The organism is Specibacter sp. AOP5-B1-6, assembly GCF_052376555.1.
Classification (GTDB): Bacteria; Actinomycetota; Actinomycetes; order Actinomycetales; family Micrococcaceae; genus Specibacter.
Genome location: NZ_JBQSVT010000014.1, coordinates 56800 through 114212, shown reverse-complemented (window position 1 = coordinate 114212; position 57413 = coordinate 56800). Strand labels below are relative to the sequence as shown.

General features: G+C 63.8%; 51 protein-coding genes, 1 tRNA gene and 1 riboswitch (1 of these 53 running past the window's edge). Of the genes, 17 read left to right on the top strand and 35 right to left on the bottom strand.

All coding sequences use genetic code 11. The features are described from left to right. The 3 genes from ilvA to ACT3TS_RS09535 form a co-directional block, all read right to left on the bottom strand. Positions 1–578 carry the beginning of a threonine ammonia-lyase gene (gene ilvA / locus ACT3TS_RS09545; protein ID WP_444531274.1) on the bottom strand. The gene continues 661 nt to the left of window position 1, outside the view, so the window shows 578 of its 1239 coding nt (coding positions 1–578); its start codon is at positions 576–578; its stop codon lies off the left edge, out of view. 117 nt (positions 579–695) lie between these two features. Continuing rightward, on the bottom strand, positions 696–1919 hold the full coding sequence (locus ACT3TS_RS09540) for an AI-2E family transporter (protein WP_444531273.1): 1224 nt from the start codon (positions 1917–1919) through the stop codon (positions 696–698). 77 nt (positions 1920–1996) lie between these two features. Beyond that, positions 1997–2926 carry an aldose 1-epimerase family protein gene (locus tag ACT3TS_RS09535; protein WP_444531272.1) on the bottom strand — a complete coding sequence of 310 codons (930 nt, stop codon included), beginning with the start codon at positions 2924–2926 and terminating at the stop codon, positions 1997–1999. Positions 2927–3057: 131 nt separating this feature from the next. Here ACT3TS_RS09535 and ACT3TS_RS09530 point away from each other — a divergent pair, with 131 nt between their 5' ends. The 3 genes from ACT3TS_RS09530 to galK are packed head-to-tail and all read left to right on the top strand — an operon-like array spanning position 3058 to position 6148. Further along, positions 3058–3876, top strand: a complete 819-nt coding sequence (locus tag ACT3TS_RS09530; RefSeq protein WP_444531271.1) for a DeoR/GlpR family DNA-binding transcription regulator — start codon at positions 3058–3060, stop codon at positions 3874–3876. After that, complete coding sequence (gene galT / locus ACT3TS_RS09525) at positions 3873–4991, top strand: galactose-1-phosphate uridylyltransferase (RefSeq protein WP_444531270.1); 1119 nt, start codon at positions 3873–3875, stop codon at positions 4989–4991. The genes ACT3TS_RS09530 and galT overlap by 4 nt, the downstream gene beginning before the upstream one ends. After that, on the top strand, positions 4988–6148 hold the full coding sequence (galK, locus tag ACT3TS_RS09520) for a galactokinase (RefSeq protein WP_444531269.1): 1161 nt from the start codon (positions 4988–4990) through the stop codon (positions 6146–6148). Before galT ends, galK begins: the two co-directional genes overlap by 4 nt. Positions 6149–6262: 114 nt before the next feature. On the opposite strand, the gene ACT3TS_RS09515 is transcribed toward galK, so the two are convergent. The 10 genes from ACT3TS_RS09515 to eno form a co-directional block, all read right to left on the bottom strand. Beyond that, positions 6263–7450, bottom strand: a complete 1188-nt coding sequence (locus ACT3TS_RS09515) for a TerC family protein (protein WP_444531268.1) — start codon at positions 7448–7450, stop codon at positions 6263–6265. 125 nt (positions 7451–7575) lie between these two features. Next, the gene (locus ACT3TS_RS09510) at positions 7576–8421 is read right to left on the bottom strand and encodes a Bax inhibitor-1/YccA family protein (protein ID WP_444531267.1); all 846 of its coding nucleotides are present in this window, start codon (positions 8419–8421) and stop codon (positions 7576–7578) included. Positions 8422–8816: 395 nt separating this feature from the next. Continuing rightward, positions 8817–8892 (bottom strand) — tRNA-Leu (locus ACT3TS_RS09505). Positions 8893–8960: 68 nt separating this feature from the next. Then, complete coding sequence (locus ACT3TS_RS09500) at positions 8961–9461, bottom strand: GNAT family N-acetyltransferase (RefSeq protein WP_444531266.1); 501 nt, start codon at positions 9459–9461, stop codon at positions 8961–8963. Positions 9462–9595: 134 nt separating this feature from the next. After that, positions 9596–11041, bottom strand: coding sequence for an NAD(P)/FAD-dependent oxidoreductase (locus ACT3TS_RS09495; protein ID WP_444531265.1), 1446 nt, complete (start codon positions 11039–11041; stop codon positions 9596–9598). Between the two features lie 200 nt (positions 11042–11241). After that, on the bottom strand, positions 11242–12882 hold the full coding sequence (locus ACT3TS_RS09490) for a S8 family peptidase (protein WP_444531264.1): 1641 nt from the start codon (positions 12880–12882) through the stop codon (positions 11242–11244). A gap of 28 nt (positions 12883–12910) precedes the next feature. Then, the gene (locus ACT3TS_RS09485; RefSeq protein ID WP_444531263.1) at positions 12911–13864 is read right to left on the bottom strand and encodes a Ppx/GppA phosphatase family protein; all 954 of its coding nucleotides are present in this window, start codon (positions 13862–13864) and stop codon (positions 12911–12913) included. Between the two features lie 5 nt (positions 13865–13869). Beyond that, entirely contained in the window at positions 13870–14487 is a 618-nt protein-coding gene (locus ACT3TS_RS09480) for a DUF501 domain-containing protein (protein WP_444531262.1), read from the bottom strand. A gap of 152 nt (positions 14488–14639) precedes the next feature. Beyond that, entirely contained in the window at positions 14640–15533 is an 894-nt protein-coding gene (locus ACT3TS_RS09475; protein WP_444531261.1) for an FtsB family cell division protein, read from the bottom strand. Positions 15534–15677: 144 nt separating this feature from the next. Beyond that, entirely contained in the window at positions 15678–16958 is a 1281-nt protein-coding gene (gene eno / locus ACT3TS_RS09470) for a phosphopyruvate hydratase (protein ID WP_444531260.1), read from the bottom strand. A 372-nt stretch (positions 16959–17330) separates the two neighbouring features. On the opposite strand from eno, the gene ACT3TS_RS09465 reads away from it, so the two are divergent. Beyond that, complete coding sequence (locus tag ACT3TS_RS09465) at positions 17331–18320, top strand: PadR family transcriptional regulator (RefSeq protein ID WP_444531259.1); 990 nt, start codon at positions 17331–17333, stop codon at positions 18318–18320. A gap of 89 nt (positions 18321–18409) precedes the next feature. Here the strand turns inward: ACT3TS_RS09465 and ACT3TS_RS09460 are convergent, their stop codons facing one another. From ACT3TS_RS09460 to ACT3TS_RS09415, 10 genes are all read right to left on the bottom strand, one after another. Next, positions 18410–19111: a MazG nucleotide pyrophosphohydrolase domain-containing protein gene (locus ACT3TS_RS09460; RefSeq protein WP_444531258.1), complete on the bottom strand. Its 702-nt coding sequence runs from the start codon at positions 19109–19111 to the stop codon at positions 18410–18412. Continuing rightward, positions 19101–20327, bottom strand: coding sequence for an adenosine deaminase (locus tag ACT3TS_RS09455; RefSeq protein WP_444531257.1), 1227 nt, complete (start codon positions 20325–20327; stop codon positions 19101–19103). Before ACT3TS_RS09455 ends, ACT3TS_RS09460 begins: the two co-directional genes overlap by 11 nt. A gap of 46 nt (positions 20328–20373) precedes the next feature. Further along, the gene (locus tag ACT3TS_RS09450) at positions 20374–21468 is read right to left on the bottom strand and encodes a DedA family protein (RefSeq protein ID WP_444531256.1); all 1095 of its coding nucleotides are present in this window, start codon (positions 21466–21468) and stop codon (positions 20374–20376) included. Positions 21469–21760: 292 nt separating this feature from the next. Next, on the bottom strand, positions 21761–23083 hold the full coding sequence (locus tag ACT3TS_RS09445) for a thymidine phosphorylase (protein ID WP_444531255.1): 1323 nt from the start codon (positions 23081–23083) through the stop codon (positions 21761–21763). A gap of 112 nt (positions 23084–23195) precedes the next feature. Further along, positions 23196–23630, bottom strand: coding sequence for a cytidine deaminase (locus tag ACT3TS_RS09440; RefSeq protein ID WP_444531254.1), 435 nt, complete (start codon positions 23628–23630; stop codon positions 23196–23198). A 25-nt stretch (positions 23631–23655) separates the two neighbouring features. Then, a complete protein-coding gene (locus tag ACT3TS_RS09435; protein WP_444531253.1) occupies positions 23656–24951 on the bottom strand; it encodes an ABC transporter permease in 1296 nt (431 codons plus the stop codon). Further along, the gene (locus ACT3TS_RS09430; RefSeq protein WP_444531252.1) at positions 24948–26264 is read right to left on the bottom strand and encodes an ABC transporter permease; all 1317 of its coding nucleotides are present in this window, start codon (positions 26262–26264) and stop codon (positions 24948–24950) included. The genes ACT3TS_RS09435 and ACT3TS_RS09430 overlap by 4 nt, the downstream gene beginning before the upstream one ends. Then, on the bottom strand, positions 26261–27877 hold the full coding sequence (locus ACT3TS_RS09425) for an ABC transporter ATP-binding protein (protein WP_444531251.1): 1617 nt from the start codon (positions 27875–27877) through the stop codon (positions 26261–26263). The genes ACT3TS_RS09430 and ACT3TS_RS09425 overlap by 4 nt, the downstream gene beginning before the upstream one ends. Before the next feature lie 204 nt (positions 27878–28081). Further along, a complete protein-coding gene (locus tag ACT3TS_RS09420) occupies positions 28082–29206 on the bottom strand; it encodes a BMP family lipoprotein (RefSeq protein WP_444531250.1) in 1125 nt (374 codons plus the stop codon). 422 nt (positions 29207–29628) lie between these two features. Continuing rightward, entirely contained in the window at positions 29629–30579 is a 951-nt protein-coding gene (locus tag ACT3TS_RS09415) for a helix-turn-helix transcriptional regulator (protein ID WP_444531249.1), read from the bottom strand. Between the two features lie 89 nt (positions 30580–30668). Here ACT3TS_RS09415 and ACT3TS_RS09410 point away from each other — a divergent pair, with 89 nt between their 5' ends. Further along, positions 30669–31034, top strand: coding sequence for a VOC family protein (locus ACT3TS_RS09410; protein ID WP_444531248.1), 366 nt, complete (start codon positions 30669–30671; stop codon positions 31032–31034). A gap of 29 nt (positions 31035–31063) precedes the next feature. Here ACT3TS_RS09410 and ACT3TS_RS09405 read toward each other — a convergent pair whose 3' ends face one another. Beyond that, the gene (locus ACT3TS_RS09405; protein WP_444531247.1) at positions 31064–32272 is read right to left on the bottom strand and encodes an amidohydrolase; all 1209 of its coding nucleotides are present in this window, start codon (positions 32270–32272) and stop codon (positions 31064–31066) included. A 239-nt stretch (positions 32273–32511) separates the two neighbouring features. After that, positions 32512–33657 (bottom strand): mannose-1-phosphate guanylyltransferase, encoded by a 1146-nt coding sequence (locus ACT3TS_RS09400; protein WP_444531246.1) that lies wholly within the window; start codon positions 33655–33657, stop codon positions 32512–32514. Between the two features lie 299 nt (positions 33658–33956). On the opposite strand from ACT3TS_RS09400, the gene sdhC reads away from it, so the two are divergent. The 4 genes from sdhC to ACT3TS_RS09380 all read left to right on the top strand — a co-directional run bounded on the left by sdhC (position 33957) and on the right by ACT3TS_RS09380 (position 37508). Next, a complete protein-coding gene (gene sdhC, locus ACT3TS_RS09395) occupies positions 33957–34349 on the top strand; it encodes a succinate dehydrogenase, cytochrome b556 subunit (RefSeq protein WP_444531245.1) in 393 nt (130 codons plus the stop codon). Between the two features lies 1 nt (position 34350). Continuing rightward, entirely contained in the window at positions 34351–34818 is a 468-nt protein-coding gene (locus ACT3TS_RS09390; RefSeq protein ID WP_444531244.1) for a succinate dehydrogenase hydrophobic membrane anchor subunit, read from the top strand. Between the two features lie 93 nt (positions 34819–34911). Continuing rightward, a complete protein-coding gene (sdhA, locus tag ACT3TS_RS09385) occupies positions 34912–36711 on the top strand; it encodes a succinate dehydrogenase flavoprotein subunit (protein ID WP_444531243.1) in 1800 nt (599 codons plus the stop codon). Further along, entirely contained in the window at positions 36711–37508 is a 798-nt protein-coding gene (locus ACT3TS_RS09380) for a succinate dehydrogenase iron-sulfur subunit (protein ID WP_444531242.1), read from the top strand. Before sdhA ends, ACT3TS_RS09380 begins: the two co-directional genes overlap by 1 nt. 266 nt (positions 37509–37774) lie before the next feature. On the opposite strand, the gene ACT3TS_RS09375 is transcribed toward ACT3TS_RS09380, so the two are convergent. The 7 genes from ACT3TS_RS09375 to ACT3TS_RS09345 all read right to left on the bottom strand — a co-directional run bounded on the left by ACT3TS_RS09375 (position 37775) and on the right by ACT3TS_RS09345 (position 44466). Then, positions 37775–38821: a YihY/virulence factor BrkB family protein gene (locus ACT3TS_RS09375; RefSeq protein WP_444531241.1), complete on the bottom strand. Its 1047-nt coding sequence runs from the start codon at positions 38819–38821 to the stop codon at positions 37775–37777. Positions 38822–38867: 46 nt separating this feature from the next. After that, the gene (locus ACT3TS_RS09370; RefSeq protein ID WP_444531240.1) at positions 38868–39425 is read right to left on the bottom strand and encodes a 2'-5' RNA ligase family protein; all 558 of its coding nucleotides are present in this window, start codon (positions 39423–39425) and stop codon (positions 38868–38870) included. 2 nt (positions 39426–39427) lie between these two features. Beyond that, complete coding sequence (trpS, locus tag ACT3TS_RS09365; RefSeq protein WP_444531239.1) at positions 39428–40456, bottom strand: tryptophan--tRNA ligase; 1029 nt, start codon at positions 40454–40456, stop codon at positions 39428–39430. Between the two features lie 14 nt (positions 40457–40470). Continuing rightward, on the bottom strand, positions 40471–41322 hold the full coding sequence (locus ACT3TS_RS09360; protein ID WP_444531238.1) for an exodeoxyribonuclease III: 852 nt from the start codon (positions 41320–41322) through the stop codon (positions 40471–40473). 128 nt (positions 41323–41450) lie between these two features. Next, positions 41451–42146 (bottom strand): hypothetical protein, encoded by a 696-nt coding sequence (locus ACT3TS_RS09355; RefSeq protein WP_444531237.1) that lies wholly within the window; start codon positions 42144–42146, stop codon positions 41451–41453. Between the two features lie 224 nt (positions 42147–42370). Next, positions 42371–43558, bottom strand: coding sequence for an IS30 family transposase (locus tag ACT3TS_RS09350; RefSeq protein WP_444531236.1), 1188 nt, complete (start codon positions 43556–43558; stop codon positions 42371–42373). A gap of 101 nt (positions 43559–43659) precedes the next feature. After that, positions 43660–44466, bottom strand: coding sequence for a GAP family protein (locus tag ACT3TS_RS09345; RefSeq protein WP_444531235.1), 807 nt, complete (start codon positions 44464–44466; stop codon positions 43660–43662). 125 nt (positions 44467–44591) lie between these two features. Here ACT3TS_RS09345 and ACT3TS_RS09340 point away from each other — a divergent pair, with 125 nt between their 5' ends. From ACT3TS_RS09340 to ACT3TS_RS09325, 4 genes are all read left to right on the top strand, one after another. Further along, the gene (locus ACT3TS_RS09340; protein ID WP_444531234.1) at positions 44592–46046 is read left to right on the top strand and encodes a sensor histidine kinase; all 1455 of its coding nucleotides are present in this window, start codon (positions 44592–44594) and stop codon (positions 46044–46046) included. After that, on the top strand, positions 46043–46711 hold the full coding sequence (locus ACT3TS_RS09335; RefSeq protein ID WP_444531233.1) for a response regulator: 669 nt from the start codon (positions 46043–46045) through the stop codon (positions 46709–46711). Before ACT3TS_RS09340 ends, ACT3TS_RS09335 begins: the two co-directional genes overlap by 4 nt. 148 nt (positions 46712–46859) lie before the next feature. Next, positions 46860–47939 (top strand): M4 family metallopeptidase, encoded by a 1080-nt coding sequence (locus ACT3TS_RS09330; RefSeq protein WP_444531232.1) that lies wholly within the window; start codon positions 46860–46862, stop codon positions 47937–47939. Continuing rightward, on the top strand, positions 47936–48247 hold the full coding sequence (locus tag ACT3TS_RS09325) for a protealysin inhibitor emfourin (protein WP_444531231.1): 312 nt from the start codon (positions 47936–47938) through the stop codon (positions 48245–48247). The genes ACT3TS_RS09330 and ACT3TS_RS09325 overlap by 4 nt, the downstream gene beginning before the upstream one ends. Positions 48248–48344: 97 nt before the next feature. Here ACT3TS_RS09325 and ACT3TS_RS09320 read toward each other — a convergent pair whose 3' ends face one another. Both ACT3TS_RS09320 and glyA read right to left on the bottom strand, forming a co-directional pair. Continuing rightward, the gene (locus tag ACT3TS_RS09320) at positions 48345–49220 is read right to left on the bottom strand and encodes a bifunctional methylenetetrahydrofolate dehydrogenase/methenyltetrahydrofolate cyclohydrolase (RefSeq protein WP_444531230.1); all 876 of its coding nucleotides are present in this window, start codon (positions 49218–49220) and stop codon (positions 48345–48347) included. Positions 49221–49222: 2 nt separating this feature from the next. Then, the gene (gene glyA, locus ACT3TS_RS09315) at positions 49223–50509 is read right to left on the bottom strand and encodes a serine hydroxymethyltransferase (protein ID WP_444531229.1); all 1287 of its coding nucleotides are present in this window, start codon (positions 50507–50509) and stop codon (positions 49223–49225) included. A 162-nt stretch (positions 50510–50671) separates the two neighbouring features. Continuing rightward, positions 50672–50759, bottom strand: a riboswitch (ZMP/ZTP riboswitch). Between the two features lie 39 nt (positions 50760–50798). On the opposite strand from glyA, the gene purU reads away from it, so the two are divergent. Next, complete coding sequence (gene purU, locus ACT3TS_RS09310) at positions 50799–51683, top strand: formyltetrahydrofolate deformylase (protein ID WP_444531228.1); 885 nt, start codon at positions 50799–50801, stop codon at positions 51681–51683. Between the two features lie 66 nt (positions 51684–51749). Here purU and ACT3TS_RS09305 read toward each other — a convergent pair whose 3' ends face one another. Further along, positions 51750–53180 (bottom strand): amino acid permease, encoded by a 1431-nt coding sequence (locus ACT3TS_RS09305; protein WP_444531278.1) that lies wholly within the window; start codon positions 53178–53180, stop codon positions 51750–51752. Between the two features lie 826 nt (positions 53181–54006). Here ACT3TS_RS09305 and ACT3TS_RS09300 point away from each other — a divergent pair. The 3 genes from ACT3TS_RS09300 (at position 54007) to ACT3TS_RS09290 (ending at position 57211) form a co-directional block, all read left to right on the top strand. Next, positions 54007–54996 carry an aldo/keto reductase gene (locus ACT3TS_RS09300; protein WP_444531227.1) on the top strand — a complete coding sequence of 330 codons (990 nt, stop codon included), beginning with the start codon at positions 54007–54009 and terminating at the stop codon, positions 54994–54996. A 76-nt stretch (positions 54997–55072) separates the two neighbouring features. Beyond that, positions 55073–55591 carry a gamma carbonic anhydrase family protein gene (locus ACT3TS_RS09295; protein ID WP_444531226.1) on the top strand — a complete coding sequence of 173 codons (519 nt, stop codon included), beginning with the start codon at positions 55073–55075 and terminating at the stop codon, positions 55589–55591. A 435-nt stretch (positions 55592–56026) separates the two neighbouring features. Then, the gene (locus ACT3TS_RS09290) at positions 56027–57211 is read left to right on the top strand and encodes an ROK family transcriptional regulator (RefSeq protein ID WP_444531225.1); all 1185 of its coding nucleotides are present in this window, start codon (positions 56027–56029) and stop codon (positions 57209–57211) included. Positions 57212–57413: the final 202 nt, after the last annotated feature.

Genomic DNA, 57413 nt, shown 5'->3' with positions numbered 1-57413 from the left:
GACACCCCTGCCAGCAGCCCGCCGCCGCCAACCCCCATGATGATGGTGTCAACGTTGGGCACCTGGTCCAGGATCTCCAGGCCAATGGTGCCCTGCCCGGCAACCACGTCAACGTTGTTGAACGGGTGCACAAACACGGCCCCCGTCTCGTTGGCGTAACGTTCGGCCTCGGCCAGGGACTCATCCACGTTGTTGCCGTGCAGCACCACTTCGGCGCCATGCCCGCGTGTGGCCGCAAGCTTCGGCAGGGCAACCCCCATCGGCATGTAAATCCGCGCCTTGATGCCCAGCGCCTTCGCCGCCACGGCCACGCCCTGGGCGTGGTTGCCTGCCGAGGCTGCCACCACACCGCGCGCACGTTCCGCCGCAGACAGCTTGGCCATCCGCACGTACGCCCCGCGAACCTTGAACGACCCCGCCCGCTGCAGATTCTCACACTTGAAGAACACCTCCGAGTCGGTCATTCTGCCCAGCGCCCGGGAACTCTCAATGGGGGTCAGGGCAATAATCTCCGCCAACAACTCCCGTGCCTGTTCTACATCTGCAAGGGTCACGGGGAGATCGCTGGTTGCGTTCACGGTACTTTTCTCTTTCTCTACAAAAACGAATGGAACAAAAACTGTGCGCACTGCCCGGCTGCCGGCGGGACCGAACCTGCCGGCTTGGGCCTGCGGATGGGGCGAGTTGGCTTGGGCCTATGGCGCCGGTGGTTGGCGTCCGACGTCGGATCCGGACAAATCTTCTGCGCCGGCCTGGGTGCCACCCTCCTGGGCAACGCCTGCGGCCGGGACCACTTGCGGCAAGCCGTAAATGTCAGGCAGCTCCGGGTCATGCTCCCAGCCGCGCCCGGAAATGTAGCGGATGAAGGAATTTGCCACCGCCAGCAGGGGCACGGCAAACAAGGCACCGAGGATGCCGGCCACGCCGGAGCCCGCGGCAACAGCCAAAATGACCGCCACCGGGTGCAGGGAAACAGCCCGTCCCATGATGAAGGGTTGCAGCAGATGGCTTTCCAGCTGCTGCACGAGCAAAACGATGCCGAGCATGATGAGCGCGTTGACCCAGCCGTTGGCAACCAGGGCCAGGAGAACGGCAACGGCACCCGTCACCAGCGCACCAACTACGGGAATGAATGAGCCCACGAAAACCAGGACACCCAGCGGCAGTGCCAACGGTACCTGGATGATGGCTGCACCGGCACCGATGCCGATGGCGTCAACGGCGGCAACGAGTATCTGCACACGGGCGTAGCTGCCCAGTGACACCCACCCACGGCGCCCTGCACCATCAACGGCCGGCCGGGCACGGCGTGGAAAAAACTTGACGATGAAGGCCCAGATGTCCTGGCCCTCCAGCAGGAAGAACAACAGGATGAACAAGGTCAGCAGCAGCCCGATGGTGAAATGGGTGAGACCGCTGCCCACACCCAACGCTCCTGACAAGATGGCGTTCGTATTGTTTTGCAGTGCCGCCAGCGCCTCGTCGAGGTACTTTGTCATCTGGTCGTTGCTCAGCCCCAGCGGCCCGTCGGTCAGCCAATCCTGGATCTTGATCAAGCCTATGACGGCCTGTTGGCTCAAATCCGAAAAACCCGCAATCATTTGCCGCCCGACGAGGAACAAGGCGCCCACCACCACGACGACGAGACCCACCTCCGCGATCGCAACACTGAGGCCCTGCGGGACCCCAATTTGTTTCAGCTTCTTAACCAGGGGGCGCAGCAGGGAAGCCAGGATGGTGGCCACCATGATCGGGATGAGCAGGATCATGACCTTGCTCAGCAGCCAGATCAGCATTGCGGAAACAATCAGCACAACGGCCACCCGCCACGACCACGCGCCAGCCACCCGCATTCCTGCGGGGACCATGGAAGACTCGTCCAGCGGAGAGTGCCTTTGCTGCTGTGGTTCGAGCGTCATAGCTCAATAATTCCCCATGAGGGCCGAATACTGTAACCGGTGCCCATCCATTGGGCAGCGCGGGACCCGCGCGTCGGTCACAGGACCGCTTCCACGCCCCAATTCATGGTGAAGGACTCCCCCTCGGCCAGCCACCTCAGGCCGTCGCCGGAGTTGAACGCGTTGGCCGGGCCCGTCATGGGTTCCATGGCAACGGCGAAGGACCGGCCGGGGAATTGCTCCGTGACGTACACGTGCACATGGCTGACGCTTCCGTCGTGCCACAAACTCACGCTGCGACCGTCCGGGCCGGACAGCGTGTGCCGGGCAACGCCGTCGTCCGTCTGCAGATCCGTGAAGGCCGCGTCCATCACGGACTCCGGGACGGACCTGCCCCCGCGCAGCTCGTACCGCCCCGACACCGCTTCGGCCCCTGTTGGAATCATGCGGTCGTCGGCGGTCAAGAACGTGTTGGCATGGACCTGGATGCGCAGCTCTTCGGGCGCCACGGTGCCGAGCCTGAAATATGGGTGCGCGCCAAGGACGAAGGGGGCCCGGCGCGCGGAGTCGTTGATCAGGGTCTGGGAGACGCGCAGGTGGCCCGCGCCATCCAATTCGTAGCGGACCTGGTGCCGGGCCAGGAACGGGTAGCCGTGCTGGGGATGAATGACCGCCTCAAGCAGCACATGCGTGTCGCTTGCCTCCAGGGCGTGGTAGCCGGTGTTGCGCAACAATCCGTGGATGGCGTTGTTGCGGTCAACCTCCGTAATGTCCAGCTGCTGGACGGCTCCATCCAGCTCCCACAGCCCGCCGTCGATGCGGTTGGCGAACGGTGCCAGCGTGATTCCGGCCGCTCCCGGGGCGATGGCGTCGAGGGGGTAGCTCTCCACCAGGGCCACACCGCCCCTGTCGTAATGGCGCAGTCCGGCCGCCAGTGAAACAACAATGGCGGTGGCATCCGCGCGTCGCAGGGTGAACTGGGTTCCGGTGGCCGCCCGCGGTTCAGGGGCATCATTGGGGGTTGTCATGGGGATCAGAGTACCGCTAAACGACCGCCGGCAACACAGCGTTTCACCTGGTTAGGTTCAAATCCACCCACCCTAATGTAAGATTTTGTTTGAAAGTGTTTATTTTGATCCGATTTCGAGTAAGGGCCCCCATGTTGGCACCAGAGCGCCAATCGCGCATCCTCAAGGAACTGCAGCTGCACGAGGCGGTCCGCGTTGCCGACATTGCGACGGCCTTGAATGTCAGCGAAATGACCATTCGCCGCGACATTGAGGCCCTTGACCAGAACGGGCTGGCCCGCAAGATCCACGGGGGCGCCATGCGCCTCGCGCGGCTCAGCGCCCTGGAACCCGGCTTCCTGCTCAACGTCGACAAGCAGCTTGAAGGCAAGCTTGCCATTGCCCGGCAGGCGCTGGCACTGGTCCAGCCCGGGATGACACTTGCCCTGACCGGAGGCACCACAACGTACCAACTCGCTGTCGGCCTGGCCGCCGAACTTGAACGGCTGCGCAGCTTGACCGTGGTCACCAACTCCTTGAAAATCGCCGAGCTGCTGTACCTCCAGCAAGGCAGCTCGGACCTGAAGGTCATCGTCACCGGCGGGGAACGGACACCGTCCGAGGCCCTGGTGGGTCCGGTGGCCCGCATGGCGCTGAACCACCTGAACACCGACATTTGCTTCATGGGCGTCCATGGTTTGGACACCGACCGCGGCCTGACCAGCCCGAACCTGCTTGAAGCCGAGACCAATGCGGCCTTCATCGAGGCCACCACGCGCCTGGTGATCCTGGCCGACGGCACCAAGTTCCAGGTCCGCTCGCTGGGTTCGATTGCACCCCTGAGCGCCGTGGACACCATCATTACCGACGACGCCGTCAGCCCGGCCGCCGCCGAACTGTTTGCCTCCCGTGTCCCGCACTTCATCACATCACCGGCTGCTGCCGCCAACACCTCCAGGAAAACTTCATGACCACCCCCACAAAAACACTTCTGGCCGACGGCCGCGAGCTCATCTACTTTGACGACGGGGCCGTGGCCAAGAACCATTCAGCCCCCGACACGCGTCCGCTTGATCCGCGCTCGGAGGCAAACACCGGCGAGCTGCGCTTTGACGCCCTCACGGGAGACTGGGTCGCGATTGCCGCGCACCGGCAGACCCGCACCTACCTGCCACCTGCCGATCAGTGCCCGCTGTGCCCCACAACCGGGGCGAACCTCTCGGAGATTCCCGACTCGGACTACGACGTCGCTGTTTTTGAGAACCGCTTCCCGTCGTTGGGACCTGCTGTCGGCCCGGTGCCGGAATTCCCCGCCTGGGGCACGCAGGGCCGCGCGTTCGGCCGCTGTGAGGTGGTTGCCTTCACCCCCGAACACACCGGATCCTTTGGCGCCCTGTCGACCGAACGTGCCCGCACCGTCATCGATGCCTGGGCCCACCGCACCGAGGCACTCAGCGCGCTGCCCGGGGTGAAGCAGGTCTTTCCCTTTGAAAACCGCGGCCAGGACATTGGTGTCACACTGCACCACCCGCACGGGCAGATCTATGCTTATTCCTACGTGCCGCCGCGCAGCCAGGTCATGGCCGCTGCCGCTCGGAATTTCTACGACGACAACAACGCCACGGCGACACTCCTGGGCGACATTGTGGCCAAGGAATCAGAGGCCGGCGAACGCATGATCGCCCAGGGCAGGCACTTCAGCGCCTATGTGCCCTTTGCCGCCCACATGCCCCTGGAAATCCATCTCACCCCGCACCGGCATGTGCCCGACTTTGCCGCGCTCAACGACGCCGAGCGGGACGAGCTCGCTGTCATGTACCTGGATGTGCTGCGCACCCTGGACAAGCTGTACGACACGCCCACGCCCTACATTGCGGCCTGGCACCAGGCCCCGCTGGATGCGTTCCTGCGCCCGGCAGGTCGCTTCCACCTCGAGCTCACATCCCCGCGCCGGGCAGCCGACAAGCTGAAGTTCCTGGCCGGCTCCGAAGCCGCCATGGGCGCTTTCATCAACGACACCACCCCCGAGCAGACCGCAGCCACGCTGCGCAACACCGCCGCAACACTGAAAGCAGGACTGGCATGAGTGCGTCCATCGATGCCGCCCAGGTGGCCAAGGCCTTCGAGGCCGCCTATGGCACAGCACCCGACGGCGTTTGGTCGGCCCCTGGCCGGGTCAACCTGATCGGCGAGCACACAGACTACAACGAAGGCTATGTGCTGCCGTTCGCCATTGACCGTGCCGCCGCCGTGGCGATCCGCCTGCGCGGGGACACCACCGCACGGCTCGTCTCCAGTTACGGCAACCAGGGCGTTGTCACCGTTGACTTGGACACGCTCTCCCGCGACACCATGAGCGGCTGGACTGCTTACCCCCTGGGCGTCGTGTGGGTCATGCGCCAGCTGGGCATCACCATTGGCGGCTTTGACCTGTATTTGCAGTCAACTGTCCCCTCGGGCGCCGGCCTTTCGTCCTCCGCCGCCATCGAGTGCGCTGTCGCCACGGCCTTCAACGAGCTGGCATCCGCCGGACTGGGCCTGAACGAACTGGTTCTTGTTGGCCAGCGTGCCGAAAACGAAGTTGTTGGCGCACCCACGGGCATCCTCGACCAGTCGGCGTCACTGCTCTCCACAGACGGCCATGCCGTGTTCCTTGACTGCCGCACACAGGAATCCAAGCTCGTGCCGCTTGATCTGGCCGCCGCCGGGCTGCTGATCCTTGTCGTGGACACCAAGGTCAGCCACTCCCATGCGACCGGCGGCTACTCTGCCCGCCGCGCCTCCTGCGAGCTGGGTGCCGAGGTGCTCGGGGTGCGTGCCCTGCGCGACGTCGCTGCCGCCGAGCTGCCCGAGGCTGCGGGCCTGCTCGATGAGGAGACGTTCCGCCGGGTGCGCCACATCGTGACGGAGAACCAGCGTGTCCTTGACACCGTTGCGGTGTTGGACGACGCCGGACCGGCCGCCATAGGTGCGCTCCTCACCGCAAGCCACGCCTCCATGCGTGACGACTTTGAGATTTCCTGCGCCGAGCTGGACCTGGCGGTTGACAAGGCACTGGCCCACGGGGCCCTGGGTGCCCGCATGACCGGCGGCGGGTTTGGCGGCTCGGCCATCGCCCTCATCCCCGCAGCCGCGGAGGAACAGGTGCGCGCCGCCGTCGTCCATGCCTTTGCCGAGGCAGGCTTCGGCGTTCCTGACATCTTCGCCGTCTCCCCCGCCCCGGGAGCCCGCAGGATCCACTAGCCCCTGCGCCAAACCTCCACCCTTAACCCACAAGTGACCCGCAGAAGTGGTTGCTGTATCAATCGTTTTCGATTGATCCAGCAACCACTTCTGCGGGTCACTTTCTAACGGGGGCTACTTGAGGCGGTAGTCCCTGTGGTGCTGCTGGGCTTGGACGATCTGGCCAAGGATCTCTTCGGAGTCCTTGTGCTTGTCGCGGTATTTCGGCTCCATGCCCTGGATGGTCTTTTCCTCGTCCATGAGCAGGTTGTAGACCCGCTCACGCTCGGCTGAATCTGCCGTGTAGTCAAGGTCCAGGTAGCTTTCGGCGTGGCGGCGGGCGTTGTTCAGGACCGTCTGGGCCTTGCCCGACTTGCTCACCAGCGAGGCGATGATGGTGATGGCCAGAACGCCGATGATCACGATCAGCGAAAGACTGGTGCTGATCTCGAAGACCGGAACGTGCTCGCCGTCGTTGATGAACGGCAGGTTGTTCTCATGCAGTGCGTGCAGCACCAGCTTCACGCCGATGAAGGCGAGGATGGTGGCGAGGCCGTAGGAGAGGTAGATCAGCCGGTCCAGCAGGCCGTCAAGGAGGAAGTAGAGCTGGCGCAGGCCCATGAGGGAGAACGCCGTCGCCGTGAAGACGATGTACACGTTCTGGGTCAGGCCGAAGATGGCCGGAATCGAGTCCAGTGCAAACAGCAGGTCGGTGCCGCCAATGGCGACCATGACCAGCAGCATCGGGGTGAGGACCTTCTTGCCGTCGATCTTGGTGAAGAGCTTGTCGCCGTCGTACTTGTCGGAAGTGTTGAACAGCTTCTTGGCCAACTTGATGATGAAGTTGTCGGCGTCGTCGCCTTCGCTGTCCTCTTCCTTGAGCAGGTTCCCTGCCGTGACAAGCAGGATGATGCCAAAGATGTAGAACATCCAGGACCAGGTGTTGATCAGTGCTGCGCCGGCAAAAATGAACGCTGTGCGGGCGATCAAGGCGAAGACGATGCCGAAGAGCAGAACCTTCTGCTGGTCTTCACGCGGAACCTTGAAGCTGGCCATGATGACGAGGAAGACAAACAAGTTGTCAACGCTGAGGGCCTTTTCGGTGATGTACCCGGCGAAGTACTCCCCACCCATGGTGGGGCCGCCGAAGATAAACACTGCCACGCCGAAGACAACGGCCAGGCCAACATAGATTGAGGACCAGATGGCTGCTTCACGCAAGGTGGGAATGTGCGCCTTGCGGATGTGGAAAAAGTAATCAAAGGCCAGAAGGCCCAAAATTATGACAATGGTAATGCCCCAGATCAGAGGGGATAGGTTCATGAGCTGCTCTCGCTAGTTAACTGCATTGGGTGTTGCTTATTTCGGTTTTGAAAAGTAAGGCTATAGAGGCAACGCCCGGTCCCCACGGGGCCGGGCGTTGCACCAATAATTCTTGGGAGGGGCGTTTAGTCGTTGCCCCGCATGATGGCCAGCAGGCGCAGGATCTCCACGTACAGCCATACGAGCGTCACTGTCAGGCCGAAGGCCGCAGTCCAGGAGTACTTGGTGGGCAGTCCGTTTTGCACACCCCGCTCAATGGAAGTGAAGTCAACGATCAGCGAGAACGCGGCCAGGCCGATGGCCAGCAGGCCGAGGACGAAGCCAAACGGGATGCTGGTGCCCGGGATCTCCATGCCGCGCATGCCCCATGGGTTGCTTGTGGCGCCGAACATGACCATGCCAAAGTTGATCAGCGAGAACAGCGCATAGCCGCCGAGTGCGATCATGAAGAATCGGGTCATCTTCGGGGTGGCACGGACCTTGCCGTTGCGGAACAACACCAGGGTCACGACGAACACACTCAAGGTGCCAAGGACTGCCTGGATCACGATGCCCGGGTACATGCCTTCGAGCAGGCCGGAGAACCCGCCGAGGAACATGCCCTCGAACAGGGCGTAGCCAAGGATGAGCACCGGGGAGGGCTGCTTCTTGAACGAGTTCACCAGGCCAAGCACCAGACCGACAATCACGCCCGGCCACATCAGCACGGGAACGATCCAGCCAAGGGCTGCACCCACCAACACCAAGGCGAGGGTGAACACAGTCTTCATGATGACGTCGTCGTACGTCATGCGGCCGGTCTGTGCGGCGTTGGCGGACGGCTTGCTGTACATGTCCTGCAACTGCTGCGCGGACAACTGCGTCTGGGCCGCCATGGTGTCGGCTCCGCCATTGACGTAGCCGCGCTGGGACGAGGGTGTGTCCTTGAAGTTTTTGTTGTTGGCAAAAACCGGATTACCACCAAGGGCCATGATGCTGCTTCCTCCTAAATAGGGGGTAAAGATATTTACTAACTCTATCAAGTCAGCCGCCCGGAACCACTTTTTTATTCCCTCCGGCCCCCATTGCCAGCCCATTCCCAGCAAACGTTCACCTGTTGTTCGCTTAAGCCCCCGCAAACAGGTCCGGAAGCCGGGCTTCGCCGTGAAGCCACAGGGGTGTAGAACGACGACGGCGCGCACTGGGCTCGTATTGGCGTACGTCAGAGTGGGCCGAACCTCGCAGCGGCCTGCTGCCGGTATGTTCATGCAGCCACAACGCCACAGCAGCAATCTGAGCCGCCGTGGAAACAATTTCGGGGTTGTGTCAGTTTGGCGCTGCCGCGGGCCAACGGAAACCATGGCTTCCGCGCACTGGCGGTCTTTCGTGGTACCCCCGGTGGGACTCGAACCCACACTGTGTCGATTTTAAGTCGATTTTCTCTGCCATTGGAATACGGGGGCTTTGCCGGAGAACTGATCCGGCTCACGTCAACATTACTGGATGGGCAGCCCCCGCAGGAAACCGGCGATCAGAGGGAGTTGAATGGTTCCGAATATTTAAAGTGTCCGTGTTGGCCGGGAACAAAGGCGTCCAACGCCAAGGCCATGAAATGCGATCCCCACGACGGGTCCGGGGAGGCGATCCCCATGGAGTCCGCCGGCACAAAACCAAAGCGCGGGTAGTACTCGGTGCTGCCCAGCAGCACGATCGTTTGCTCGGCCATGTCGTTGGCGGCAGCGATGGTGGCGTGCATCAAGGCCGACCCGATGCCCTGCCGCTGGTAGCCCGGCAGCACGGCGATGGGCCCCAGCCCCAACGAGTCCGCCGCCCCGATCCAGGCCCTGGTGGTAATGACGTATCCCAGGATTTCGCCCCGCTCCGATTCGGCCACGAGCGACAACCTGGGCAGGTACTCGCGTGCAGCAAAAAGTTCACGCAGCAACCGCGCCTCAACGGGCTCGGGAAACGCAGCCTCCACCAGGGCCAGAACCTCGGGCCTGTCCCCGGCATGTTCACGACGGATAATCATCAGCTCAGTCTAGTGCCACAAGCTGCCGGCTTCCCGGCCACGGCCGGCAGCAGGATAGACGAAAACGGCCCTCCCCACAGCCTGCGTGCAGACTGTGGGGAGGGCCGCCGTCGAACGCGGTTCAGAAGCGCTGGCTACTTGCTCGCGGTTGCTTCTTCCTTGGCTTCAGCCTTGGGGGCTTCAGCTGCGGGGGCCTCGGCCGGCTTCGCAGCGGGCTTGGGCTTGGGCGTGGCAGCGGCAACGAATGTGGCGCGCGGAGCCTGCAGGTTCTCCAGCTGGGCCATGTCGCGGCCCGCAATCATGGTGACAAACCAGTCCGAGAGGACGCGGACCTTGCGCTCCACGGTGGGCATGGCCAGGCCGTGGTAGCCGCGGTGCGCCAACCAGGCCGGTGCACCCTTGAGCTGGATGCCCATGATCTTGGCAACACCCTTCCACTGGCCGAAGCCGGCGACGGCGCCAAGGTTCTTGTGCTTGTAGCCCTTCAAGGACTTGTTGAAACGGCTGGCCCACAGGTTCTTGGCCAGGCGCTTGGCCTGACGCAGGGCGTGCTGGGCGTTGGGGACGCAGGTGCCATCCGGCAGGCCGCCGGTGACATCCGGGACAGCCGCAACATCGCCGGCAGCCCAGGCGTTCTCGATGACACCGAATTCGCCGTTGACCTGCAGGTTCACGTTCACGGAGACACGGCCGCGGGGTTCGATCGGGAAATCGGTGGAGCGGACCATGGGGTTGGCCATGACGCCAGCGGTCCAGATCAAGGTGTCGGCGTCGAACTGCTGGGCAGTTGTCTTGTCCGGCAGGTTGATGAGCTTGATGTTGTTGTCTTCGGCGTTGTCCAGCGAGGTGTTCAGCAGGACCTCGACACCGCGGCTGCGGAGGTGCTCCACAACCCACAGTGCCTGGGACTCGGTGACCTCGGGCATGATGCGACCCATGGCTTCAACGAGGACGAAACGCAGCTCCGACTGCTCAACGCGGGCGTTGAGCTTGACGGCGGCGCGGGCCATGTCTTCGAGTTCGGCGATGGTTTCAATGCCGGCGAAACCGCCACCGACGACGACGAACGTCAAGGCGCGCTTGCGCTTGGCCGGGTCGGTCTCCGTGGAGGCCTGCTCAATGAGGGAAAGAACCTGGTTGCGCAGCGCAACGGCTTCCTCGATGGTCTTCAGGCCGATGCCCGATTCGGCCAGGCCCTTGATCGGGAAGGTGCGCGTGATGGCACCTGCAGCCACGACGACGTCGTGGTAGGTCAGCTCGAACGGCTCGCCGCCGTCGGCCGGGGCCACAACGGCCTTGCGGTTCTCGTGGTCAATGGCAGTGACGGAACCCTGAATGAGTTCGGTGTGCTTGAGGTGCTTGCGGTGGGAGACAACCGCGTGGCGCGCCTCGATGTTTCCGCCGGCCACCTCGGGCAGGAACGGCTGGTACGTCATGTAGGGCAGTGGATCGACCAGGGTGACGATGCCACCTGATTTTGCGATCTTCTTCTGCAGGTTGAAGGCCGTGTAGAGGCCGACGTAACCGCCGCCAACTACAAGGACGCGCGGACGTGCTGAAAAGGTTGGAGTGATTGCCATGTCTCCATAATACAGTTCTTTGTGAAAATATTCACTAGCCGAGTGCACAACGGCTTAACATGACGGTTTCTGGCCGTTTTGGGACTGGTTGGGGACTGTCTCGAGACTGGGCAGGCAGGGCTGCGCCCGGACAGTGGGGACCCTCGCCGGGCCCGCGGGAAATCACGACGGCGAATTCCCGGGGCCGCAGGCGGCTGGACCTAGTGCTTGTGGCTTGCCTTGTCGGGACGGCTGTCGCGCCTGCTGGACAGAGTTTCCGGGGCTGGCTTGGTGGACACATCCGACGTCGGCTTGGCTGACTTCCCGGAGGCTGCCGCCCCCGCCGCCCCGGAGTCGCCGTCAACAGCTTTTCCGCTGGATGCGCCGCTTGCACGGCCGTCACTGGCGGAAGTTCCGCCACTTCCGGAACCGCCACCGGGGCCGGAACCGGAACCGCCGCTGGGCCCCGCGGCTCCGTTCGCGCCGGACGAGCCACCGCCTGCCGCGCCTTCCGGCTGAGCCAACCGGCGACGTGCAAGCAGCACGTGCGTGGTCCCGCCAGCACCAATCAATACGAGAAGCCCAACGGAACCGAGGACCAAAATCTGGGGCAGCGGGCTGGTGATCTGTTCCGCCGGAACCGCCACAGGGGCCGCCATGTCCGTCAAGGTTGGCTTGGGCTGCGGCACAGCCTCGACCGCGCCGCCGTCGTCCGCGGGCGGGGTGACCTCGCTGCGCCGGTGCACGTGAATCCACTCCGCAATGCTGCCCAGCGGGTTTGCCTCCACGTCCGGCACATCGGCGTTCAAGGCCGCGTCGGCGTCGAGAATCCCATAGCCGTAAATGGCGTTGGGCACGCCTTCGCCCTTGGGTTGGGCCGTTGAAATGATCCTGTTGATGACCTGGGCAGCGCTCATCTCAGGGTATTTGGCACGAATCAGCGCGGCCACGCCCGAGACGATCGGGGCGGCACCGCTTGTGCCGCTCCAGCGTGCGTACCCGCCGCCGGGCAGTCCCCCGGCAAGATCTTCGGCGGGTGCGCTCACGCCGATGCTGATGCCTTGGGAGGAGGAATCGACGCTGGCGGATCCGTCCTTGTCGAGGCCGCCCACGGCCAAAATTCCCGGGATGGTGGCCGGGGCCCCCACCTGTTCACTGCCGGTTTTCCGGTTGCCTGCGGCCGCCACGATGACGACATCCTTGGACTCGGCGTACGCAAAGGCGTCGTCCCAGCTTTGCGGCCAGGCCGTTGAGGTGCTGCCAAGGGACATGTTGATGACCTTCGCGCCATTGTCCACAGCCCATTTCACGGCGCCCGGGATCTGGTCGTCAATGTTTTTGCCCGAGGGGTTGTCGCCGCCAAGCCACACCGAAACGCTGAGCAGTTCCGCCTTGGGCGCCACCCCGATGACACCGTCGGTGCCTGCTCCGACAGTGGGTTTGGCGGGCGCCGTCGTGCTTGGTTTTGCGGTTGACTTGGTTGTCGCCTTCGCTGAGGGGGTGCTTGCCTTGTGACCGCGGCCCGCAAGCATGGTGGCCACCAGGGTGCCATGCTCGGGTTCGGCGCCAATGCCCTTGGTACCGTCGGCATTGCCAGCGCCGGACATGTCGGTGCCACCCACCACTGCCCCCTTGAGGTCGGGGTGGGACTTGTCGATGCCGCTGTCGATGATGGCCACCTTGACGCCTTCACCCTGCGAAACGTCCCAGGCCTTCTCGATCCCAGAGTTCTGCAACCAGTATTCCCGGTTCCGAATGTCGTCCGCCGACGCCGCCGGGGCAGCCGCCACCACCAGCGAGCCTGCCAGGGCAAGCGTCATCAACGCGGCAGCGATGGGACGCAACCGTGGGCCTAACTGCATAAACGCTCGTTTCCGTTTGATACCTGGGTCAGCCGCGGGCCGCACCCAGTGCGATTCCGTCCAGAATATCGTGTTCGCTCGTCGTTGCCGATTCCAGCCTTCCTCCGCTGAGTTGCGCCAGGCGCCGCAGCACCGTGCGCCAGATCAGTGCACCCGCGCCAATGACGTCGACACGCCCGGGATGCATGAAGCCAAGTTCCGCCCGTTGCGTGCGCGTCATGGCCAGCAGTGCTGTCGCCGCGGCGTCAATTTCCTCAAGAGGCACGACGGCGGCATGAATCGCCTCGCTCTGGTAGCTCGCCAACCCGAGGGCGTGCGCCGTGATGGTGGTGATTGACCCGGCCACACCCACGATGCCGTCGACATCCCCCAGCGGGACCACGGCCAGCACTTCTGACAGCTTGTCCTCGATGGCGGCTTCGGCTGCGGCAATTTCCGCCGGGGTGGGGGGATCGCTTTGCAGGTAGCGCTCAGTGAAGCGCACGCAGCCCATGTTGGTGCTCAGCGCGCCGCTGACGCCGTCGGCATCGCCCATGACAAATTCGGTGCTTCCACCGCCAAGGTCGACGACGAGAACGTTGCGGTTTTCCTGCATGGGCAGGACACTGACCGCGCCGGCGAAGGACAACGCCGCCTCCTCGGAACCGCTGACCACGTCGGGAGCCACACCCAGCCGTGCCTCGATGCCTGCAACAAAAACGTCGCGGTTGCCCGCGTCGCGCGTGGCGCTGGTGGCAACAAAGCGCACCCGCTCCACGGCTGCCGAGCGGATCAACGCCGCATAGTCGTCCACGGCCGCAAAGGTGCGCTCCAGCGCTTCCTCCGCCAACATGCCTGTGACATCCACGCCCTGGCCCAGCCTGACGACCCGCATTTCGCGGTGCACGTCGGTGAGGCGCTGACCGCCGTCCCCGTCCTGCACGACATCTGCAATCAGCAGCCTGATGGAATTGGTTCCGCAGTCTATGGCAGCAACGCGCACCGGGCTCAGCTCCCCTGCTGGTTCAAATGCTTGACGTGGCGGCTCAAGTCCTTGTTGGGAACGGGCGCCCCGTCATCCCAGGCGCCTGCACAATGGCAGGTGTCGGCCGTCCACCACGGCGCCACGGCGGCAAGTGCCTCATCACCCAGCGGATTGACGCCGGGACCGGCTGCCAGGGAGTGGCCAATCAACACGTGCAGGCATTTCACGCGCGTCGGCATGCCTCCGGCGGAAATTCCGGCAATCTCCGGAACCGGGCCGGTGCCTGCACGTTCACCAATGGCTTCACGGGCCGCAATGTAGCTGTCGTGGGCCTTGAGGTAGGCGGCGGCCAGCTCGCTGTCGCTGCCGAGCCTGTCGGTCATTTCGTTCATGAGTCCGGCAGCCTCCAGGCGGGAAGCTGCAGCGGTGATGACGGGGTGCGTCAAATAGTACGTGGTGGGGAAGGGAATCCCGTTGCTGAGCCGCGGTGCGGTGGCTGCCACCAGTGGATTTCCGCACACGCACCGTGCCGGGATCTCAACCACGTCGCGCACCGGCCGGTTGAGCTGGCGGCTGAGCGTGTCAAGGTCGTGCTGTGTGGGGACGCGCCCGCCTGAGGCGGAGCTTGGCGTTGCGGGCACGGGGGCCTTTCCTAAAACTGTTTTGATGCGCGCCGGCGTTGAGTGCCGTGACAGCCGGCTGGAGCTGTCGGCGCATCGTGGTGTGGCGGTTGTGTTCAACCAGCTATTTTAGCGTGCCGCCGTCAATGCGGTTTCCTCCGCCTGTGGCCGGCTCAGGGCGCGGGCTCGGCAGCTGGTGCGGGCTCGGCTTCCGGGGCGGGCTCCGGTACAGGTTCGACGTCGGGAGCCGGCTCCGCGCCCGGGGCCGGCTCGGGCGCCGGCTCGGCATCCGGCGCCGGAGTGGCTGGCGCAGCCGGCGCAGCTTGCACCTCTGCGGACTTTTGCACCGCGTCCCACAGGCTGTCCACCCAGGGCTCAACGGACAGTGATGTGGCGTTCTTGGCGCTGGTCGCCTGGGCGGTCGCTGCCTTGGCTGCGTCGACTGAATCGTCCGTGGCCTCGACCCCATTTGCCCCGTAGACCCAGTATCCGGTTTCCCCGGGCATGAGCATGCTCACCCTGTCGCGGGCCTGCTGCTTGATGTAGGCGGGGTCGTCCCAACGGGCCAGTTCCGACTTGTAGGCGTCCTGCTGGACTTCCTTGGCGGCAATGTCTTCGTGCAGTGCGGAGATTTCAGCCCGCTGTTCCAGGAAGGTGTGGACATTGGGTGCCAGCAGCAAGGTCACAACGCCCATGGCCAGGCCCAGCACCAGGAGCCGTCCGGAGAAGGACCGTGCCGGCACGGGGCTGTTGCCGCCCTCGTGGATCACGCCGTCCTCGTGGCTGCGGCTGTTGGGCCCGGAAGCACGCTGCCGCTCATTTTTGCCGCCTGCAGTGCCAGTTCCAGACTTGCCGTTGCCGGTCTTGCCGCCGGCGGCACCCTTGGCTGCTGTGCCGCTGCCTGATGCGCCGCTGCCTGCCTTGCCACCGCGGTGGGTGGGTGAACCGTCCGCGCCGGGGTCCGGCGTCGTGCTGGGGTGTGCAGATTTTTCTGCAGCCTTGTCCGGGGCACTGCCAATACCGGCTGTGAATTGTGCTTTAGGCACCGAGGGCCGTCGCGTGGCCATGCATCTCCTAAGGACTTCTGCCGATCAAAACGTGCGCCACCTGTGTTCGCCGGGGCAACAGCTGTCTCCGGAGACGACAAAGCCGCGGCAGCGAACCAAGGTGTGTGTTCCACCTTAGCGAGCTGCCGCGGCTGTTGTTGCTATTTAGCCCTTGAAACGCGGGAACGCGCTGCGGCCTGCATAGCGTGCGGCGTCGTCGAGCTCTTCTTCGATGCGCAGCAGCTGGTTGTACTTGGCAACGCGCTCGGAGCGGGCCGGGGCACCGGTCTTGATCTGTCCGGCGTTGGTGGCAACGCAGATGTCAGCAATGGTGGTGTCTTCGGTTTCGCCTGAGCGGTGCGAGGTGATGGTGGTGTAACCGGCGCGCTGGGCCATGGACACGGCGTCCAGGGTTTCGGTGAGCGAGCCGATCTGGTTGACCTTCACCAGCAGCGAGTTCGCGGTTGCAGCCTCGATGCCGCGGGAAAGACGCTCGGGGTTGGTGACGAAGAGGTCATCGCCCACGATCTGGACCTTGTCGCCAATGGCGTCGGTCAGGGTCTTCCAGCCTTCCCAGTCGTCTTCATCCAGGGGATCCTCGATGGACACGAGCGGGTAGTCGGCGACGAGTTCGGTGTAGTAGGCGCTCATCTCGGCGGCGGAAAGTGCCTTGCCCTCGAACTGGTAGGCGCCGTCCTTGAAGAATTCGGAGGAGGCAACGTCCAGGGCCAGGCCGATGTCCTTGCCGGCTTCGTAGCCTGCACGCTTGATGGCTTCCAGGATCAGGTCCAGGGCTGCACGGTTGGACGGCAGGTTCGGCGCGAAGCCGCCCTCGTCGCCCAGTCCGGTGGAGAGACCCTTTTCCTGCAGCACGGACTTGAGGTTGTGGTAAACCTCAACGCCCCAGCGCAGTCCCTCGGAGAACGTGGCTGCACCCAGGGGCACAATCATGAATTCCTGGATGTCGACATCGGAGTCGGCGTGCGAGCCGCCGTTGAGGATGTTCATCAGCGGCACCGGCAGCACGTGTGCGTTGGGTCCACCCAGGTAGCGGTAGAGCGGCAGGCCGGCAGACTCTGCTGCGGCGCTTGCCACGGCCAGGGAAACACCCAGGATGGCGTTGGCGCCGAGCTTGGCCTTGTTCGGGGTGCCGTCCAGTTCCAGCATCATGGCATCGATGAGGCGCTGGTCCGTTGCGTCCACACCTTCAAGCTCAGGTGCGATGACTTCCAGGACAGCCTCGACTGCCTGCAAAACGCCCTTGCCCTGGTAACGGTCCTTGTCGCCGTCGCGCAGCTCCACTGCCTCAAAGGCACCGGTGGATGCACCGGAGGGAACGCCAGCGCGGCCCATGGCGCCGTCGGTCAGGAGAACTTCAACCTCAACGGTCGGGTTTCCTCGGGAATCCAAGATTTCGCGTGCATGAATGGCTTCAATAAGTGCCATGTATTGCTCCTAATAGTCAGCTTTGTAGTGTAAATGTCGACCACGCTGTCGCCTCAATCGTAACTGACCAAGTGACGGGGCACTCATTGCTACGCTCACAGCGGCATTGTGGCGGAGAAGGCTCGGGGCTGGGCCGGTGGGCCGTGGGCTACCGGACCTGTGCGTCACTGGACAAAAAAGTTCCGCAGACCTCTTGCCTAACCGAACATAGCGATATATCGTTAAGTATCGCCGGAAGGTGCAGCGATACGACAACACATCAGCGGTCAGCCTCTCGGGCTGTCGCCACCGGGCCGGACGCGCCGATCATTTTCTGATCCCCGCCATCTGCAGCCTCCATAAAACCATTCACGCAAGAACAGGCAACAAACAATGAAAAACTTCAACTTTCCCCAGGAAAACAACGAAAACCAACGCGATGAACACCGCGCCCCACGCCCAAGACGCCACTTTGAGGGCAACTCCCCCACCGGCGAGTTCGGCGGCGAGTTCACAGAACCGGACAGCCGGTTCCCCGGCGGGGACCACCATGGCAAAAGCGGCCGCGAAGGTCGCGGCGGACACCACGGCCCGTCACGTCGTGGCGGCAAGCCCGGCTTTGGGCCGGGCGAGAACCCCGAAGCCAACCCGGACGATGGCGGCTTCGGCAACGGATTTGGTCCCAGGGGCGGCAGGTTCGCGGCGGGCTTTGGCCCCCGGGGCGGCGGTCCCCGCGGACCCGGCGACGGCCCACGCGGTCCGCGTGGCGGTCCCGGCAGCGGAACCCGCGGTCCCGGCGGCGAAGCCAAGGACGGCGGCCCGGACTTTGGACCTGGGTTCGGACCCGGCCTCAGGGCAGGCTTCGGGCCCGGCTTCGGTCACGGCAGCCCCGGGCCCGGCGGGCGCGGCCGCCCAGGTTTCAGGAGCGGCTTTGGGCAGGGCGGGCGGGTCCGCAAGGGAAACGTCCGCAGCGCCATTCTGTCCCTTCTGAGCCAACACAGCTATAACGGCTACGGCATGATCGGGGCCATCGGGGCCCACACCGACGGCGCCTGGCGCCCCAGCCCCGGCTCGATCTACCCGGCACTGGCGGCGCTGCAGGCCGAAGGGCTGATCGAGTCGACCGGTGACGGCAAACGCACGGAGTTCGAGCTGACGGAGGCCGGCAAGGCCTATGTGGCCGAGAACATTGAGGAAATGGCCCAGGTGTGGGCCGACGTCAATCAGGAGGCCGGCGCCGGAACGGAGCTGCGCCTGAGCATGGGCAAACTCACCGGGGCCGTCCAGCAAATCGGCATGGGCGGAACAGAGGAGCAGCTCAAGACCGCCACCGAAGCCCTCGACACCGCCCGCCGCACCATCTACAAGCTGCTGGCCGACTGACCCAGTTGTCCACGGCAACGAAGGCGGGAGCTGCTGGTCTCCACCGGTGAAGTGCATCCGGTCCTGATCAGCAACTCCCGCGGTCGCGCTTAAACGCCCTGTTGAAACTCCCGCACGGCCGTGCGCAGGGCCCGCTCGGCATCCATCCCACCCTGTTGGGCAAGACGGACGACGTCGAACAGCACCTTCCCGAGCTCTGCCTCGGTCCCGATGTTCCCACCCGGGGTTCCGCGCGGCTCCCCTGTGCTGAGGCCGGCCCGTTCGGCCCGCTCAATGGACTTTTGGGCCATTGCCAGGGCTGGCAGTGAGCGGGGAATGCCGGAGAAAGGGCTGGCCGATGTGTCAGCTCCAACTCCGGAGCCGGCCCGTTCGGCCGCCTTGACCCGTTCCCAGGTTTCCTCGATTTCGGCGATGGTGGCCGGAAAGCTGTCCTGCAAGGTGCCGTCGGCATGAAACACGTGGGGGCTGCGGCGGATCAGCTTCCCGCTCAGTCCGCGGGCCACGTCGGCGAGGTCAAAACTGCCGTCTTCCTGCGCCAGCCGGGCATGCAGCACCACCTGCAACAGGATGTCGCCAAGTTCGCCGGCTATTTCCTCCCGGCGCCCGGCCTCGAGAGCTTCGATGAGTTCGTAGGACTCCTCCAGCAAATACGTGGTCAGGGAGTCGCGGGTCAGCGCCGCAGTCCACGGGCAGTGTTCACGCAGGGCTGCCACAACGTCGGCAAGGCGGGCCATCTCCAGCTGGCTGGAGTCGGCCCGCCCGGCGTCGTGCTGTCCGGTGTCAGTCGTCACGCTCTGAATCGTCCCGGTCCAGGCCGTCGGCGGCGCCAAAGGCCTCAAAGTCTTCCGAGTCTTCGAAATCGTCCATTTCCTCCATGGCGTCTTCGTAGTGCTCAATGATGAAGTCCGCCAGCTGCTCGCGGGCTTCGATGGGCAGGAACGTTGCGTGGACGGCGTTCAAGGTCATCTCGAGCACCGTGTCCAGGCCATAGCCAAACGTCTCAACGAGCAGGCCGAATTCGTGGGTCAGCGTGGTGCCGCTCATGAGCCGGTTGTCGGTGTTGACAGTGACGTTGAAGCCAAGCTGGTGCAGCAGGTCGATGGGGTGTTCGGCAATCGTGGTGCCGAAAGAGGCAACGGCGCCGGTCTGCAGGTTCGATGACGGGCACAGTTCCAGCGGGATCTGGCGGTCGCGCACCCACTGGGCCAGATCGCCCAAGGTGACGGTGCCGACGTCGTTCCCGTCCTCTTCCTGAACGTCAAGATGGATGTCCTCGGCGATGCGCACACCGTGGCCCAGGCGCAAGGCGCGGCCGTGGACCAGCGCATCCTGGATGCTGTCGAGCCCGGCAGCCTCGCCGGCATGGACGGTGGCGGGGAAGTTGTTCTCGGCCAGGAACGTGAACGCGTCGGTGAAGCGGGACGGCAGGAAGCCTTCCTCGGCGCCGGCGATGTCGAAGGCGACCACACCGTTGTCGCGGTGGCGCACGGCAAGCTGGGCGATCTCGGCGCCGCGGTCGGCGTGGCGCATTGCCGAGACGATCTGGCCGACCTCGATGTAGCCGCCGGCCTCATCGACGGCATCCATGCCTTCCTCAAGGCCCTCCTGGACCGCTTCGACGGCTTCGTCAAGGCTCAGCCCGGCGGTGAGGTGCTGCTCGGGCGCCCAGCGGACTTCGCCGTACACCACGCCGTCCTCGGCCAGGTCTTCGACGAATTCCTTGGCAACGCGGACCAGCGAGTCATGCGTCTGCATGACGGCAAGCGTGTGATCGAAGGTTTCCAGATAGCGCTCAAGCGAACCCGAGTCGGCCGACTGAATGAACCAGGCGCGGAGCTCCTCGGGGTCGGTGGCCGGGAGTGCATGACCCGCCTGTGCCGCCAACTCAATGATGGTTTCCGGACGCAAACCGCCGTCCAGGTGGTCGTGCAGGGATACCTTTGGCAACGATTTGAGGTCCACAACGGGGATGGACGTGGCAGCGTGCTCTGAAGTTGGGTTAGTCACAATCCCCACTCTAGGGATGTGTCCGGCACGGCGCTAGTTCGCCGCGCTATCCGTGCTGGCCGACAGCACCTGCCGCACCAGTCCGCACGGCCCCCGGCCGGTGCCCGTCACAGCTGGTTTGCGCCTGTGTTGCTGGGAGCGCGCCCGCGTTTGGAGTGGGAATTGCGGAGGAACCTTCGACGTCGGACCCTCCCCCGGGCGCCTCCGCCACGTTCGCCATGGGCGCAGCGGATGCCTCGCTTCCGGCAGTGGCGTGGGCCGGGGCACCGGCGGTTGCGACGTCGGCTGCAGTTGCGGTTGCGGCTCCAGCGGCTCCAGCGGCTCCAACCAGGTTGTCTCCGCTTGTGGATTCAGTTCCGGAGCTGCCATGGCTGTCGGCTTCGTCGCTTCCGGCTCCGCTGTTTCCGGTGCCGTAGTTTCCGGTGCCATCATTTCCGGTGCCGTCGCTTCCGGCTGCGGCCTCGGTGGCGGCGGCGAGCGGGGCAGCTTCAGCCTGGACCCGGGCGGCGTGCTGGGCCGCCATGAGGCCAGGTTCGGGGCGCGGAGCCAATTTTCCGCGCTTTTCCAGGTAATGGTGCAGGTATTTCATGGCGTGGTCTACCACGAAGCCGATGGCGATGGCGAAGGCAATGGCAATTCCAACACCCAGCAGTGGATTGTCGTGCACCCATGCCCCGGCAAAGGTTCCCACAGCCACGGAATACCCGGCCCAGGTCACGACGGCAATTCCGTCCAGCAACACAAAGCGGCGCCACGGGAAATGCGTGGCGCCGGCGGTGAAGTTGACTGCAATTCTTCCCACGGGGATATATCGGGCCGTAAAAATCAATATGGCTCCGCGTTTTTCCAGTTCCCTGCCGGCCCAGGCAAATGCCTTGGCGCCGCGTGGCCTGCGCATCCACTTGAACCGCGTGGTGCCCAGCGTCCGGCCCATGAAGTAGGCAATGTTGTCACCGATAACGGCGCCGATCGAGGCCCCAATGATCAGGAGCCAAATATTGGGTTCCCCGGTGCGGGCCGAAATCGAAGCCAGCGCCACAATGGCCGTTTCGCTGGGCAGGAACAAAAAGAAACCATCGATCAGGCAAAAGAGACTGACCATGGGGATCACCCACCATTGGGCTGCGGAATGTTCAATCAAAACATTGATTTGACCGACGATGTGCAAAAAGTCCACCCTGGACGGTTCCTCTCCTGTGGTGGTTGTCTGTTTCAAGTTTCCCACGCACCGGGGCGGCTGGTATCCACCCAGCGGACTATATTTCTGAACTATTTTCGCCGGCGGCTACTGCTTTGGTAGCAGTGACGAAGCTACTCGCCGGCGTCTCTCTTCCTTCAACGCTCTCGCAGCAATGGCTGAATTTTCGCAAACGCTAGCGCACCCCGCTGCGAGAGGGTTCCGGAAAAACCAACCATTGCTGCGAGAGGGTTGCTCAGGCGATGCGGTCGATGATGAGTGGGTTTGCCGGACGGGATCCCTCGGGGGCAATCGTCACGGCGCCTTCAAGCGCCTCTTTGGCCCGGTCAAACTTTTCCGGAGTGTCGGTCAACAATGTCATCAGCGGCTCGCCGGCCCGCACCAGGGCGCCCGGCTTGGCATGCATGCGCACGCCGGCACCTGCCTGAACCACATCCTCCCTGCGGGCACGCCCGGCACCGAGGCGCCAGGCGGCAACACCCACGGCCATTGCGTCCAAGCCGACAAGCACGCCGTCGGCCGGCGCGTAAACGACCTCGGATTCGCGGGCCACCGGCAGGGCCGCGTCAGGGTCGCCGCTCTGGGCTGAAATCATCCGGCGCCACACATCCATGGCCCGTCCGTCCCGCAGCGCAGCAGCGGGGTCGGCGCCGCGGATGCCGGCAGCTTCCAACATCTCCTCCGCCAGCTTCACCGTCAGCTCAACGACGTCTTCCGGACCGCCGCCGGCCAGCACTTCCACAGATTCCTGCACCTCGATGGCGTTGCCTGCCGTCAGGCCCAACGGCGTGGACATGTCGGTCAGCAGCGCCACGGTGTTCACGCCGGCATCCTTGCCGAGTGCGACCATGGTCTCGGCCAATTCCCGGGCCATGTCCACGCTCTTCATGAAGGCGCCGGACCCGACCTTCACATCAAGGACCAGGGCACCCGTTCCCTCGGCAATTTTCTTGCTCATGATCGATGAGGCGATCAACGGGATGGCCTCGACAGTTCCGGTGACGTCGCGCAGGGCGTACAGCTTCTTGTCTGCGGGTGCCAGGCCGGTTCCGGCGGCACAGATGACGGCGCCCACGTCCGAGAGCTGGCGCATCATCTGCTCATTGCTGAGGTCGGCCCGCCAGCCGGGAATGGCCTCGAGCTTGTCCAGGGTGCCGCCAGTGTGGCCCAGTCCCCTGCCGGACAGTTGTGGCACAGCTGCGCCAAATACTGCCACCAGCGGGGCCAGCGGCAGGGTGATCTTGTCCCCGACCCCTCCTGTGGAGTGCTTGTCGGCTGTTGGCATGACAGCACCCTTGGCGTTGCGCAGCCCGCTGAAGTCGAGGGTGTCGCCGGAGGCGATCATGGCCGCCGTCCACTGGGAAATTTCCGCCCGGTCCATGCCATTGAGCAGGATCGCCATGTTCAACGCCGCCATCTGCTCCTCGGCAATGGTGCCCCGGGTGTAGGCGTCAATGGTCCAACGGATCTGGTCGGCGCTGAGCGTGCCCTTGTCCCGCTTGGTGCGGATGATGTCAACGGCGTCGAAGGTGGGGCGTACAGGGGATGCGCTGTTCATGGTGTGTCCGTCCGGATCTCGGTGCTGGCTGCCTGGAATGGAATCCAGGGGTGGAACTGTTGACAGTGGCCTGCTTCAGTCAGTGCTTACTGTTGTCAGTGGTCTACTGTTGTCAGCGGCTTGCTTCGCCGGGTGCGGCCGCAATCCGGGCCAGATCCCGCGGGCCAAAGGCGTCCGGCAGGACCTGGTCCATCGTCTTCACGCCGGAAGGGGTCATCAACCGGGTGGCCGCCGCGCTGAATTCAAACAGGATCTGCCGGCAGCGTCCGCACGGCATGAGGATGGCACCCTGGCCGTCAACACAGTAAAACTCCGTGATGAGCCCGCCGCCGTTCATCCGTGCCGCCCCGATCATGGTGCATTCGGCGCACAGTGTCACCCCGTAGCTGGCATTCTCCACATTGCAGCCTGAAACAATGCTGCCGTCCTCCAGCCTGGCCGCAGCCCCCACCGGAAACTTGGAATACGGCACGTAGGCGTTGGCGAGCGCCGCGGTGGCGGCCAGGCGCAGTGGCTCCCATTCGACGTCGGACGTATTCGCGTTCATGTTCCGCTCCTTGGCATTCTGTGGATCATTCCTTGACATAGGGTTCGCCGTCGGCCGCCGGGGCCATGGCCTTGCCGACAAAACCGGACACCGCCAGGATGGTCAGGGCGTACGGCAGCATGGCCAGGAACTGGCCGTCGATGGGGGTGCCGGCCAGCGAAAGGATGCTTTGCAGGTTGCCCGCCACGCCAAACAGCAGGGCGGCAAGGGCGGCACCAATCGGGTTCCAGCGGCCGAAGATCAATGCTGCCAGGGCGATGAACCCCAGGCCGCCTGTCATGTCCTTGCTGAAGCTGCTGACGGCCACGAGTGTGAAGTAGGCACCGCCCACGCCGGCCACCGCGCCGCCGGCCAGCACATTCAGCACGCGGGTGCGGTTGACGTTGATGCCCACGGTGTCGGCCGCCTTCGGGTGTTCACCCACGGCACGCACGCGCAGCCCCCACCGTGTGCGGAACAAGCCAAACCAAAGCGCGGCGACAAGGATCAGCATGAAGTAGCCAATGATGGACTGCCGGAACAATGTGGGGCCGATGATGGGGATCTCGGAAAGCAACGGGATGGGGAGGTTCGGCAGGTGCGCCGGTTGGTTGAAGATGGTCTCCCCGTCAACCTTTGTCTTCATGATTTTTTCAAACAGGAAGCCTGTCAGGCCGGACACCAGCACGTTCAGCACCACACCCACAATAATCTGGTTGACGACATACTTGATGCTGAACACTGCCAGCAGGACCGAGACGAGCACACCTGCGACTGCCGCGGCAAACAACCCGGCAAAGGCGTTGTGCGTGATGGAGGCGACAAGGGCGGCGGTGAATGCACCCGCCAGCAGCTGACCTTCGATGGCGATGTTGACAACGCCGGCACGTTCGGAGAGAACTCCGGACATGGAACCAAACACCAGCGGCGTGGTGATCAGCATGGCGCCCGTAAACAAGCCCACCAGGGTGATGTTTTGCGTGGTGGTGCCGCCGATGATCCACACCATCAGGCCCACAACAAACACCACGGCGAACGTCATGATGACCCATTTGGCGATCTTGCCGCTCGCCCGGGTTTGGGTGTAGGCCAGATACGCCAGGCCCACGCAGAGCACCGAAACGATGATGCCCATGGCCTTGGCAGGCAGGACCAGATTGGGCACCTGCCAAACGTCGTTGTCCTGGGAGATCCGGAAGGTGGCTGTGCCGCTGGGGCCCAGCACAATGAAGACGACGACGGCGAACAACGCCAGCACGCCGAGCAGAATCGGCATTTTCCAGCTGCGAACGGCGACGGCGTCATCGACCTTTAGCGGTTTGCTCTTGGCTGTGATGCTCATGCTGTTACTCCTTCACGGCTGACTGCCTTGATCCGGAACATCGAACGCACCAGCGGCGGCGCGGCAATGAACAGCACAATCAAGGACTGCACCACGGCAACGATGTCAATGGAAACGTCGGCGTTGATGGCCATGGACGTGCCACCAGCCTTGAACGCACCAAACAGGATCGCGGCAAAAAACGTGCCCCACGGTTTGGAACGTCCCAGCAGGGCCACGGTGATGGCGTCAAAGCCGATGCTGCCGGCAATGTCCGAGTCAAGGATCTTCTCGGTCCCGGCCAGCTGCGTCACCCCGGCCAGTCCGGCCAGACCGCCGGAGATCAACATGACGGTGATGTAGCCGCGGGATACCAGCATGCCCGCCGTGCGGGCAGCACGCGGGTTGGCACCAATGGCGCGGTATTCAAAGCCCAAGGTCGAGCGGTTCAGCAGCCAGGAAACAACAATGACGGCCAGCACGGCCAGGATCAGGCCGGCGTGCACACGGTAGTTGGGGCCCAGCAGCAGCGGGAACATGGCACTCTCGTGCATGCGGGGGCTGATGGGGTTGCTGCTGGAGGGGTCCCGCAACTGGTTCTTGAGCAGGTACAGGACCAGGGAGACGGCGATGTAGTTGAGCATGATCGTCACGATCACCTCGTGCGCCCCGGTCCTTGCCTTCAGGAAGCCGGCGATGCCGCCCCACAGTGCACCGCCGATGGCCCCTGCCAGGATCACGGCCAGGAGGTGGATGCCCGGGGGCAGCTCGATCATGAAGCCGACGACGCCGGCAAAGGTGGCACCGAGGATGATCTGGCCCTGCGCACCAATGTTGAACAAGCCCACGCGGAAGGCGAGCGTCACTGCCAGCCCGGACAGAATCAAGGGCGTGGCGAACGTCAGGGTTTCAAAGATGCCCAGCCGCCCCTGCCAGGTCCGGGATCCCGGGTCATAGGTGGCACCGCGCCACAGGGCGCCATAGGCTTCCGAAATGGAGGCCCAGATGGCTTGGAACGTGGCGCTTGGATCACCGAAGAAGTACCCCAGCGCGGTGGTCACCCGCGGGTCGGTGAAGGCGATGAGGATGCCGCCAATGACAAGGGCGACGACAACTGCAAGCACGGAGATCATCGCGTTGCCGCTGACGATTTCACGCATCAGCTGGCTGCCGTTGCCTTCCTTTGCAGGTTTCTCCGGCGGGCTTTTCGTGTCGGTCGCTGCTGGTGCCGCAGCTGTTTCCTTGGCTTCCTTGCTGCCCGGGGCTCCCTGGCCATCCGGGGCTCCCTGGCTATCCGGGGTTCCCCCGGGAGGCTGGATTTCGGACCCGCTCATGGCTGCACCCCCTTGCCGGTGTCGGCGTTGCCGTTTTCGGCCTTGCTGTGTTCGATCTTGTCGCCGGCTGTTGTTCCGGAGTCCTGCTGCGAGTCCATTTGCTCCTGTGCTTCTGCTGCGGGCAGCCCGGCCATCATGAGGCCAAGCAGCGCGCGGCTGGATTTTCCGGGCACGATGCCCATGAGCCGTCCGGCGAAGAGCACCGCAATCCTGTCGGCCAGTTCCAGGACCTCGTCCAGCTCCGTCGAGACAATGACAACCGGCGTGCCGGCGTCGCGTTCGGCCACGATGCGCTTGTGCAGGAACTCAATGGAGCCCACATCCACGCCGCGGGTGGGCTGGGAGGCGATGAAGAGTTTGAGGGGCCGGGAGAGTTCCCGGGCCAGCACCACTTTTTGTTGGTTTCCGCCCGACAGCGTGTCCGCTGCGTCCTGGGCGGACTGCGCACGGACATCAAACTCGGCAACCTTCTCGACCGCATTTTTCGCGATGACGGCCCGGTTCAATGTCCCTCGACGGGAATAAGGCGCCTGCTTGTACAGGTCCAGGACCAGGTTTTCGGCGATGGACAATTCGCCCACCAGCCCGTCGTCCTGCCTGTCCTCGGGCACAAATCCGACGCCGGCATCCAAGACCTGGCGGACGCTCTTGCCGAGCAGTTCCTTTCCGCCGAGCGTGATGGAACCCCGTACGTGCTTGTGCAGGCCAAGGACCGCCTCGGTGAGCTCGGTCTGCCCGTTGCCCTGCACGCCGGCGACCGCCAGGATCTCACCTTCGGCGACACTCAAGGTGACGTCGTCCAGAAGCCGCTGTCCGGCGTCGTTCATCACTGTCAGGTTGCTGACCTGGAAGGTGACCTCGCCGGGGGCGGCGTCGGCCTTCTCGAGGTTCAGGCTTACGGCGCGGCCCACCATCATGGCGGCCAGGTCGGTGGTGGGGGTCGACGGCGGGGCGGAGCCGACGACCTTGCCGCGGCGGATCACCGTGATGGTGTCCGAGACGGCCTTGACCTCGCGCAGCTTGTGGGAAATGAACACAATGGACGTCCCTCCGTCCCGCAACTGGCCCATGATGTCCATGAGCTCGTCGGTTTCCTGCGGGGTCAGCACGGCGGTGGGCTCGTCCAGAATCAGGATTTTGGAGTTGCGGACCAGCGCCTTGATGATTTCCACCCGCTGCTGGACACCCACGGGAAGGTCCTCGACAAGCGCGTCCGGGTCGACGTCGAAGCCGAACTTGGCTGAGATCTCACGGATCTTCCGGCGCGTGTCCTCCAGGTTAAGCACGCCACCAAGGGAGGTGGACTCGGCACCCAGGGCCACGTTTTCGGCCACTGTGAACACCGGAACGAGCATGAAGTGCTGGTGCACCATGCCGATTCCGGCCGCCATCGCATCCGACGGACCTGAGAACTTCACGGGTTTGTCGTCGACCAGGATTTCCCCGGACGTGGGCTCGTAAAGCCCGTAGAGGACGTTCATGAGGGTGGATTTCCCGGCCCCATTTTCGCCCAGCAGGCTGTGAATCTCGCCGGATTCCACCACCAGGTCGATGTGGTCGTTCGCCACCAAGGTGCCAAAGCTCTTGGTGATGCCCCGAAGTTCTAATTTCAACGTGTTAACCCGTCTGCGGATTGTTGGATCGTGACCGATGCAAGGTGATTATTGCATACGTCACAGCGTGATGTGGGTGGCCGGGCTGCGCCCCCTTGCCGCACAACAGGACTGGGTACCTGTTGCGCGGCAAGGGGGCGCAGGATGGGCGCTGCCGAAGGCAGGGGCGCCGCAGCCTGGCCGCGGCGCCCCTGCGAATGCTGTCTACTTCGGGCTGGACTTGGATTCCACCTTGATGGATCCGTCGATGATGCCCTTCTTGATGTCCTCAAGCTGGGTCTTGGTGTCGGCGCTGACGGCCGCGTCCAAGTCGTGGAACGGGGCCAGGGCCACGCCCTCGTTCTCAAGGGTGCCAATGTATGGTGCCGGGTCAAACTTGCCGTCCAGGTCGTCCTTGACAATGGATTCCACAGCTTCACCCATGGTCTTGATGACCGAGGTCAGCATGACCGACTTGTACGTGGGTGCGGTCAGGAAACCGTCGGAGTCAACCCAGATGAGCTTGGCATCCTTGCCACCCTTGTTCGCGGCGAGGATCGCATCACCGGCGCCCTTGCCGAGCGGGCCGGCCACCGGCATGATCACATCGGCACCTTCGGAGAGCAGGTTGTTGGTGATCTTGGTACCCTCCTGGATGATCTCGAAGGTGTTGGCGAACGAGCCCTGCTGGGAATCAGAGTCCCAACCCAGGACCTTGACGTCCTTGCCCTGCTTGTCGTTGAAGTACTTCACGCCTTCAGCAAAGCCGTCCATGAAGATGGTGACGGTGGGGATGTTGATGCCGCCGAACGTGCCGACCTTGCCGGTCTTGGTGACCGAGGCGGCCGTGTAGCCTGCCATGAATGCGGCCTGGGCGGTGTCATACACAACGGGCTTGACGTTGTCAGCCTTGATGCTGTTGTCATCAACAATGGCGTAGTGCAGGTCCGGGTTGTCCGCGGCAGCCGCCTTGGTGGCTTCCGCGAGCAGGAAGCCGACGGTGACTGTCATATTGCAGCCTGCGCTGGCCATGGTGGCCAGGTTCGGCGCAAAGTCCGAGGTGGCGCTGGACTGGGCTTCCTTCATCTTGATGCCCAGGTCCTTGACGGCGCTTTGCATGCCCTCGTAGGAGGACTGGTTGAATGACTGGTCGTCGAAGCCGCCGGAGTCGGAGACGATGCAGCCGAGGTAATCGGCTGCTGCAGCGTTTTGCGTGCCGTCGCTGCCGCCGGCAGCCGGCGGGGCCTCACCGCAGCCGGTGAGCAGCAGTGAAACGGCACCCACCGCCACAGTTCCGACGATGGCTCCGCGTTTGACGGACTTGACGGTGGTGTGAAGCAAGTTTTTCAAGGTTCCTCCATGGGGTGTGTGAACGCAGTGCGGGAATGGCGCCCAATGTAAACACGAATCAGTCCCGCACGACCCGAACAGCACTGTTCCGGCGTGTGAATAAACACGGTTACCTCGACGCACCCCAGCAATGCGGCGCTATTGAACACCATAGTGTCAGTTCACCGCCAGCTGGTAGGGCGTCAAGGGCTGCGCAGCTCATCGTTGGGGAACCGTTACACAACGGCTCCCACCGGCATGAAAAGCTGCGCAAATCAAGTGCGCGTCAAGCGCTTGAAGCCACTGTTTGCGCTATACTTCCGCACGCTGCAGCGTAGCCGCCAAAGCGGCTGCGCCGCTGGTGGGCATGGGGTGCAGGGCCTGCTGTGCGGCGGGGCCCGGAGCTGCTTGTCACCAGTCCGTTTTCTGGTCAGCCTCCTTGCTTAGTCTTGGTACAGCGCAGCCGTGGCTGTGGCAGCGTCCCGCATCACGGCCTGCGCCTCGGGCGGGCTCGTGACACGAAGGTGGGCGCCAAATTGCAGCAGCTGACGCACGGCATTCATCTGGTCGTAGACCACGGTGATCTCAACACGGCCGGTATCCAGCGGTCGGTTGCCGGTGAGCCGTGAGCCCAGGATCCGTCGTGCGAGGTCGAGCCTGTCGACGGCAAGCGTTGCAACGACAGTGATGCCGCTGCGGTTCTCCAACGATGTGCTCAGGTACCGGCTCACACTGGCCAGCGACTCACCCTGGCGCAGGCATCGGCCCGCCGGTTGGCTCTCCCAGCTCCGGATCCTCTCCAGCAAATACAGTCGCGGCACCCCGTTGATGTCTGCCACCAGGTACCATCGGCCCGCCTTCGCCAACAGACCGTACGGGTCAACCGTGCGCCATGTGGCACCCTGCTCGGCACTGCTCCGGTAGAGAATCCGCAATCGCCGGCCTGCCTGCAGATCCCTGCCGAGGTCGGCGACGCTGACGCCGTGTGCCTCCGGGCTGAACCAGGACGTGTTATCCACGACAACCAACTCGTTCAACGGCAACGAGGAGTGATCGGCCATGGGACGTCGCGAAGCGAGCTTCCGGTGTGCGGTCCGCGTTGGTGCGTCGACGCCGAGCTGGCGCGCCTGCCCATGGTCCAGACCCAGCAGTTTCAAGGCGTCGACTTCCGCCGGACTGAGTTTCGACACGTCGAGCTGTGACCCGGGCAGCAGAACCACGCCGCCATAGCGGCCGCGTTCAGCGAACACCGGCACGTCGGCGTCGGCCAGGGTCGTCACGTCCCGCAGAACCGTCCGCACCGATACACCCAGCGCGTCAGCCAGTTCAGCGGCGGTCATGCGGTGCCGGGTCTGGAGCAGCAACATCATCGAGAGCAGGCGTTGGAACTTCATCTGATCATTATTGACCAAAGCAGACATGAGGTGTCATGTATTGCCGCCATGATGGGAAAGTCAGAAAACACCAACTAAAGGAGAACCCCATGGCCGCCCCGAACTTGTTTCTCATCTACGTCACGGATGTCGAGCGCTCAAGCGCGTTTTACAGCGGCCTGTTCGAGATGGAACCCCTTGCCGTCACACCCCGCTACGTCCCGTTTGAGGTCGCCCCGGGCGTACTTTTCGCCCTGTGGTCGGGCCGAGCCGACACTGTCACGGCGGCGACGTCCCGCACCAGCGAGGTGGGACTCATGCTTTCGGGTTCGACGGCCGCCGTTGACGACCGCTATGCCGAGTGGACGGCCAAGGGGGCGACCGTCGTCGAAGAACCGCACGATGACGTTTTCGGACGCACCTTCGTGGTCGCTGATCCCGACGGAAATCTCATTCGGGTGTCCCCACTCGACTGAGCCGGCTGTCCCGGGCCCGGCTCGGGATCCTACTGCGGGACCGCGCCCCGGAGCGTGCGCAGTGCCGCTGCGCAAAGCACGCGGATGCCGACGGACAACGCCCGTTCGTCCACGATGTAGTCGCCGCGGTGCAGGTCGTATTCCTCACCGCCGGGAACATGGGTGCCCAGGCGCATCAGGGATCCGGGGATGCCCTGCAGGAACCAGGCAAAATCCTCCGCCCCCATTGACTGCGGCGCCAGCACCACAGAGTCCTCGCCCAGTTCGGCGCGGGCTGCGGCCTCAATGACGGCCGTTTCATGTTCCGAGTTGACCACCGGTGGCACGCCGCGGGTGTGTTCCAGGTGCACGTCCACACCGAAGGGTGCGGCAACCTGCTGCACAACGTCGTCGAGCAGTTCCCCTGCCGAATGCCAGGCCTCACGGTCGAGGCAGCGCATGGTTCCGCTCATGACGCCGTGGCCGGGTATGGCGTTCGGCGCGGAACCGGCATGGATCTGCCCCCACACAACTGACACGCCGCTGCGCACGTCAACACGGCGGGACAGGACAGCAGGGACGCTGATGGCAATTTCAGCCAAGGCGAACACCAAATCCTCTGTCAGGTGCGGCCTGGAAGTGTGGCCGCCGCGGCCCGACAGCTCAATCTTGATGGTGTCCGAGGCACTGGTGATGGGTCCGATGCGGGTGCCGATCGTCCCCACTTCAATGCGGGGGTCGCAGTGCAGCGCAAGGATCCGCGGCACGCCGTCGAGCGCCCCCTGGTCGATGCACGACAGGGCGCCGCCGGGCATGGTCTCCTCCGCGGGCTGGAAGATGATCCGGATCCGCCCGCCCAACGGGGTGTGCTCATGCATGCGGGCCAGCACCAGGGCAATGCCAAGCATGGAGGCCGTGTGGAAGTCGTGGCCGCAGCCGTGTGTGACGCCGTGGTTGCGGGAGGCAAACGGCAAGCCCGTCTCCTCAACAATGGGGAGGGCGTCGATGTCACCACGCAATGCCGTCGCAATGGGGCCTTCACCAACATCGACCATGACCCCCGTGCCATCAAGCCGTCGCGGCGAAAGCCCGGCTTCGACCAGGCGGTCGTAGATCTTGCCCGACGTCCTGAATTCCTGGAATGACAGCTCCGGGTGGGCGTGGAGGTCCCGCCGGAATTCAATGACCTCGTCCAGCAGGGGTTCAAGCCACGGGCCTACGAGCTCAGTCGGTTCTGTTTCGAGGGAGTAATTGCGCACAGATCAAACTCTAACCATGTCAAGGCCCGGGAACAGCATTGGCGGCTCCGCGTTACTTCCCGCACTTCTTCCACCCAAAAGCCAACTGGCCCGCAGAAGTGGTTGCAATATCGCCGAAAATTGGCGAAATTACAGCCACAACTGCGGGCTGGTTGGAAAGGCGACGGAAAGTAGTTGAAGGGCGGTGGGACGATGACGGCGGGAGGTGGGAGGGGCAGCGGTGGGAGGAGCCGGGATGGCTACAAAACGTCGATGTCGCCCTTGGCCTTGAGCCCGTCGACAGCCCGCTTGACGAGCTGCGAGTGGGCCCGGGTGGTGACAAGGAGCGCGTCGGGGGTGTCCACCACCACAACATCCTGGATGCCGATCAAGGCAATCACGCGCTTGGTGTCGGTGACGACGATGCCCGTGCTGTCCTCGGTGAACACGCGTGCGCCCTCACCAATGACCTTCACATTGTTGTTTTCCTTGGCGCTGCTCAAGCGGGCGATGGCGGCGAAATCGCCGACGTCGTCCCAGCTGAAGTCGCCCGGAATCACGGCAACGTCACCGGCGTCAGCGGCCGGTTCCGCCACCGCGTAGTCAATGGCAATCTTGGGCAGCGTGGGCCACACCCGGTTCTTCACGGCGATCCGGTCCGGGGTGTCCCAGGCGCGGGCAATTTCCATCAGTCCCTCATAGAGGACAGGTTCATTGGCCTTCAGGTGATGGAGCATCAATTCGACCGGGGCCACAAACATTCCGGCGTTCCAGTTGTATTCACCGCTCGCAAGGTACTCTTCGGCGATTTTCTCGCTGGGTTTTTCCACAAATTTCACGACCGTGTGGGCGCTGGGTGCACCGGGAATGTCCAGCGGCTCCCCCGTGCGGATGTAGCCAAAACCTGTTGAGGCGTGGGTTGGCTTGATGCCAATGGTGACAATCTTGCCCGTGGCGGCCGTATGGATGGCCTCGCGCACGGCGTCCTGGAATTTATCCACCGGGCTGATGACCTGGTCCGCGGCGAAGGAGCCCATGATCGTTGCGGGGTCGCGCGTGAACAAGATGGCAGCAGCCAAACCAATGGCCGCGCCGGAATCCTTAGGCTCCGTCTCCAGGACCAGGTTCTCGTCGGCAATCTCAGGAAGTTGGCGGCAGACCGCTTCACGGTGCGCATCCCCAGTCACCAGCAGCACCCGCTCGCCGCTGAGCGGCTCCAGCCTGTCGTACGTGGCACGGATCAAGGTGCTGCCGCTGCCCGTAAGGTCGTGGAGGAACTTCGGCGCGGCGGCCCGCGACAACGGCCACAGCCTGGTGCCAACACCGCCTGCCGGGATCACGGCATAAAACCTGTCCAGGGGGTCCGTGGCAGGCTGTCCGGACTGTACCAAATTTTGCGTATTCATCACCATAACCATATGCGATGCCCCTGCCGGAACACGTGAGACTTGGGTGATTGGGGGCAAACTTCCGCCCAGGGTCGTAGGCCGGCCCGCCGTCGTCGTACTTTGGCATGCATCCCAAAGCCTTATACAGCATCCATTTGAGACACACCTGTGATTTGCCGCATAGAGCAAGGAGTGCCTAAGTTGAATATGCTGTTAGCTAAGCCTAAATTTAGGCTCAAGTATGAGTGCTTACGCCGTGTGCGTTTCCCCGCGTGGAACCACGCCGACGCAACGGTGACGCAGGGAAGGTTTAATCAGTGCCGACAAAACCAGCTGGCACTCTGTACCGCGGCCGAGAAGGCATGTGGTCCTGGGTGGGACACCGGATTACCGGTGTAGTGATTTTTATATTCTTGTTGGTGCACGTTCTCGACACCTCATTGGTGAGGGTTTCCCCCGAGGCGTACACAGCAGTTATTGGGGCGTACAAAAACCCCATCATGGGATTGGGAGAGTCGGGCCTCGTCGCAGCAATCGTGTTCCACGCCTTCAACGGCCTGCGCATCATTGCCATCGACTTTTGGAAAAAGGGTCCCAAGTACCAGCGCCAGCTGCTCTGGGGCGTTCTTGCCCTGTGGGCTGTGACGATGATTCCGTTCTTGATCCGCCACCTCACCATTGTCTTCTCCAATGTCTTCGGAGGGAACTAACATGAGCACCAGCTCCATCGCGGCGCCGCGCTCCAACAGCGCCCACTCGCCCAAGTACAAGCGGAACAAGGCCTCACACTCAAGCTTTGAGATGTTCGCGTGGCTGTTCATGCGCCTTTCCGGCGTCGTGCTGATCGTGCTGATCTTCGGCCACTTGTTTGTGAACCTGATGGTTGGCGAGGGCATCCATGCCATCGACTTCGGTTTCGTTGCCGGCAAGTGGGCGGATCCGTTCTGGCAGATCTGGGATTTGGCCATGCTCTGGCTGGCCATGCTGCACGGCACCAACGGTGTGCGCACCATCATCAACGATTACGCTGAGCGCGACCGCACCCGCATGGTCCTGAAGACGGTTCTGTACATTGCAACCGCCGTCATCATCGTTTTGGGCACCTTGGTCATCTTCACCTTTGACCCTTGCCCTCCCGGTGCGGTCATTGACCTCCCGTCCTTCTGCCCCGTTCCGTAACTTTTAGTTGCGGGCACCGGGCCCATTGCGGCCCGGGCGGCATGAAGTGAACACCAGCTTTTAATGCAGTAAATGAGAGAAAGAGCATCCAGTATGCAGGTCCACAAATACGACGTCGTAATCGTCGGGGCCGGTGGCGCAGGAATGCGTGCCGCCATTGAATCCGGACAGCGTGCCCGCACCGCCGTTCTGACCAAGCTCTACCCCACCCGCTCCCACACCGGCGCAGCACAGGGCGGCATGTGTGCAGCCCTTGCCAACGTGGAAGAGGACAACTGGGAGTGGCACACCTTTGACACCGTCAAGGGTGGCGACTACCTCGTTGACCAGGACGCTGCGGAGGTCATGGCGAAGGAAGCCATCGACGCCGTGATCGACCTTGAGAAGATGGGCCTGCCGTTCAACCGCACGCCCGAGGGCCGCATTGACCAGCGCCGCTTCGGTGGCCACACCCGCGATCACGGTAAGGCTCCGGTTCGCCGTGCATGCTACGCCGCCGACCGCACCGGTCACATGATCCTGCAGACCCTGTACCAAAACTGCGTCAAGCACAACGTTGAGTTCTACAACGAGTACTACGTTTTGGATCTGCTCACGGTTGAAGAGGAAGCCACCCGCGAGGACGGCACCATCTACCTGCAGAAGAAGATTGCCGGCGTGGTTTCCTACGATCTGGCAACCGGCGAACTGCACGTTTTCCAGGCCAAATCCGTTATCTTGGCTACCGGTGGTGCAGGCAAGGTCTTCAAGACCACCTCCAACGCACACACCCTGACCGGCGACGGCATGGGCATCGCGTTCCGCAAGGGCATCCCGCTGGAGGACATGGAGTTCTTCCAGTTCCATCCGACAGGTCTTGCCGGTCTGGGCATTCTGCTCTCCGAGGCTGCACGTGGCGAAGGTGCCATCCTGCGTAACTCTGAGGGTGAGCGCTTCATGGAGCGTTATGCCCCCACCATCAAGGACTTGGCGCCCCGAGACATCGTGGCCCGTTCCATGGCTAACGAGGTTCGTGAAGGCCGTGGCTGTGGCCCGAACAAGGACTACGTTCTCCTTGACCTGACCCACCTGGAGCCGGCGCACATTGACGCCAAGCTCCCGGACATCACCGAGTTCGCCCGCACCTACCTCGGCGTTGAGCCGTACACGGAGCCGGTCCCGGTTTTCCCCACGGCTCACTACGCCATGGGCGGTGTTCCCACGAACATCACCACCGAAGTTCTCCAAGACAACGACACCATCATCCCCGGCCTGTACGCAGCCGGTGAAGTTGCTTGTGTTTCCGTTCACGGTTCAAACCGTTTGGGCACCAACTCGCTGCTGGACATCAACGTGTTCGGTAAGCGTGCCGGTGTGGCTGCTGCTGAGTATGCCAAGGGTGCCGACTTTGTTGACCTGCCGGAGAACCCGGAAGCTGACACAGCCGCCCTGTTGGACCACGTTCGCACGTCCGACGGCGGCGAAAAGGTTGCGTTGATCCGCAAGGATCTGCAGGACGCCATGGATGCCAACATGCAGGTGTTCCGCACAGCCGAGTCCATCGACAAGGTGCTGGCCGACATCGCCACCTTCGAGGAGCGCTACTCACGCATCACCGTCCAGGACAAGGGCAAGCGTTTCAATCTTGACCTGCTGGAAGCTGTGGAGCTGGGGTTCCTGCTCGAACTGGCCAAGGTCATGACGGTTGCCGCCCTGCACCGCCAGGAATCCCGCGGCGGTCACTACCGCGAGGACTTCCCGGACCGCGACGATGAGAATTTCATGAAGCACTCCATGGCTTACCTGGATGCGAATGTCACGGTGGAAAGCTCTGCGGAGTCCATCGCCGGGATCCGCCTGGACACCAAGCCTGTTGTTGTTACGCGTTACCAGCCGATGGTGAGGAAGTACTAATGAGCGCCATAGAAACTGCCGAAACCGCTCCGGAGCCGGCATCGAAGATTGAATTGCCAGCACACCTTGGCGGCGGCGGGGAAATCCCCACGTTCAACGTCACCCTGCGCGTGCGCCGCTACGACCCCGAATTCTCGGAAGAGTCGAAGTGGGAAGACTTCACCATGACCATGTACGGCACCGACCGCGTGTTGGATGCCCTGCACAAGGTCAAGTGGGAGCAGGACGGCTCGCTGACCTTCCGCCGTTCGTGTGCCCACGGTGTGTGCGGTTCCGATGCCATGCGCATCAACGGCCGCAACCGCCTGGCGTGCAAGACGCTGCTGAAGGACCTGGACACGTCCAAGCCCATCACGGTTGAGCCCATCAAGGGTCTGCCCGTGGAGAAGGACCTCATCGTGGACATGGAGCCGTTCTTCCAGTCCTTCCGCGAGGTCATGCCGTTCCTGGTGAACCGTGGCCACGAGCCGTCCAAGGAGCGCCTGCAGTCCGCCGAGGACCGCGAGCGTTTTGATGACACCACCAAGTGCATCCTGTGCGCCGCGTGCACGTCATCCTGCCCCGTGTTCTGGACCGACGGCCAGTACTTCGGCCCGGCAGCCATTGTGAATGCACACCGCTTCATCTTTGACTCCCGTGACGATGCCGGCGACATGCGCCTGGAAATCCTCAACGACAAGGAAGGCGTGTGGCGCTGCCGCACCACCTTCAACTGCACCGAAGCATGCCCCCGCGGCATCCAGGTCACGCAGGCCATCGCCGAGGTCAAGCAGGCCATCCTGGCCCGCCAGATCTAAGCTTCACCGCCTGCCGGTTCCCGGCACTACTGGTTCCCGGTACAGCGAAAGCGCCGCTCCCTTGTGGGGGCGGCGCTTTGCGTTGGCCGGGCGCCGGGTTCCTCCGCTCGACTCCCCCAACCCCGCCCCGGTTCGCCCCGGTTCGAGTTTGCAGTTGTTGGACCGATTCCATCGATTTTTGGTGTTTTCGGCCCAACAACTGCAAAATCGATTTCAGTGGGGCTGGAACGGGGCCCCAGCGGCCCTCATGCCGTCGTGCGGTGAAGTCACACCTCAGAGGCGGGCGGCGGCGCCGAAACATGGGGATGCGGACGCAGATCCGCTGCCCTGACCGCAGCGATCGCCGCCGAGATCAAATACACCTGACTCAGCAGGAAGAACCAGACAAAGAGGCCAAGGATCACGGCAAAGGGGGCCAACACTGGGTTGCTAGTGATGCCATTGAGCAGCATCGCACTGAAAAACCGCAACACGGTCGCCCCGAATCCGGAAAATACTGCCGCCAGGAACAACACCCGCCGCGGCATCCGCACCCGCGAGGCAATGCTGAACATGATGATGGCCACCACGACGTCCAGAAGGAACATCAGGATGACGGAGCCAAGCTGGGCTGCGGCGCCGGACAGGAAGCTCCCCCAGCCAAGGAACCCGCTGATGCTGTCCACGGCCGCGGTGCTCACCACTCCGAGGGCACTTGTCAGGATGAGTGCCACCGCCAGGACCAGCAGCGTGCCGCCGTCGCGCAGCTTCGACAGCACCGGGTTGGTCCTGTCACGGGCAAGCCCCAACAGCGAACGGATGCCCTCGCGCAGGCCGTTGATCCAGCTCATGGCCGTGACGAGCAGCGCAGCCAGCGACACAATCAAGGTCAGCCCGAACCCGCCATTGCCCAGAAGTTCTTCGGGTGTGGCCAGGCCGCCGTCGCCGGTGTCAATCAGGCCCGGGGTGGTGCTGGCAACAAGCTCGATGACGGCATCCCGGAGCACGTCATTGCCTGCGGCAACGATGCCGAATATGGCGAACCCGGCGACCAGCATGGCGCCGACGGAGAAGAACATCAGGTAGGCGTTGCCGGCCGCGAGGAGGGGCCCGCGGCGGCGCGTGTACAGGTTCCACACGCGCACAGGAAACGTTTGCCCAGCCCGGGCATTGAGCCACTGCGTCAAGGTGCCGGCCTGTTGGAGCAGTCCGCCGGAGGTTCGGGCCCTGCCAAACGCGCTCTGCCTGCTCGACGTCCATGCGGCCAAAGCCTTGCGGTCAAGCGGGCTGGGCGGCGGCTTGGCCGGGGCAGCCATGGGCTTCTTTGCGCTCACTCCCGGCGCCGCAAAGCCGGGAAAGTGGGCTGGCGCCGGCCGATTCCTAGTGTTTCCCGAGTCCTCCAAGACTCAACTCCTCACGCAGGGACCATCGACCGGAAAGGTAGTCAAAAAGTCCTATGCTCGTGACCTCAAATTTGGCTGAAAAATCCGCCATGTCGGCCTTGGCCAGGGCCATCGCAGGTTCAGCAAGGTCATGGGCGATCGTGAGGTGGGGATGAAAACCAAACTCCAACAGATGCTCCACCGGCCCGTCCACCAATTCGTGGTGCAGCGCGGCGCAAGCCTCGGCACCGGCGTCGACATTCAAGAACACAACAGGCGAGACCGGCTCAAATGTTCCGGTGCCGCGCAGCGAAAGCCTAAACGGCTCCCCCGAGGCGGCCACCTTGCGCACGTGCGCCGCAGCGTCTTCCCAGGAGTCCTCCGCCCGCCCAGAAACCAGCGTGATGTGCGGAGGCACGACGTCGGCATCCTGGCCCGTGTAGAACGCCCGCTTTGCGCTGAGCTCCTCCGCCAGGGCCGGGGGCAGCGAGATGATGACCCCCAGACTGTTGGGGTGCGGGGCCGGGGAGGCCCCGCTCTGACCAATGCCGGGCATGGTTAGCCGACCACCCCTGCGGGCGGCAGGAAGCCAACCTTGGCGTAGACGTCGGCAAGTGTCACCGAGGCGATGTCCCGGGCCTTTGCGGCGCCATGTGCCAGCAGTGCATCAAGTTCAGCCGGGTCGTCGAGCAGTTCCAGCGTGCGCGTGCGGATGGGCGCGAGCCGGTCAACGACTGCTTCCGCAACATCGACCTTCAGGTGCCCGTACATTTTTCCTTCGTACTGGGCAACGAGGCTGTCAACGGATGTCTGCGTCAGCGTGGACAGGATCTCCAACAGATTTGAGACGCCGGGCTTGTTTTCCCGGTCGTGGGCAACGACGGTGCCGTCGTCGGTCACGGCCGACTTGATGCGCTTGGCGGTGACCTTGGGATCATCGAGAATGTTGATCAGCCCGTTGGGGCCGGAAGCGGACTTGGACATTTTCGACGTCGGACTTTGCAGGTCATAAATGCGGGCGCCCTCTTTTTGAATGAAGGCCTCCGGGACAACGAACGTGTCGCCAAAGCGGTGATTGAAGCGTTTGGCCAGGTCGCGGGCCAGTTCCACGTGCTGACGCTGGTCGTCACCAACAGGGACCCCTTCGGGACGGTACAGCAGGATGTCGGCCGCCATCAGCACCGGATACGTGAACAGGCCAACGCTGGCCACGTCGGCCCCGCCCTTGGCCGACTTGTCCTTGAACTGCGTCATGCGCGATGCCTCGCCGAACCCGGTGATGCAGTTCAGCACCCAGGCCAGCTGGGCATGTTCGGGCACATGGGACTGCACAAAAAGCGTTGACTTTTCGACGTCGATCCCGCCGGCAATGTACTGGGCGGCAGTCTTCCGGGTGCGGGCACGCAGCTCGGCGGGGTCCTGCGTCACCGTGATGGCGTGCATGTCCGGGATAAAAAACAGCGTCTGGTAATCGTCTTGGTTTTTGACCCAGTTGACCAGCGCGCCCAGGTAGTTCCCCAGGTGCAGGGAGTCGCCGGAAGGCTGCATGCCCGACAGTACGCGCGGGCGGGCGGAGGTTTCACTCATGGAAGGGGAGTCCTTTAGAACTTATAGTCGACGACAAGCGGGGCATGGTCTGAGAAGCGGCTTTCGTAGGACTCGGCCCTGTCAACGACTGACTGGACCGCTTTTGCCGCCAGGCCGGGGGTGGCCATGTGGTAATCGATGCGCCAGCCCGTGTCGTTGGTGAAGGCCTGTCCGCGGTTGGACCACCAGGTGTAGGGTCCGTCAACCTCGCCGGCCAGTTCACGGGCAACATCCTTCCACCCGATTTCCTCGCCGAGGAACCTGTCAAAGTAGGCGCGTTCCTCGGGCAGGAAACCGGCGCGCTTAACGTTGCCCTTCCAGTTCTTGATGTCCAGCTTTGTGTGTCCAACGTTCAAGTCGCCCACGACGAGGGCATGGTCGTTGGCTGCGGCAAGCTTCGGCAGCCGGCCGATCATGGTGTCCAGGAAGCGGTACTTGTCGACCTGCTTGGGGGTGTCCACCTCGCCCGAATGCACGTAGGCGCTGACAACGCTCAAGGTTGTTGGTGTGCCGTCGGACCCCGTGAGCACGTAGTCTGCCTCAACCCAGCGGCCGGTGGTGGCGAAGTAGTCTTCGCCGATGCCCACACGGGTGGCCACAGGTTCCAGGCGGTCCTTGCGGGTGGCGATCAACACGCCCGCCCGGCCCTTGGCTTCGGCTTCCGCGTGGAGCAGGTGCCATTCCTCACCGAGGAAGCCCTCAACGATGGCATCGGGCGCGCGCACCTCCTGCAGGCACAAAATGTCCACATCGCGCGCTGCCAGCCAGGGGCCCATGCCGTTCCTGTAGGCGGCACGGATGCCGTTGACGTTGACGCTTGCGATCCTCAATCGACCGTTTTCAATACTGTTGCTCACTTGTTCCACCTTACCTGCAGGGTTCCGCGTTTCCGTGGTCCCAAAATGTGTGTCCATGCCGTGGGCCGGCCCCCGTGGTGCCGGCGGACTGCCGCTGTGCGACCGGGCGCCGTCGCGGCCGCCCGGTGCTTGGCTGCTTAGTCGATGATGACGCCGCTGACGGGCTCGTCGTCGGGACCGGTTCCCGGGGCAGCCTTTGGGGCCGCAGTGGTGCTGGATTCCTGGGCTGCCGCACCGCCGGTTGCCGTGCCCGCTGCTGCTGTGTCCGTTGCGGCCGTGCCCGGAGCCGTCTGGCGACCGGCGTTCTTCTTCGCCATGGCCGCATCCATCTTGGCTTCCTGGGCTTCCCAGTTCGGGTTGATCATGCCGCGGCCGTTGGTGGCTGTGATCTCGATGGTTTCAAGAGCCCGCGCCACCATTTGGTCATCCTTGCCGAGGTATTCGTTGACCACCCCAACCTGGACGCTGATGATTTTGAACGAATGGTCCAGCTTCATTTCTCGTGCCTTCTCGGCCGAGCGTGAGCCGGACTCCTGCGACACAAGCCGGGTGCCGCCGTCGGACGGGGCACTTTCACTGTTGTGTTGGGCCATCTGGGCTTGGGCCAGAGCCACCTGTCGGGCGCCAAACGCTGCGGCCTTGTGGACGCCGATGTAGACCACTGTCGACAGCGCCAGCCAACCAAACGCGATGGCGGCAATGACCCAGCCCAGGACCGTGCTGTTGTTTGCTGCGAAGACAAGTGCCACCAGAAAAACGATCGCCAGCACAATGGTGCCAACGCCAGTGAATTTGCCGGGTGTGGACATTTTGCCGGTTCCGAGAGAAGTCATGGTTCCATTCTCTCAAACTGCTGGCAGTTCCGGGTCCTGCTTCCACCAGCGGCGAACGTGGCCGCGGCAACCCGTGCCGGCCACACCCTCTTGCTGAACGACGCCGGGACATTTCTTGGCGTCCCCCGCACCTCTGCCCCGTCCCGGTCCATTCCCACATTCCAAACAGCAGCTGATGCGCAGTGCCGGGCGGCAAAGTCAAGTAGTCGTAGCAACGCGGGGGTTTATGCCGCTGTTTGCAGCAGTTGGTTCAGCCGGTTAGCGGGGGTATCGAGGTTGAGGGTGGGTCGGGGGCGGCGGTTGAGCTTCGCTGCTATCAGGCGTAGATCTTCAGGGGCGTGGACGGAGAGGTCGGAGCCTTTCTCGAGCCAGAACCTTAGGAGACGGTTGGTATTCTCGTTTGTGCCGCGCTGCCATGGCGAGTGCGGGTCGCAGAAATAGAGCGTGGTATCCAGCGCGATTTGGATCTTGGCATAGTCCGCCAGTTCGGTGCCGCGGTCCCAAGTGACGGACCGTCGCAGGTGGTCCGGGAGATCACCCATTTCCCGGATCATAGCGGCTGCGACGGTCTCAGCAGTGTGGTCGTTGGGGAGGTGCAACAGGATCGTGAACCTTGTTGAGCGTTCCACAAGGGTGCCGATCGCGGTCCCGTCGCAGCCGATGACGAGGTCACCCTCCCAATGGCCTGGCACGGCCCTGTCTTCGACCTCTGCCGGGCGTTCGCTGATCTTGAACGCGTCCTTGTACGGGCTGTTCTTCGTCCTGTCGGCTGTGTGGGGAACGCGCTGCTTCCGTTTCAAGCTGAGCTTCTCCGCCAGGTCTGCCCGCAGGGCCCCGCGGGATTGAACGTACAGTGCCTGGTAGATCGTTTCGTGGCTCACCTGCATAGTCTCGTCGTCGCCGAAGTAAACCGCCAGCATCGACGAGATCAGTTTCGGACTCCACCCATCATCCATCCAGACCTCGATCAGCCGGCACAGTGCATCGTTCTCAAGGAGTTTCAGGGACTTGGGGCGGCGCCGGCACTGGTGCGCCTTTGCGTGGGCGACAGAGGCGTAATACACGCCGTCGCCACTGGCGTTTCGGTTAACTTCCCGCCAGACCACGGACTTGTCTCGGCCGATCAATTCACCGATCCTCGCGTAGCTCATTCCACTTCGCAGGCCCATCTGGATCATCCCTCGTTCCGCCAGATTCAAGGCCCGGCCAGGGCTCTCCTGCGCCGGTGCCGGATCCGCAAGACCACCAACGGGCCCCATGCTCACAGTCATCATCTGACCAGACTGTGCCCACCACGTCCTTCCTGTTTGATGTACGGCACCGACACGCCGGGCTGCAGCAATAATCGACATCCCGCCACACACAAGATCAACGAACTCCGTGCGGGCATTCGGGGGAAACAACTTGACCATGAAACGCTCCATCTATCAGTGCGTTGCAACCACCGTATGACTTTGCCGGCATTGGCAGTGCATCAGCTGCTGTTTCGATTCATGTGCAATGCCCGTAACTGCTATTTGAACGGATTCCACGCCGCAAACGGGGCCAGCGCTGACAACCCGGCGCGCAGGAGCAGGAATCCGGCGATCCCCGCAACCCACAGCAGCGTCTCGCTGGCGAAACGGCCCATTTTGCTGCTGACGCGTTGCAACACTGAATCCAGCCTGCTGCCAAGGGCGACCCGCAGACCGAGCAGGGCCAGCGCAGGCAGGAGCATGACCAGGCAGTACACAGCAAGGACGCCGATCCCGGCCGGAAGTGCCAGGGTGGAATTGGACAGGACTCCGATGGCCACCAGGTAGGGCAGCATCGTGGGCAGCTCCAGCAGCCCGGCGATCACAGCCAGGGCCACCAGCCCGCCCGGGCTGCGCAGCGCCTTGGCGATCCGCTGTTGCCACTTCGCCTCGGCAGCGGGCACGGCAGGTTCCAGTCCTGCTCCCGGCTCGAAGCCCGTCCCCGCAGCCGCATCCCGCGCACGTCCCGCGGGCACCGCGGCCTTGGCCGGTTTCTTCCCCGAACCCGCAAACAATGCATAGGCCAGCAGGGCGCCCCCACCAATCGTCATGGCCCACTGGATGGCGGGGATCTGCGTCAGCGAATCCGCGCCGAGTCCGCGGATGACCCAATCGGCCCCGCTAAGCACCAGGATGCCGACGATCAAGTAGAAGCCGGCCAATACGCCAAGGTAGAGCAGTATCCGCGGGGCAAGGCGCTTTGCGTCGGGGCGCAGCAACAGCCAGAGCGGTATGAGCAAGGTGCCGATGCTGGTGCTGTCGATGAGGGCCAAAACAGCCAGTTGGGCATAAATTGCGATGGTCATGGGCCCAGCCTGCCAACTGATCCGGTCTCCGTCGTCGGCCATGGTGGGTAGGGGCATGTCATACCTTCGTCGCATGAGCCCCTGCCCGGCTTGCCCGGCACGGCCGCTCCGGACAGGATTGACGCATGACCGCTCCCCCGACCGCTTCGCCCCAAACGCCTCCTGCCAAGGTTTCGCTCAGTGCCCGTGTCTTGTCCCGCGTGTGGGGCATCCGGCGCGAGGATTTTTGGCTTGCCGCCTCTTATTTCATCGTGTTTTGGATTTTGGATGCCGTGCGGTTTGGCACTGCAACAGATTTTTCCCTGCCCTGGCTGGCCCGGAACTGGGTGTTGTTTGCGGTGTTGGGCTGTGTGGGCGTGCTCTTGCGCCGGACGGCCACTCCGGCCATGGCGGTGCTCTGCGGCGTGGCGGCCGTGCTGTTGTTGCTGGCGAACCAGCCCGCCGCGCTGGTGCTGGTGTTTGAGCTGTTCTTCTCCCTGGTGTTGTTTGGTTCCACCCGGGCCTCCACGGCGGCCGGCAACACTGCCGTGGGCCTGTCGATTCTGCTGACGCTGGTGGTTTTTGCCTTCACTCGGCAGGCGGAACTCACAGTTGTGGCGGCCGTGCTGGCCGCCATGACGCTGCTCATGCCCGTCGAGTGGGCGGGAAACCTGCGCAAGGCCCAGCGCCTGGCCGAAAGCGAATCCGCCCGGGCAGAGGCTGTCCGGGAAGCCGCCGAGCACCGCCTTCTCGCCGACAGAACAGCCCACGAACTGGTCCTCGAGCGGGAGCGCCAGCACATGGCCCGGGAGTTGCACGACGTGCTTTCGGCCCGGCTCTCCGCCATCGCCCTGCAATCCGGCGCGGCACTTCAAACCCCGCCTCTGGACACGCCGTCGCCGCAGAGCCGCGTGCTGACCCGGATCCGGGCCGAGAGCGTCGCCGGTCTGGACGAGCTGAACGGCATGATCCGGCTCCTGCACACCGGCGCCCTGGATGAGACGGCAGGGCGCGTGGCCGACCTGGCGTCGCTGGTGGAGCAGTACCGTCTGGCCGGAACTGCGGTCTCCCTGGAAAATTCCTTGGACGACGCCGGGAATCACCTGCCGCTGCACGTCCAGACTGCCATCTATCGGGTTTCGGCCGAGTCCCTGCTCAACGCCACCCGGCACGCGCCCGGCTCCCCGGTCACAGTGATTCTGGACAGTGTCACGACCTCCGCGCCCGGAGCCGCAGCTGCAAAGGCGGCAGGCACGACTCCTCCTGGGGACGAAGCTTCGGCTCCTGCGGCTGTCCGCCTGCGCGTGTCCAACCAGCTGCCCGGGCTGCCGCAGGACCGGTCGGGTCAGAATCCACCAGCGCAAACTGTGCCGGCGCAACCTACCCCTGCACCCGCAACGCGCGGCGGAACCGGCACAGGGATCCCCAGCATGCATTTCCGGGCCGCCCACGCCGGCGGGTCCATCACCGCAGGGCCCCGTGGCAGCCAGTGGGTGGTGGAGCTGCGGCTGCCGGCTCCTGCCCCGGCCGCATCCGGACCAGCATCAGCACAGTCACCGGCCCCGGCACCACAAATTATTCCGAGCGGAATCAAGACATGACCGAACCAGCGCCCACTATCCTGCAACCCATCACCGTGCTGCTGGCCGATGACCATGCCGCCATCAGGCTGGGCATGCGCATGGTGGTGGACACTGCACCCGACATGGAAGTGGTGGGGGAAGCCGGCGACGGTGCACTCACGGTGGGCATGGCACGCACGCTGCGACCCGACGTCGTGCTGATGGATTTGCGCATGCCTGTCATGGACGGGGTCGAAGCGACCCGGCAGATTTGCAGCGAAGGGACGGCCAAGGTGCTGGTGTTGACGACCTTTGACCACGACTCCTACCTGTTTGGTGCCCTGCAGGGAGGTGCCTCCGGATTCCTGCTCAAGTCGGCCGAGCCCGGAGCCATCACCGATGCCATTCGGCGTGTCCACGACGGTGACCAGGTGATCGCGCCGGAGGTGACGGCGCGGATAGTGGCCGCGGCTCTGTCGCCGGGCAGCGGTCCGGCCGCCTCACCGGCGGAGCCGCCCGGCCTGGATCTGCTCACGGGACGCGAACGCGAAGTCTTTGAGTGCCTCGGCGGGGGCCTGACAAATTATTCGATTGGCCGCCAGCTGGGCATCTCGGAGGCCACGGTGAAAACGCATGTCTCCCGGGTATTGGCAAAGCTGGGCCTGCAGTCGCGGGTGCAGGCGGCGCTGTTCCGGAGAGCCTAGGGCCGGGAGGCGGCAGGCGGCGGGGGTTCCGCAGTGGCGGAATATCGGAGCCAACGCGGGACGGGCCCACGGCGGAAGGCTGTTTCCTTGCCCCGGCCGTTGAACAGGCGCATCATGGTGGAAACGGGTTGAGGAAGGGGACAACGACATGTCGGGAATCCAAGGCCGGGCGCACTGCAGCATCGCGCCGCCAGACCTCTTGGGGTGGTTGGCGGTAAAGGGCAATCCCCAGCAGCGGGAGGCTGCGGTGAGGGCGCTGGCCACCTCCGCAGCCATCCGCTCTCAGCGCGCCGTGATGGGCCACCTCGGCCGCCGACTGAACCTGCACGCAGGGGCCTTGATGGGCTCGGTTGCCGGGACGGGCGAGCGGCTGAGTGTCTACGACAACCAAAAGCAGGGCAGGCCGTTCCTGCCCGGGGTCTTGGTGCGCGATTGGCAGAAGCCGCCGGTGCAGGATGAGGCGGTCAACCAGGCCTATGACGGCAGCAACGACACCTACGAGTTCTACCGGGACATCTACGGCCGCAACTCCCTGGACAACGCAGGGATGGAGCTGCTCTCCTCCGTCCACTACGGCGTCGCCTTCGACAACGCGTTTTGGGACGGGGCCCAGATGGTTTACGGCGACGGCAGCGGACGCATCTTCCAGGTGGGCGGACTGACACGCTCCGTGGACGTGATCGCCCATGAGCTGACCCACGGCGTCACCGAGTTCACCGCGGGGCTGGTGTACAGCAAACAGTCGGGGGCGCTGAACGAATCGTTCTCCGACGTCTTCGGCTCGCTGGTCAAGCAGTACAGCCTGAACCAGACGGCGGCCGAGGCCAACTGGCTGGTGGGCGAGGGGATACTGGTCCCCGGGATCGGCAAGGCGCTGCGTTCCATGCTCCACCCCGGCACGGCCAACTCCGGCGACAGGCAGCCCGCGGACATGGAGCACTTCGTGGAGCTGCCCGATGACAACGACCCCCGCAACGACAATGGCGGCGTGCACATCAACTCGGGCATCCCCAACCGGGCATTCGCCCTCGCGGCGATCGCCATGGGCGGCCATGCCTGGGAGAAAGCGGGGCGGATCTGGTACCAGGTCCTGACCACCCGGCTACGTCCGAACACGCAATTTAATGCGGCCGCCCAGGCCACGGTCGACGTCGCCGGGTCCCTGTTTGGCTCCACCGAGCAGGATGCCGTGCACCAGGCTTGGCAAGAGGTTGGCGTGCTGCCATGAGGTTGATCATTTTTCGGGGAGCCGGCTTGGCGGGCTTGGTTGCCCGCACCGAACTCGACGCCAAATCCTTGCCGCAAGCTGCCGCGAAGACATTTGCCGTCGAGGTTGACCGCGCCAACCTCCGTGAGGAGCCCCCTCCCCCGCCGGAAAAATCATGGCCCGATGCGCAACTCTACGAGCTCTGCTTGGAGGAGGCCGGTCCCACCATCAGCGTCCGCTACAGCGACGAGAGCCTCCCTGAACAGGTCCGTCTGCTCGTGGCCTGGGTGGACGGGCGGCCCGAGCGGGTGGAGTCGATCGAGCCGTGATGCCCGGCCGGGACCCGGCCACAACAAAAAGGAGGCCGACGCCGGAACCTAAGTTCCGCCGTCGGCCTCCCTGAGCCGGGCACCAGCCGGGCAACAGCTACGCGCGCTCCGCGGCCTCCACCACGTTGGCCAGCAGCATGGCGCGGGTCATGGGACCGACCCCGCCCGGGTTCGGGGAAATCCAGCTCGCCACGGAGGCGGCGGCCGGCTCCACATCGCCGGTGACTACCGCCTTGCCGTTGCCGTCATCCACGCGGCTCACGCCAACGTCCAGGACAATGGCGCCGGGCTTGAGGTCGGCGGCCTTGATCATGTGTGGCACGCCGGCTGCGGCAACCACGACGTCGGCCAAGCGCAGCTCGGCGGCCAGGTCCTTCGTGCCGGTGTGGGCCAGGACCACGGTGGCGTTGATGTCGCGGCGGGTCAGCAGCAGGCCCATTGGCCGGCCGATGGTCACGCCGCGGCCAACAACCACCACGCGCTTGCCGTTCAGCGAAATGCCGTGGCGTTCCAGCAGCACCACACAGCCTTTGGGCGTGCACGGCAGCGGGGACGTCATGGGGCGGTTGACGTTGGCGACCAGGCGGCCCAGATTCATGGGGTGCAGGCCGTCGGCGTCCTTGGCCGGGTCGATGGCTTCAAGCACCACGTCCTGGTCAATATGCTTCGGCAGCGGCAGCTGCACGATGTAGCCGGTGCAGGACGGATCGTCGTTGAGCTGGCGGACGGCGGCCAGGACCTCGTCCTGGGTGGCCGTCTCGGGCAGGTCGATGCGGATGGACTTGATGCCGACTTCGGCGCAGTCCTTGTGCTTGCCGCCCACGTACCACTGGGAGCCTGGATCCGAGCCAACCAGGATGGTGCCCAGGCCCGGGGTGACGCCGCGGGCGGCGAGGGCCGCGACGCGTTCGGTCAACTCGGCTTTGATGGCTGCGGCGGTGGCCTTGCCGTCAAGGATTTGAGCAGTCGCCATTTTTACCATTCTTCCTGACCGGGGTACAGGGGGAAGTTGGCGGTGAGGGCCTTGACGCGGGCACTGAGGGCAGCAACGTCTGCGCCGCCCTTCAGTGCGGCTGCGATGATCTCGGCAACCTCGGTGAACTCCGGAGCACCGAAGCCGCGCGTGGCCAGTGCCGGGGTGCCGATGCGCAGGCCGGAGGTGACCATCGGGGGGCGGGGGTCGAACGGCACGGCGTTGCGGTTCACGGTGATGCCCACGCTGTGCAGGAGGTCTTCGGCCTGCTGGCCGTCCAGCACGGAGTTGCGCAGGTCAACGAGCACCAGGTGCACATCGGTGCCGCCGGTCAGCACGGACACGCCGGCTTCGGCAACGTCGGGTGCGTTCAGGCGCTCGGCAAGGATCTTGGCACCTTCCAGCACGCGGGTCTGGCGTTCCTTGAACTCCTCGCCGGCGGCAACCTTGAACGCCACGGCCTTGGCGGCGATGACGTGCATGAGCGGGCCGCCCTGCTGTCCCGGGAACACAGCAGAGTTGAGCTTCTTGGCCCATTCCTTCTTGGCCAGGATCACACCGGAGCGCGGACCGGAAAGGGTCTTGTGCACGGTGGAGGTGACGACGTCGGAGTACGGCACCGGGCTCGGGTGCAGGCCTGCCGCAACCAGTCCGGCAAAGTGGGCCATGTCGGTCCAGAGCAGGGCGCCCACCTCGTCGGCGATGGAGCGGAACGCGGCAAAATCCAGTTGGCGCGGGTAGGCGGACCAGCCGGCGATGATGACCTGGGGCTTCTCGGCGATGGCCTGGGCGCGCAGCTTGTCCATGTCGATGCGGAACGTGTCGGGTTCAACTTCGTAGGCAGCAACCTCGTACAGCTTGCCGGAGAAGTTCAGCTTCATGCCGTGGGTCAGGTGTCCGCCGTGGGCCAGGGACAGGCCCAGGATCTTGTCGCCGGGCTTGATCATGGCGGCGAGCGCCGCGGCGTTTGCCTGGGCACCGGAGTGCGGCTGGACGTTGGCGTACTCTGCACCGAACAGGTCCTTGACGCGCTCGATGGCCAGGGTTTCCGCCACGTCAACGTATTCGCAGCCGCCGTAGTAGCGGCGGCCCGGGTAGCCCTCGGCGTACTTGTTGGTCAGGACCGAGCCCTGGGCTTCAAGGACGGCACGGGGGGCGAAGTTTTCGCTGGCGATCATTTCCAGCGTGTCGCGCTGGCGGCCAAGCTCGTCCTTGAGGACGGCGGCGATTTCCGGGTCAAGCTCGGAGAGCGGGGCATTGGTCACGGACTGGGTGGGGGTGAAAGACACTACAGACTCCTGGTGGCAGCACGAAAAAAACTCTTCTAGGAAAGATTATCGCCATTCCGGTCATGGCCGCATTTGCAAGACTCCCTGTGTGCACATGCCGTTCAAGGCAGGAGCGTGGCACTGGGATTCCCCACGGCCAATGGCAGGCATTGGCAAAAGTGCCCTCACGTCCCAGGCGTACGATCGTGAGGTCTTCGCTCGTGCTGCTCCCCGGTGGTGTCCCACCTCATCGCCAGTCGCAACGCCTCAATTGTAGTACAGCTGCGAATTGGACGGTAACGTTGAACGGGTGACTGACTTGAATTCTCCCGCCGTGACCACCCCGGCAGCCACGCACGGATATGTGCTGACACTCTCCTGCGCCGACCAGCCCGGCATTGTCCACGCCGTTTCCGGATCCCTGTTGGAGGCCGGCTGCAACATCACCGACTCCCAGCAGTACGGCAGCCCGGACACCGGCACCTTCTTCATGCGTGTTGCCGTGGAAACCACGACGGCGTTCAGCCTCCTGCGCGAACACCTTGACACCGTTGCCGAACGCTTTGCGCTCACGTGGACCCTGCACCGCGCCGGGGCACCCGTCCGCACCTTGATTCTGGCGTCCAAGGCGGCCCACTGCCTCAACGACCTGCTGTTCCTGCAGCGCTCGGGCACCCTGCCCGTGGAAATCCCGGCGATCGTCTCCAACCACAGGGACCTGGAACCGCTCGCCGAGTTTTACGGCATCCCCTTTTATTACATCCCGGTCACCCCTGACACCAAGGCCGACGCCGAGGCGCAGCTGCTCGCGCTGGTGGCGGAGCTCGACGTCGAACTCGTTGTGCTCGCGCGCTACATGCAGGTGCTTTCCGACGACCTCTGCAACCACCTGGCCGGGCGCGCCATCAACATCCACCATTCGTTCCTGCCGTCCTTCAAGGGCGCCAAGCCGTACCACCAGGCGCATGCCCGCGGTGTGAAGATCATTGGCGCCACCGCCCATTACGTCACGGCAGTGCTGGATGAGGGCCCCATCATTGAGCAGGAAGTCATCCGGGTTGAGCACGGCCATTCGGTCGAGAAGTTCGTCTCGATGGGCCGCGCCGTTGAGGCCCGCACACTGGCCCAGGCCGTGCAGTGGCATGCCGAACACCGCGTTCTCCTCGACGGCCACCGGACAGTCGTCTTCGACTGACCAACACCCGGGAGCCGTCGGGCCTTCGCGAGCGTGGGCCCGAGACCCCCACCCGGGAGTCGCCGGTCAGCGGTTTTCGCGGGTGGGGAGCACCGGCTCGATGGGCGCTGCGGACAGCATCTCGTAGTCGGACTGCGACAGTGCGGCCACCCGCGAGTGGCGGCGGCCGTAGGCGAAGTACGCGATCAGGCCCACGATCATCCACAGCAGGAACACCAGCCAAGTCAGGCCGCCGAGGTTAATCATCAGGTACACGCACATGAGCGCGCCGAGGATCGGCGTCACGGGGTAGAACGCCGCCCGGTAGCTCCGTTTGAGTTCGGGGCGATTGCGGCGCAAATAGATGACGGAAATATTGACCAGGGTAAAGGCGAACAGGGTCCCAATGCTTGTTGCGTCGGCCAGGGCACCCAACGGCACCAGCCCGGCCGTCAGCGCGACGGCGATGCCAACGATCAAGGTGCCTGCAACAGGAGTGCCGCGCTTGGCTGAAATCCTGCCGAACACCTTGGGCACCAGTCCGTCGCGCGACATGGAGACGAGAATCCGGGTCTGGCCATAGAGCACGGCCAGCACAACGCTGGTGATGGCCAGCACCGCACCAATGGCGAACACCGCGGCAATCCATGGCTGGTGGGTGATTTCCTGGAGGATCTTGACCAGGGCCGCTTCGGTGCCCTCGAACCAGGTCCACTCGCGGGCGCCGATCGCGGCAACAGCCACCAGAACGTAAATTGAGGTGACAATCACCATGGAAAGCATGATGGCCCGGGGCAGGTCGCGCTGTGGATTTTTCGCCTCCTCGCCCGCTGTGGACGCCGCATCGAAGCCAATGTAGGAGAAGAACACCCGGGAAGCCGCGGCCGAGACGCCGGCGGCACCCATGGGCATCAGCGGGTCAAAGTTGCCGGCGTTGAACGCTGTGAAAGCCACGGTGCAAAAGAACAGCAGAATCACGATCTTGATGAACACTATGGTGGTGTTGACCCAGGCGCTTTCCCTGGCACCTCGCATGAGCAGCACCATGGACAGAAGCACGATGGCCATGGCGGGCAGGTTCATGACGCCGCCGGAACCGGGTGGCTGGGACATGAAGTCGGGCAGCACCCACCCCAAGCCCGCGACGGATTCATTGATGTACTGGCCGGCCCCCACGGCCACGGCGGCCACGGACACCGCGTATTCCAGCACCAGGCACCAGCCGCAGATCCACGCCATGCCTTCACCCAGCGTCGCATAGGTGTAGGAATAGCTGGATCCGGAAACCGGCACCATGCCGGCCATTTCCGCGTAGGAGATGGCGGAGAGCAACGCCGCAACGCCGGCGATCAGGAACGAAATGAAGATGGCGGGCCCGGCCATCGGCACGGAATCGCCAAGGATCACAAAGATGCCGGTGCCCAGTGTTGCGCCGACGCTGATCATGGTCAGCTGCAGGACACCGAAGCTCCGCACCAGCTTGCGCCCGCCGGTGCCGTCGTTGGTCTCCTGGACCATTTGCGCAATGGGTTTGCGCCGAAGCAACTGGCGCCCCAGACCCAAGGCAGTGCCGGAACTGCCGCGTGAGCCCGTCTTTACAGCGCCCGGCTCATCAATACGTGGCATTCCAGAGTTTCCATTCTGTGTGGCCGGGATGGCAGATGCGGCTGCCGTCCCTGCATTTTCCAGTCACCTGCCGCAGCCATCGCGGCACCCTGGACGATCATGCCGCTGTGCCCGTCGCACAATGCGGGCCCGGTGTCCGGTGTTGAACCGCCGCCGGCAAGCGACACACAATTCTACCGTGCCACCGCAGCCCGCCAACGGCAGTATCAGGGGCCGGGACAGTGGATCGTGTCACTGCCAAGGCTGAACCACGACACATAACCTCCGGAAATGGACGATCAGTGGAGCCATTGGCCACCCGCACGGGCGCCACCCCTCGGATGATGAAAGCGCCATCGTTGCGCCCACCGCGTGGCGGTCCGTGCAGACACCAATTCAATCCCGCCGGGAAGGGGCAGCAGCTTCCGGGACACAGCGGGGCTGCTCGGTTGCCCCGTGCATTCTTGGACGGGTGCCTTGACTGCCCCCTTCCTTCCGTTTTTGAAATCGAGTTTGCAGTTGTTAGCCCGGAATTCGCTTTCAGTTGTCGATTCCGTCCAATAACTGCAAACTCGATTTCTTGAGAACATGAAGCACGACGGCGGGACGTTGCCTTGCGCTCCTCCCCCACCTTGCACCCACATGCCAACACTCCCCGCGCCATCGCCACTGTTGTCCTGGCGCAGCGACGCGCAGCGGGTCCCGACGATTCGCCATTCCGATTGGCTAGGCTGGAGGAATGCAGACACATATCTTGGGCAAGACGAACCGCACCGTATCCGCCGTCGGACTTGGAACCTGGCAACTGGGTGCGGATTGGGGCGATGTCAGCGAGGCTGATGCGCTGTCGGTGCTTGCGGCCGCAGCCGATGCCGGCGTCACGTTCTTTGACACTGCGGACGTCTACGGGGACGGCCGCAGCGAGCAGGTCATCGGGCGCTTCCTCAAGGACGCCGGGGAGGGCCGCAGCATCACCGTCGCCACCAAGATGGGCCGGCGCATGGAGCAGATCCCGGAAAACTATGTCATGGAGAACTTCCGCGCCTGGACGGACCGGTCCCGAAAAAACCTCGGCGTGGACACCCTCGATTTGGTGCAGCTGCACTGCCCTCCCACGGCCGTTGTGACCTCGGACGAAGTTTATGACGCGCTCGACACGTTGGTTGCAGAGGGCGCCATCGCCAACTACGGCCTCAGCGTTGAAAGCTGCGAGCAGGCGCTGGCCGCGATCGCCCGCCCCAACGTGGCAACCATCCAAATCATCCTCAACGCCTTCCGCCTGAAACCGCTGGACGCCGTGCTGCCGGCTGCCCGCCGCGCCGGAGTTGGCATCATCGCCCGCGTCCCCCTCGCCAGCGGCCTGCTCTCCGGCAAGTACACCGCAACCACAACTTTCGCCGAGAACGACCACCGCAATTTCAACCGCGACGGCAGCCACTTCGACGTGGGCGAGACCTTCTCCGGTGTTGATTACACTGTCGGCCTCGAGGCGGCGGAGAAGTTCACGGCACTGGCAGCCGCAGAAGCTGGCACCACAGCCCAGACGGCACTGGCCTGGGTGGCCCAGCTCGACGGCGTCTCGACCGTCATCCCCGGCGCCCGGTCCACGACGCAGGCCCAAAGCAACGCCGCAGCCGGTTCGCTGCCTGCTTTGGGCAGTGAATTCAACTCCGGAGTCGGCAGCATCTATGACTCGCTGCTGCGGGCTGACATTCACCCACGCTGGTAATCGGCAGCAGGGCACGGCAGCCACCAGATCCCGGAACAACCTTTCAGCAACCATCCGTCCAACGATTGGATCCGCAATGCAGCAATTGATCACCCTTGACGGCAACACCCCCTCGGTTCACGAGAGCGCTTTTGTGGCCCACACAGCAGTCCTCATTGGCAAGGCGACCCTCGGAGCTGATTCCAGCGCGTTCTACGGTGTCGTGATGCGCGGGGACTCAAATTCAATCACCGTTGGTGCAGGCAGCAATCTTCAGGACAATGTTGTGCTGCACGCCGACCCGGGATTCCCCACCGTCGTCGGCAACGGCGTGAGCGTTGGCCACGGTGCCATCATCCACGGCTGCACAGTTGAGGACGACTGCTTGATAGGCATGAGTGCCACCATCATGAACGGCGCAGTCATTGGCGCCGGATCGCTGGTGGCTGGCGGTGCGGTGGTGCTCGAGGGTGCCGTCATTCCGCCCGGTTCCCTCGTTGCCGGGGTCCCGGCGAAAGTGCGCCGCGAACTGAGCGCCGAGGAATTGGAGCACGTCCGGGACAACGCCACAAACTATGTTGGCCTGGCCCGCAAACACAAGCAGGTTCAGCCCTAGTCCGGCGAGGCGGGCCTGCATGGCCGGCCACCTGCGCGAGCGTCCACCTGCGCGAGCACTGCAATGGCCCTGAAGTTTTTTCTTCAGGGCCATTGCCATGCGACAGGGCTTGCCATGGCACAGGGCTATTTGAGGACACCACGCGATTTCACCTCCCCAGCCCCTCCGTTCGCAATGATGGCGGCAAGTTAAGGGGAAACAAACAAATTCAACAATTTCCGGACTTATGCGTGCGCCAGGGGCCCGGGATGACGTGCAGGTCAGTTGCAGACCAACTGCCAAGGGGCTCGCGGCACGGACGGCTGATCTGGCTAATCCCGCATACAAGCCGTTTCCGCGATTTCTGGGTTTTTGCGTTAAGGTAAAATTGCGCCGATTTCCCACATTGTGTTCACATCTTGACTGCAAGGCTAATTGTGATGCACGCTACTACCTATGAGCGAACACCTTTCCCCCCTTGCACGCCACGGGTCCAGGCCAGGCTCACAGTCAGCGCTGCGCCAACGCAACGAACAACTCATTGTTGCCACGCTTCGCGATCAGGGCGCCTTGTCACAGGCCGAACTGGCCCGAACCACCGGGCTTTCCACGGCCACGATCTCCAACATCGTCAAGTCCATGTGCGCCAACGGACTGGCCACGACCCGTCCCACCACGAGCTCCGGGCGGCGCGCACTGGCAGTGTCCCTGCTGGAAACCCCCGATGTGGCGGCAGGCATCGACTTCGGCCGCAGCCACGTCCGCCTGGTTCTCGCCAGCCCCAGCTTCAAGGTCAAGGCTGAACGGTTTGCCCAGCTTCCGGTAGGCCATTTGGCGGCGGAAAGCATAGCCGCCGCAGCTGCCATGATGGACGAGCTGCTCATCGAGTCGGGCATAGACCGCAGCCGGGTCATTGGCGCCGGAGTCGGCGTCCCTGGCCCCATAGACCACCGCACGGGCACGGTCATCCGGGGCGCCATCCTGCCCGAGTGGGTGGGCGTAAACATCGTCGCCCAGCTGCAGCAGGCACTCAAGATGCCCATTTTTGCCGACAATGACGCCAATCTTGGGGCGCTGGCACAGGTGACATGGGGAGAACACCGTGCAGCCAAGGATTTGGTGTTCCTCAAGATTGGCAGCGGCATCGGCGCGGGCTTGATCCTGAACGGCGCGCCCTACTACGGCCACACCGGAATAACGGGCGAGATCGGCCATGCAACAATTTTTGACCAGGGTCTGGTGTGCCGCTGCGGAAACCGCGGCTGCCTGGAAACCGTGGCGTCAACCGCTGTCATGATCGAACTGCTCAGCCGCGGTGAACCCGCCACCCTGACCGTGCAGGAAATCATCAAGCGGGCCAAGGCAGGCGACGCCGCAACATTGCGCGTCATTGACGATGCAGGAATGTCGGTCGGCAAGGCGATGGCCAACGTTGCCAACATGATCAACCCGGAAATGATAGTCGTTGGCGGGCCTCTTGCACCCCTGGGCGAAACGCTGTTGAATCCCATTCGGCGCGGACTCATACGCCACGCGGTGCCCGCCATCGGTGAGGGAACAGCAGTTGTCATGTCCTCACTCGGCGACAGGGCCGAGGCCCTGGGCGCCATCTCACTGGCATTGAACAACAGTCACCCGTGAACCGCAGTCCCTGCCAGCAGCACCAAGACCGCAGTCCCCAGCCGCATGACCCCAGCCCCAGCCCCATCCCCACGGCAGGACTTCACACCGTTACCATTCCGTTGTGTTAAATAGTTGACTGCAATTAGTGATGCAGGTAACTTTTGGGGAGGGGGTATTCCAATTGCCTTCTCAAATCATCATTTTCGAACATTTAATCATG

Bases quoted from the DNA above. Each gene is read 5' to 3' on its own strand.
- ACT3TS_RS09510 (WP_444531267.1), bottom strand. From the start codon at position 8,421: ATGGCCCTTGGTGGTAATCCGGTTTTTGCCAACAACAAAAACTTCAAG.
- ACT3TS_RS09440 (WP_444531254.1), bottom strand. From the start codon at position 23,630: ATGAACGCGAATACGTCCGACGTCGAATGGGAGCCACTGCGCCTGGCC.
- ACT3TS_RS09330 (WP_444531232.1), top strand. From the start codon at position 46,860: ATGTCGGGAATCCAAGGCCGGGCGCACTGCAGCATCGCGCCGCCAGAC.
- ACT3TS_RS09305 (WP_444531278.1), bottom strand. From the start codon at position 53,180: ATGGTCCAGGAGACCAACGACGGCACCGGCGGGCGCAAGCTGGTGCGG.
- ACT3TS_RS09295 (WP_444531226.1), top strand. From the start codon at position 55,073: ATGCAGCAATTGATCACCCTTGACGGCAACACCCCCTCGGTTCACGAG.
- sdhA (WP_444531243.1), top strand. From the start codon at position 34,912: ATGCAGGTCCACAAATACGACGTCGTAATCGTCGGGGCCGGTGGCGCA.
- ACT3TS_RS09390 (WP_444531244.1), top strand. From the start codon at position 34,351: ATGAGCACCAGCTCCATCGCGGCGCCGCGCTCCAACAGCGCCCACTCG.
- ACT3TS_RS09435 (WP_444531253.1), bottom strand. From the start codon at position 24,951: ATGAGCATCACAGCCAAGAGCAAACCGCTAAAGGTCGATGACGCCGTC.
- ACT3TS_RS09370 (WP_444531240.1), bottom strand. From the start codon at position 39,425: ATGCCCGGCATTGGTCAGAGCGGGGCCTCCCCGGCCCCGCACCCCAAC.
- ACT3TS_RS09290 (WP_444531225.1), top strand. From the start codon at position 56,027: ATGAGCGAACACCTTTCCCCCCTTGCACGCCACGGGTCCAGGCCAGGC.
- ACT3TS_RS09400 (WP_444531246.1), bottom strand. From the start codon at position 33,657: ATGAATACGCAAAATTTGGTACAGTCCGGACAGCCTGCCACGGACCCC.
- ACT3TS_RS09300 (WP_444531227.1), top strand. From the start codon at position 54,007: ATGCAGACACATATCTTGGGCAAGACGAACCGCACCGTATCCGCCGTC.
- ACT3TS_RS09475 (WP_444531261.1), bottom strand. From the start codon at position 15,533: ATGGCCACGCGACGGCCCTCGGTGCCTAAAGCACAATTCACAGCCGGT.
- ACT3TS_RS09515 (WP_444531268.1), bottom strand. From the start codon at position 7,450: ATGAACCTATCCCCTCTGATCTGGGGCATTACCATTGTCATAATTTTG.
- ACT3TS_RS09465 (WP_444531259.1), top strand. From the start codon at position 17,331: ATGAAAAACTTCAACTTTCCCCAGGAAAACAACGAAAACCAACGCGAT.
- eno (WP_444531260.1), bottom strand. From the start codon at position 16,958: ATGGCACTTATTGAAGCCATTCATGCACGCGAAATCTTGGATTCCCGA.
- ACT3TS_RS09410 (WP_444531248.1), top strand. From the start codon at position 30,669: ATGGCCGCCCCGAACTTGTTTCTCATCTACGTCACGGATGTCGAGCGC.
- galT (WP_444531270.1), top strand. From the start codon at position 3,873: ATGACCACCCCCACAAAAACACTTCTGGCCGACGGCCGCGAGCTCATC.
- galK (WP_444531269.1), top strand. From the start codon at position 4,988: ATGAGTGCGTCCATCGATGCCGCCCAGGTGGCCAAGGCCTTCGAGGCC.
- ACT3TS_RS09350 (WP_444531236.1), bottom strand. From the start codon at position 43,558: ATGGTCAAGTTGTTTCCCCCGAATGCCCGCACGGAGTTCGTTGATCTT.
- ACT3TS_RS09535 (WP_444531272.1), bottom strand. From the start codon at position 2,926: ATGACAACCCCCAATGATGCCCCTGAACCGCGGGCGGCCACCGGAACC.
- ACT3TS_RS09495 (WP_444531265.1), bottom strand. From the start codon at position 11,041: ATGGCAATCACTCCAACCTTTTCAGCACGTCCGCGCGTCCTTGTAGTT.
- ACT3TS_RS09380 (WP_444531242.1), top strand. From the start codon at position 36,711: ATGAGCGCCATAGAAACTGCCGAAACCGCTCCGGAGCCGGCATCGAAG.
- ACT3TS_RS09540 (WP_444531273.1), bottom strand. From the start codon at position 1,919: ATGACGCTCGAACCACAGCAGCAAAGGCACTCTCCGCTGGACGAGTCT.
- trpS (WP_444531239.1), bottom strand. From the start codon at position 40,456: ATGAGTGAAACCTCCGCCCGCCCGCGCGTACTGTCGGGCATGCAGCCT.
- ACT3TS_RS09355 (WP_444531237.1), bottom strand. From the start codon at position 42,146: ATGACTTCTCTCGGAACCGGCAAAATGTCCACACCCGGCAAATTCACT.
- ACT3TS_RS09500 (WP_444531266.1), bottom strand. From the start codon at position 9,461: ATGATTATCCGTCGTGAACATGCCGGGGACAGGCCCGAGGTTCTGGCC.
- ACT3TS_RS09335 (WP_444531233.1), top strand. From the start codon at position 46,043: ATGACCGAACCAGCGCCCACTATCCTGCAACCCATCACCGTGCTGCTG.
- ACT3TS_RS09445 (WP_444531255.1), bottom strand. From the start codon at position 23,083: ATGAACAGCGCATCCCCTGTACGCCCCACCTTCGACGCCGTTGACATC.
- ACT3TS_RS09345 (WP_444531235.1), bottom strand. From the start codon at position 44,466: ATGACCATCGCAATTTATGCCCAACTGGCTGTTTTGGCCCTCATCGAC.
- ACT3TS_RS09325 (WP_444531231.1), top strand. From the start codon at position 47,936: ATGAGGTTGATCATTTTTCGGGGAGCCGGCTTGGCGGGCTTGGTTGCC.
- ACT3TS_RS09320 (WP_444531230.1), bottom strand. From the start codon at position 49,220: ATGGCGACTGCTCAAATCCTTGACGGCAAGGCCACCGCCGCAGCCATC.
- ACT3TS_RS09415 (WP_444531249.1), bottom strand. From the start codon at position 30,579: ATGAAGTTCCAACGCCTGCTCTCGATGATGTTGCTGCTCCAGACCCGG.
- ACT3TS_RS09490 (WP_444531264.1), bottom strand. From the start codon at position 12,882: ATGCAGTTAGGCCCACGGTTGCGTCCCATCGCTGCCGCGTTGATGACG.
- ACT3TS_RS09340 (WP_444531234.1), top strand. From the start codon at position 44,592: ATGACCGCTCCCCCGACCGCTTCGCCCCAAACGCCTCCTGCCAAGGTT.
- ACT3TS_RS09530 (WP_444531271.1), top strand. From the start codon at position 3,058: ATGTTGGCACCAGAGCGCCAATCGCGCATCCTCAAGGAACTGCAGCTG.
- ACT3TS_RS09430 (WP_444531252.1), bottom strand. From the start codon at position 26,264: ATGAGCGGGTCCGAAATCCAGCCTCCCGGGGGAACCCCGGATAGCCAG.